This window comes from Alkalihalophilus pseudofirmus (assembly GCF_029094545.1).
Lineage (GTDB): Bacteria > Bacillota > Bacilli > Bacillales > Bacillaceae_D > Alkalihalophilus > Alkalihalophilus pseudofirmus.
The window spans coordinates 806,786-864,456 of sequence record NZ_CP117835.1; the positions used below are offsets into that span (position 1 = coordinate 806,786).

Here is a 57,671-nt window from a genome sequence, read left to right on the forward strand (position 1 = left end):
CTCACTGGGCATATAAAGAAGGAAAATCTTCAGGTTCGTCTAAAGACTCATTTGAGGACAAACTTACTTGGTTCCGTGACATTATTGAATCGCAAAACGAAACAAATGATGCACAAGAATTTATGGAATCCCTAAAAATGGACTTATTTAGTGACATGGTCTTCGTATTTACTCCAAAGGGAGATGTGCTTGACCTTCCGCGTGGGTCCGTGCCGCTTGATTTTGCGTATCGTATTCATAGTGAGATCGGCAACCGTTGTATTGGGGCCAAAGTAAATGGCAAAATGGTGCCGCTTGATCATGAATTGAAAACAGGAGATATCGTCGAAGTGATGACTTCTAAGCATTCCTATGGCCCTAGCCAGGATTGGATAAAGATCACTCAATCTTCTCACGCGAAAAATAAAATTAAGCAATGGTTTAAAAAAGAACGCCGCGAAGAGAATATCGAAAAGGGACGCGAAATCGTTGAAAAGGAAATTCGTGCCCTCGATTTTGAACCAAAAGAGGTATTGACGGAAGAAAATATTCAACTGGTTGCCAATAAATTCAGTTTTGCAGGCGAAGAAGACATGTTTGCTGCAGCTGGGTATGGCGGGATTAGTGCTAAACAAATTGTTAATCGAATGACCGAGAAATTACGTAAGCAGCTAGACCAAGAGCAAGAAGAGCAGTCTCTGCAAGAAGCTATATCAGAGATTCCTTCTTTTACACCTAAGAAGAAAGCAAGCTCAGGCGTACGTGTAAAAGGTGTGGACAACCTGCTTATTCGTCTATCTCGCTGTTGTACACCCGTACCTGGTGATGACATCATCGGCTATATTACTAAAGGCCGCGGTGTCTCTATCCACCGAGCTGATTGTGCGAATGTGAACACAGAAGAAGCGAAAACTCGTCTTTTGCCTGTTGAGTGGGAAGGCGATCATCAGCAGTCAAAATCGTATAACGTAGACATTGAAATTACTGGTTTTGACCGCAATGGTTTATTAAATGAGGTATTACAAGCTGTTACGGAATCAAGAACGATGATTAACGCGGTGTCAGGAAAGAGTGATCACCGCAATAAAGTGGCGACGATTAATATGACGATCTTAATTCAAAATATTGATCATCTCCATAAAGTAGTGGAAAAGATTAAACATTTACAAGATATCTATTCTGTACGCCGAATTATGCATTAATCTATATCATTTGAGGTGTTAGTCGTGCGAGTCGTATTACAACGATCGAAGGAAGCTTCAGTTACAGTAGCAGATGAAGTAGTGGGTAAAATTAATTCTGGCTTAGTGTTGCTAGTTGGAATCACACATGAGGATACGAATGAAGATGTAGAATATGTAGCGGACAAAGTCGTTAACCTCCGTATTTTTGAGGATGAAAATGGGAAGATGAATCATTCTCTTAAAGACAAAGAAGGAGAGATTTTATCGATCTCTCAATTTACTCTTTACGGCGACTGTAAAAAAGGCCGTCGTCCAAACTTTATGGATGCGGCAAAGCCTGATATAGCAAAAGAGCGCTATGATTATTTCAACCAAGTTCTTCGTGATAAAGGGATCCATGTAGAAACAGGAACATTCGGAGCAATGATGGATGTTTCTCTAACAAATGATGGACCTGTCACTTTAATTGTGGAAAGTAAATAATTTATTTAAAATAAATTATTTGCGTTTGGCTGTAAGTTTTTTATTAATTGTGGTCATGCTAGAGGTATATTAATGGATGTATCAGAAAGGAAGATCCACTATATGCGCTCTAGTATGCGGCAGCAATCTATGCATCAAAGCACAGATCAAATGTTTCATGTAGACTTTCACAGCTTTGTGGAAAAAGAAAATACGAATACAAACTTGGAGCTCGCTTCAGAGTTTGGCTTATCCCTTAGAGATGTGAGGGCTCTAAAGCATAAGCTCGGACGAAATTAGCCTATTGACAGCTTGGAGTTTCATTCGTATAGTAGTAAACAAACCAATTACAAATTTGCATTATTCCGGTGAAGAGGCAGAGTAATTAAGGTAGCAGGTTGTAAAGAGAGGAGAGGCCGCGGCTGAGAGCCCTCCCAATTTGTCTTGATGAATGAACACCTCTGAGGATTTTCTCTGAACGTGTAGATCAGTAGGAGATGACGTTAACAGGCGTTAACTGTTTAAAAGTGGAAGCAAGTTCAGTTTGCTTCAATTAGGGTGGCACCACGGGTATATAACTCTCGTCCCTGATGTAGATACATCAGAGGCGGGAGTTTTTTGTGTTTTAAAAAAGACTTTTTATACGTGCAGGAGGAACAAAAATGAGTATGCAAATACCACGCGGTACGCAAGATTTATTACCAGGTGAAATTGAAATTTGGCAATATATCGAGCAAAAATCAAAAGAAATATGCAGCCGCTATAATTACAAAGAAATTCGCACTCCGATCTTTGAACATACTGAAGTGTTCGCGCGTGGAGTAGGGGAAACAACAGATATTGTTCAAAAGGAAATGTACACATTCACTGACCGCGGCGAGCGCAGTTTGACTCTTCGTCCTGAAGGAACAGCTGGAGTTGTGCGCTCTTTTGTAGGGAACAAACTATACGGAGAAGCGAGTCAGCCGACAAAACTATTTTATACTGGTCCAATGTTCCGTTATGAAAGACCGCAAGCAGGCCGCATGCGCCAGTTCGTACAATTTGGAGTAGAAGCGTTAGGCAGTGCAGATCCGGCCATCGATGCAGAAGTTCTAGCATTAGTAATGAGCATCTATTATGAGCTTGGCTTAACAGATATCAAACTTGTGTTAAACAGTTTAGGAGATAAAGAAAGCCGTGAAGCTCACAGAGACGCACTGATCAATCACTTTAAGCCTAGCATCGGTGAATTTTGTTCAGATTGCCAAAACCGCTTAGAGAAGAATCCATTGCGTATTCTTGATTGTAAAAAAGACCGTGAGCATCCATTAATGCAAACAGCTCCTTCTATTCATGACTACTATACAGAAGAGTCTGCTGCTTATTTCAAAGAAGTGAAGCAGCATCTTGATCAAATGAATCTGCCTTACGTAGTAGATCCAACATTAGTGCGCGGTTTGGATTACTATAATCATACTGCTTTTGAAGTAATGGCTGAAGGAGAAGGATTCGGAGCCATTACAACATTATGCGGCGGCGGAAGATACAATGGCCTTGTACAAGAGTTTGGCGGCCCAGAAACACCAGGAATCGGCTTTGCCTTCAGTATTGAACGATTGATCATGGCGTTAAAGGCACAAGGGAAGGTCCCTGATTTTGGTAATCAGCTTGATTGTTTCCTTGTTACTCTTGGTGATGCGGCCAAAGCGAAGTCAGTTGAGCTTTTGTATCAGTTACGACAAGCGGGGATTCGCTGTGACAAAGATTACTTAGATAAAAAAATGAAGGCACAGTTTAAAGCTGCAGATCGCCTAAACGTACGCTATACAGCGATTCTTGGTGATAATGAGCTTAATGAAAATCGAATTAATGTGAAAAATATGGAAACAGGCGAACAGGTCGAGGTTGCACTCGATACTTTTATCACATACATGAAAGAGCAAGTTGAGGGAGGCAAATAAGATGATTGGTAGAACGCATCATTGTGGAGAGTTAAGAAGTGAACATGTAGGGGAGACCGTACAATTAAAAGGGTGGGTGCAAAAGCGCCGTGATTTAGGAAATGTTATTTTCCTTGATTTGCGAGACCGCTCAGGCATTGTTCAAGTTGTTTTTAGCCCAGAGGTTAATAAAGAAGCACTTGAGACAGCAGAACGTGTTCGTAATGAATACGTACTTGAAGTAGAAGGTACAGTCGTTGCGCGTGACGCGCGTACAGTAAATGACAAGATTGAGACAGGGACGATCGAAATTCATGTAACAAAAGTAGAAGTACTCAATGCTTCAAAATCACTTCCATTCCAAATCGAAGCTGATACAGATGCATCAGAGGATGTGCGTCTGCGTTACCGTTACTTAGATTTACGCCGTCCTGATATGCAGGAAACATTTAAACTACGCCACAAAACAACAAAGTTAATTCGTAATTTCTTAGACGAAGAAGCATTTCTTGAAATTGAAACACCAATGCTTACAAAGAGTACACCTGAAGGAGCTCGTGACTATCTTGTTCCAAGCCGCGTGCACCATGGTGAATTTTATGCTCTTCCGCAGTCGCCGCAAATCTTCAAGCAGCTTTTAATGGTGTCTGGTTTTGAACGTTACTACCAAGTGGTTCGCTGTTTCCGTGATGAAGACCTACGTGCAGACCGTCAGCCAGAATTCACCCAAATTGATATTGAGACTTCTTTTATGGATAAAGAAGACCTTCTTTCAATGACAGAGAAAATGATGGCAAAAGTTTTAAAGGAAACAAAAGGTGTAGAAGTTTCCCTTCCAATGCCTCGTCTGACGTATGATGAAGCAATGAACCGTTATGGCTCTGATAAGCCGGATACACGGTTTGAAATGGAGTTAATTGAGCTCTCAGATGTAGTCCGTGACTCAAGCTTTAAAGTATTTACAAGTGCGATTAACGGCGGCGGTATTGTGAAAGGCTTAAATCTTAAAGGCGGGGCAAGTAAAATGTCTCGTAAGGAAATTGACGCGTTAACTGAATTTGTTAAGCCGTATGGTGCAAAAGGTCTTGCTTGGCTGAAGGTTGAAGCAGATGGCTTAAAAGGCCCGATTGCTAAATTCTTTGAAGGGGAACATGCAGAGAACCTTCTAAGTGCGATGAATGGGGAAGAAGGCGATTTATTATTCTTTGCAGCAGACAAAGCGCAAGTTGTCTTTGACAGCCTTGGTGCACTTCGTCTGAAGTTCGGTAAAGAGTTCGACTTAATTGATAAAGATGCATTTAATTTCTTATGGGTTGTTGACTTCCCGCTCGTTGAATATGATGAGGATGCAAAGCGTTATGTCGCTCTTCACCACCCGTTCACAAGTCCTAAGAAAGCAGATCGTGACCTGCTTGCTACAGATCCTGCATCTGTTCGTGCCGAGGCTTATGACCTTGTATTAAATGGTTATGAACTTGGCGGCGGTTCACAGCGTATTTATGAGCGTGAAATTCAAGAGCATATGTTTAGAGCGCTAGGGTTCTCAGAAGAAGAAGCAAAAGAACAATTCGGCTTCTTACTTGAAGCATTTGAATATGGTACACCACCGCACGGGGGAATCGCTCTTGGACTTGACCGTCTAATCATGCTTCTAGCAGGGCGTACAAACTTACGTGATACGATTGCATTCCCTAAAACAGCAAGTGCAAGCTGCTTATTAACTAATGCACCAAGCGAAGTAAGTCTTGATCAGTTAATTGACCTTAATTTATCCATCATCGGTAATAAGACGGATAAGGTCGAAGTATAAAGCATTCTAAGAGACTGCCTAGATCATTGGGCAGTCTCTTTTTTTAAGTCTATTTACAACCTGAGGAACGAGAGCAGCATTTAAAATAATACAGAGAGAAAATATAAGTGAAAAAATGATTGACTGTTTCATTTGAGATGCGTATAATCAGACTCAATAGAAAATTCGAAACAGTATGAGATGGAGATCTCATCCTTATCAAGAGTGGTGGAGGGACTGACCCGATGAAACCCGGCAACCGGTTTGTATGCCTATACAAACAAAGGTGCTACGTTCAGCAGAATGAATTCATTCTGAAAGATAAGGGAAGGCAGTGAAAACCTTTCCTTTTGGAAAGGTTTTTTTGCATTCATGATTATACAAGTTTAGATGAGACGAGGAGAGAGGCACATGCTTAAAATAGGAATACTTGGTTTTGGAACAGTTGGTAAGGGAGTGTATGACCGCTTTCATAGAACGAGAGAAACGATTGAACGTCAATTAGGGGAGTCATTTGCAATTGAAGCGATTTTAGTTAAAGATCGTCAAAAAGATCGGGCTTCTTTAGAGGAAGGTCTTGTGACTACTGATTGGGATGAATTTAAAAATCATCACTCCTATGATATTGTCTTTGAAGCGATCGGAGGTATTGAACCAGCGTATTCATATACGAAACATTTTCTTACTCAAGGGATTCCGGTTATTTCAGCGAACAAGAAATTGATCGCATCAAGAGGGGAAGACCTTGAAGCTTGTGCACAAGCTGGCGGCACCTTTTATGGATATGAGGCGGCTGTTGCGGGTGCTATTCCTATTATAAATGCGCTGCGTGCCACCCTTAGCACAACTTCGATTGATCGAGTTCGAGGCATTTTAAATGGAACAACAAACTATATGTTAACGGAAATGATTCAAAAAGAGAGAAGCTTTGCTGATGTGCTGCTTGAGGCTCAGCAGCTAGGCTATGCAGAAAGTGATCCAACTGATGATATTGAAAGCTATGATGCGTGGTATAAATTGATCATTTTAAGCAGACTCTGTTTTGGTAAATGGAGTGACACGGAACAGATTACTCGTTACGGGGTAAGTGAGATTGAAAATTGGCATGTAGAGGTAGCAAATGAACTTGGCTGTCAGGTGAAACTAATTGGTGATGCAAAGCTAGAAGATGGAGAAGTGAGAGGTATTGTGTCCCCTGCCTTTGTTGCTGGTGATGAACTTCTAGCATCCATCAACGGGGTCGTAAATGCTGTTGTCCTTTACGGGGAAGATATTGATCAACTATCGTTTGCCGGCCCAGGAGCTGGAGGGGCTGCTACAGCGAATAGTATGGTAGAAGATTTTATTCTTCATAGTCGTTATGATGGTGATCGTGTTGTGGCAGAAGAGCAACATGAAGCAAAAGAAGAGAGCAGCTATTCAATGGTATTTGTCAATCAAGCAAGTTACGGGGAATGTCTGCACTGGGCTGAAGCATATAGTGTTGAAATCGTTGAATCCATCCCGCATTCAGAAGGTGAGGCATGGATTGTTAAAAATGCTGCTGTAGATGAGTTGAGCCAGCCGGTTTATCAGCTGTATGGAAATATTCAAAGAATCACAAGTGCGAACGAAGTGAAAGTAAGCTAACAAATTAGTATAACGTAAGAGGGAGAGCTTATGGTTGAATTAATTGACGGTACGCATTAATCAACGCAATGGGTTCCTCTTTAATATAATACGTTCGAACTCCGCGGTTTGTATGGAGATACAAAAAGCCCATGGCATCTTTTTCTGGCTTTTTACGGTAAGAAATATCAAAAATAGATTGGATCGGGTAATGATCATCTTTCACGGTTAGTTTATCTTCAAACAGGAACATATCATATGATGTTTCAACAATGCGCTTTTCTGTCCAGCCGATTTCCTGACTGATTTCAATACAGCGCTGAGTGGCAAGTGCTTTTTTCATGGATAGATGGAGCCTCCTAAATAGGTTTATTCATACCGTACCATACCTCATAAAAAAGAACAAAAAAATAAATAACAGAAAATTTAGATAAAATACTTGCATGTCGTTTTCTGTCATGGTATATTATAGTCAACAAGATAAGAGTCCTACATTGTTCGTAAAAACTGATTGTTTTGAGCCAACACTTTTGAAAAGGGAGCAATAAGTTGTTTGTTGGATTACATGCCTTCTACGTCAAGGACGTAAGAGAATGAACACTAGGCACCCACCTGTGAGAGCAGGTTCAAAACGTAAGTCAAATACGGCATAGCTGGGATTCTTATCCTACATAACTCGGAAAAAAGCTGAATTGTTCATAAGAGCAATTCAGCTTTTTTCGCTGTGAAAACGCCTTAGACTTTTTTTGCAGGCTGTGATATATTCAAATCCGATAATAGATAGCTTTTTAGTATGGTACTAAAAGGGTATACTATATAATACGTACACCTTACTCTTGGAAGGAGAAACAATCCATGTTACATCAGTTTTCACGAAATGAATTAGCCATTGGTCATGATGGTCTTGATCAATTAAAAAATAGTACAGTAGCTGTTCTAGGAATTGGAGGAGTGGGGTCATTTTCAGCTGAGGCGCTTGCCCGCTCTGGAGTCGGACGTTTAGTTCTTGTAGATAAAGATGATGTGGATATTACGAACGTGAACCGCCAAATTCATGCCCTTCTCTCCACTGTCGGCCGTGAGAAAGTAGATCTCATGAAAGAGAGAATTGCAGATATTAACCCTGATTGTGAAGTCATTGCTCTTAAAATGTTCTATACAGAAGAGACATATAAACAGTTTTTTAGTTATGGTCTTGATTATGTTATTGATGCAAGTGATACCATTTCTTATAAGATCCATTTAATGAAACAATGTTTAGAGCGTAAAATACCAATCATCTCTAGTATGGGTGCTGCTAATAAGATGGACCCGACCCGCCTGCGGATCGCTGATATTTCAAAGACAAGCTATGACCCAATTGCAAAGGTCATTCGTACGAAACTTCGTAAAGACGGAATTCATAAAGGAATTGAAGTCGTATTTTCTGATGAACAGCCGATCAAAATTCGTGAAGATATCAGAAAAGAAATTGTTCCACAAAAAGCTGAGGAAGGCCCAATTCGAAAAGCAAAAATGCCTCCATCCTCAAATGCTTTTGTTCCATCTGTAGCTGGATTGATTATGGCAGGTCATGTAATTACGAAATTACTTGATGGAATAGAAATTAATCGTTAATAAAAATGGCTTCCACTTTTGTGGAGGCCATTTTTGTATCAATTATTTAGCTAATTTCTCTAAATTTCCGTTTTTGTCCATTTTAAATGAAGCGTTGGATAAAGTCTCTTCATCCTCTAAAATCGCCATTCTTCTTGCACGGTTCATAATTTGAATAAGAGATTGGTAATCTTCTTCAATGATTGAACTGTCTTGTTTAAGCTTTTGGATTTCGATTTCTAATTCACGATTACGGTTGATCAGCTCAAGATTGGTTTTAATAAGAGCCTGGTTTTCCTCCTCCACCTCTTTGGAGTTTGTTTGGTCGGATAATGTCTGTAAGTATTGAATAACCGCATCGAGTGACAGCGAAGAACTAGATGCAGGCTCTGGATTATATGAAGATACTGCATTCATTGAAGGTTGTGCGGCTGGTGGTGCCCATAAAGGCTTGCGCTGAGTGTAATAGGAGAAAGACATTGCACGTTTTCTCTGCTTTCTTTCTTTTTTTGCCTCAGCAATTTGCTTAATAAATCGCTGCCTTACAACAGCATTCCACCTAAAACCACATGCTGCAGAGGTGCGATTTAATTCATCTCCTACCTCTTCGAAGGCTTGCAGCTGCGTGCTGCCTTCACGAATATGTTTTAATACGGTTTCAGCAAGTAATACATCATCTTCGTGGGACCAAGCATCCTGTCTAACTTTCATTCTTTTCAACTCCTAATCCATAGATAGTTTTTGTTACTAGCTACTATGGTCAGAAAGAAGATAGTTTATACAAGGCTCATAGAAAATTTAATCGATTTCCCTCTATTTATTGAAATTGTAAGCCTAATCATTATGAAAAAGTATGAAAGAACCTTTTTTTATATGGTGTAAACGTGTAAGATATAGAAGAAAAATTTATTCTTACATTTCGACATTATTCGAGGAGTATTCCATGTTAAAAACTTTACGAGCAAAATTATTGTTCTTTTTCCTATTTGCGACGTTGCTTCCCCTTTTATTTGTAGGGTATATCACTTTTCAATCGCAAAAAATAGAAACCAATCAACAGCTTCAACAAACAATGTATACAATGGCAGATAATTTAGCTATTTCTATAGAAGAGATTGTCAATGAACGAATGGCAGATGTAACGATTCTAGCAAACAATACAATCTTGCGAGATTCGACTGCTACAAGAGAAGAGATTAGAGAAGAGCTGCGGATCTTTGTTAATGCTTATTCAATTTATTACGGAGCCTTATTTGTAAATCCAGAAGGTGTAGTCAGTGTTGATTTAGATAATACGATTGTGGGCACAGATGTAACTGACAGATTATGGTATCAAAAGGCGATAAGTCAAAACGGTATTTATTTTTCTGATATTTTTTATTCTGATGTTCTTCACCAACCAGCCATCGTTTTAGCGAGTGTTGTGAAGGATGAAGACGGTGAAGCGTTGGGAGTCGTTTCAGCCATCTTTGATGTGAATTTTTTATGGGAGCGTTTGGCTCATTACAGCAAGCAGCAAAAAAGTCACGGCCTTGAAGGATATGCTTTTTTGGTGAATGAACGAGGTGACATTATTGCTCATCCAAATGAAAATCTAATTCTCTCATACAATTATTTGGAGCAAAATAATTTAACAAGTGAAGCATTTGATGGACTGGTTCAAAACCGAAACTTATTTCATAGCAAAAGCAATGATATGATTCAAACGTTTTCTAGAATCGCAAAAGCACCTGGTTTTGATAATGAGTGGTATCTTAGTATTTCTGTTCCAAATGAACGAATGAATTCGCCTATTGAAGAACTCATTTTAAAGTATCTCGTATTGTTTGGGTGTGTGGTGCTTATTACATCAATAGGTGTCATAAAGTTATCCTCTTATATCGTGAAACCATTGCAAAAACTTGTCTTTGCGACGAGTGATTTTGCGTTTGGCAAAAAAGTGTATCCATTAGCACCTGATGCTTATCATGAAGTGGATACGCTCACACGTACATTTAATATGATGACAAGACGATTAGTTGAGCGTGAGAAAAGCCATCGTAAATCTACTCTGATTTTAGAAACAACCGATAATGGGGTCCTAGCATTTCAACAAAGCAGTCAACGGGTGACCACATTTAACCGTCAGTGTGAGCAATTGTTCGGTCTAGCTAAAGAACAAGCCTTGGGTGCAACACTCGATCAAGTTATTGAGCAGAACGGAGCGTTTAAAACGTTTATTGATTGTTCAAAGCTTTCCGATGTGCTCAGGAATCAAGACTTTAATAAAAAGTATGAATTTGAATGTTATTTAGGCGGGCAGAAGCGAATCTTTTTTGCCGGTGTATCAACTCTGCCTAAGTTAAATAATGAAGAAGAACTTGAAGACGTGTTGCTGATCTTTATTGATATTACAGACAAACGCAAGATAGAGCAGGAGTTAATTCGCTCTGAAAAGCTTCAGCTAGTCGGCCAGCTGGCTGCAGGATTTGCACATGAAATTCGTAATCCGCTAACGACGATTAGAGGCTTTATGCAAATTTTCCATCAATCGGATGCGACGAAAGATGAACATAAAGTTCATTATGATGTCATAATCAAAGAGATTGATCGAGTGAATTCCATTATTGGGGAACTGCTGCAAATGGCTAACCCTAAATCTGGCACATCAAAAACAGAAACAAATATTGGTGAGGTGTTAACCGATATTCATACTTTGTACGAACCAGAAGCAAACGAGCAAGGAATTAAAATGAGACTGCAAGTAGAACCGCTCCCAACCGTTTATTTAGATCGCAGTAAATTGCACCAAGTCGTGATGAATTTAGTGAAAAATGGATTAGAAGCAATCGATGGAAGCGGGTCACTAGCTCTTTCTGCTTATGAGAATACAGAACGAGAGATAATCGAAATAAAAGTCGAGGACACGGGCATCGGGATGAATCCTCAAACGATTGAAAAGCTTGGTACACCGTTTTTTACTACAAAGGAAACAGGCACCGGACTCGGGCTGATGACCTCATTTAGAATTGTCGAAGAGATCGGCGGCAAGCTTCTTGTGACAAGCAAGGAAGGTGTAGGAACCACGTTTATGATTCAACTTCCTTTGTATGAATTGAAAATGTACCGCTAAAAAAACTGGCTGCCCTTGGCAGCCAGTTTTTAGCGTTGGTCTAATTTATCATAAATATCGGCAAGAGCTTGTTCAAATTTCCCTGTGCGTTTAGGTTCATAATAGCGGGCCTTTTTTAGTTTGTCCGGCAGGTATTGCTGCTTAACCCATCCGTGATCAAAGTCATGAGGATACTGATATTCTACCCCGCGCCCAAGTGCTTTTGCTCCTTTATAATGAGCATCCTTCAAATGTTTAGGTACATCCCCAGAAGCGCCTCCTCTAATATCTGCAATAGCTGCATCTATTGCTTTATATGCAGAATTAGATTTTGGAGAAAGGCAAAGCTCGACCACAGCGTTTGAGAGAGGGATGCGTGCTTCTGGCATTCCTAGCCGTTCGGCTGACTCTATCGCAGCTAATGTTCTCGCTCCAGCTTGTGGGTTTGCTAGCCCAATATCTTCATAGGAAATTACAAGAAGCCTTCTTGCTATACTTGTTAAATCACCTGCTTCAAGCAGACGGGCTAAGTAATGAAGCCCAGCATTTACATCACTTCCACGGATTGATTTCTGGAAGGCAGATAATACGTCATAATGAGCATCGCCATCTTTATCATGATGAAAGCTTTTCTTTTGAATGCATGATTCGGCGGTTTCAAGTGAGATATGTTTAATTCCGTCCTCCGTTGCAAACGTTGATTTAACAGCAAGCTCTAGGGCATTTAAAGCTGAGCGGACATCGCCACCGCACATATGAGCAAGATGGCTGATGGCTTCGTCTTCTATTTTAATCTTCTCTTTGCCAAATCCCGACTCCGGATTTTGAATCGCACGAATTAGAGCAGTCTTTATATCATCAGGAGTAAGGGATTCAAGTTCAAATATTTGACAACGGCTGCGGATTGCTGGGTTAATAGAGTGATAAGGATTAGCCGTAGTAGCTCCAATTAAAATAATAAGTCCTTTTTCTAAATGAGGCAGCAAGAAATCTTGTTTTGCTTTATCTAACCGATGTACTTCATCGAGAATAACGATGAGCTGCCCATGCATTTTTGCTTCGGCAACAGCAATTTCCATATCTTTCTTATTGTGGACCACAGCGTTTAACAATTTGAAAGGAGTGTCGGTACTTCCGGCGATGGCTGTTGCTATAGAAGTTTTACCTACACCAGGAGGACCATATAAGATCATCGATGAAAGTTGACCGACATCGACCATCCGGCGCAGAAGCTTGCCGTCGCCTACTAGGTGGCTCTGGCCAATAATGTCTTCAATTTTCTTTGGACGCATACGATATGCGAGTGGTTCTTTTTTCATCCGATCATCTCCAATAAACTAGCATTCACCTATAGTGTAGCCCAATAGAGGGGAAAAGCCAATGATCCAGCATACTTAGAATACACCAAGAGAGTGAATGGGCACGACAGTGATTTAGACGCCAAAATAAATGTAATTCATGCTATAATGACAAAGAATTAGCAGGAGAGAAGGGGTAACCTTTGAGCGGAGTTGAGAATAGAAGAAAACCGAGCAAGTTATTTGTTCGCTGGGCAGTGTTTATGGTTGGCCTCGTCATCATGTCGTTTGGAATATCGATGATGATTAAGGCAGACTTAGGGAGTGCGCCGTGGGATGTATTGCATATCGGTCTCACCCTGCAGCTAGGACTTACAGTAGGCTCATGGTCTATTATCATGGGTTTTCTTATTATTGGTGCAACAAGTTTTTTAACAAAAGAATGGCCGCAGCTTGGTGCATTTATTAATATGGTATTAGTCGGGGTATTCATTGATATCTTTTTGTGGATCTTGCCAGCCCCTGAAGGTTTTGTCTTGAAATTGGCTATGCTATTACTAGGAATTATAATCATTGGATACGGAATTGGCTTATATATTGCGCCAAAGCTTGGAGCAGGACCACGGGACAGCTTAATGCTTGCTCTGACACTGCGCACAGGATGGAAAGTTCAATGGGTGCGTAGTTCGATGGAGGTCATTGTATTGACTGCAGGGTGGCTTCTAGGAGGTCCGGTCTTTATAGGAACGTTATTATTTTGCTTTGGGATTGGTTCGGTCGTAGGCTTTACGATGCCCCAATGTCAGCGAATGGTCGATATTTTGATAGAAAGAGGGTCGAAAAATGAAAATTTCAACCAAGGGACGTTACGGACTCACCATCATGATGGCGTTAGCTAAAAAGTCAGGTGAAGGTCCAGTTTCATTAAAATCAATCGCAAAAGAATATAAACTATCTGAACATTATTTAGAGCAGCTGATTGCACCTCTTAGAAATGCGATGCTTGTAAAGAGTGTACGCGGTGCTTATGGCGGTTATATGCTTGCAAAGGATGCAAATGAGATTACAGCGGGAGATATTATCCGTGTACTTGAAGGACCGATCAGTCCAGTGGAAGTAATGGATGATGAAGAGCCTGCAAAGCGTGACTTATGGATTAAAATTCGTGATGCGGTAAAAGATGTACTTGATAATACAACATTAGATGATTTAGCGAAATTTGAAGATAAAGGCAAACAAGAATATTATATGTTCTACATTTAATAAATAAAGAAGGTGATCAATGATGGATTCCATCTATCTTGACCATGCTGCAACATCGCCAATGGACCCGAGGGTAGTTGATGCGATGTTGCCGTATTTTTATGAGCAGTTTGGCAACCCGTCTAGCATCCATCATATTGGACGCGCAGCTCGTCAGGCAGTTGATGAGGCAAGAGCAAAACTTGCAGAATGCCTTCATACGTCCCCTAATCAATTAATTATTACTAGCGGGGGTACTGAAGCAGATAATTTAGCGGTCATAGGTTACGCATTAGAAAATGAGTCAAAAGGCAAGCATATAATTACCACGCAAATTGAGCATCATGCAGTAGGACATGCTTGCGCCGAACTAGAACAGAGAGGCTTTGAGGTTACCTATTTACCGGTGGATGAAATCGGAAGAGTCAGTGTTGAAGACGTTCGTAAAGCGCTGCGCGATGATACGATCCTTATAACGATTATGTATGGGAATAACGAAGTAGGAACGATTCAGCCTATTAAAGAGATTGGCGAGATAGTGAGGGAGCATCAAGCAGCCTTTCATACAGATGCCGTTCAAGCTTTGGGTACAGTGGATATAAACCTAGCAGAGCTGCCTGTGGATATGCTTTCATTGTCCGCTCACAAAATTAACGGCCCTAAAGGAATCGGCCTTTTATATATGAAAAAAGGTATCTCAGCAAGACCACTGTTATTTGGGGGAGAGCAGGAGCGTAAGCGAAGAGCGGGTACGGAAAATGTAGCAGCAATTGTTGGGTTTAAGAAAGCAATGGAAATTGCTGTTGAAACTGCCAATGAAAAACGTGAGCGTTATCTTGGCTATTCCCGGATCTTTTTTGATACATTTACTAAGATGGACATCAATTTTGGATTAAATGGGGATCCGGTCGAGCGCCTTCCTCATGTATTAAATATAAGTTTTCCGGGTGTTCAAGTCGAAGCGCTGCTTGTCGCACTTGATATGGCTAATATCGCAGCATCAAGCGGTTCAGCATGTACGGCAGGTTCACTTGAGCCTTCACATGTTCTAGAAGCGATGTACGGTAATGAGGGGAAAGAGCGCATCTTTTCGGCTGTTAGATTCAGTTTTGGTATCACCAATACTGAAGAAGAAATTGAACATGCGGCAAAAGAGATTGCAAAAATTGTTAAAAGACTCCAAGAACAGCAGCAGTTTATCAGCTAGGAGCATTAGGTGGTGGAAATGATGAAAAAAAGACCTGAAGATACAAAGGTCGTAGTAGGGATGTCAGGTGGCGTAGATTCATCTGTAACCGCCCTCGTTTTAAAAGAACAAGGCTATGATGTCATCGGGATATTCATGAAAAACTGGGATGATACTGATGAAAGCGGCTTTTGTACAGCTACTGAGGACTATGAAGATGTGATTCGTGTATGTAATCAAATCGGCATTCCTTATTATGCAGTTAATTTTGAAAAACAATATTGGGATAAGGTATTTACGTATTTCCTCGAGGAATATAAAGCGGGGCGTACGCCTAACCCAGATGTCATGTGTAATAAAGAAATCAAGTTCAAAGCGTTTTTAAACCATGCGATGGCACTTGGTGCTGATTATGTGGCAACCGGTCATTATGCACGTGTGGAAGAAGTAGACGGAGAGTTCAAATTGCTGCGTGGTGTTGACAGCAATAAAGATCAAACCTATTTCTTAAATGCCCTCTCACAGCAGCAGTTATCAAAAACGATGTTCCCAATTGGTCACATTCCTAAAAAGGAAGTGCGAGAGAGAGCGTTAGCTGCGGATCTTGCTACGGCTAAGAAAAAAGACAGCACTGGAATTTGCTTTATCGGAGAACGTAATTTCAAAGAATTTCTAAGTGAATTTTTGCCTGCACAGCCTGGTGAAATGCAAACCGTTGATGGTGAAGTAAAGGGTCAGCATGACGGATTAATGTACTATACATTAGGGCAGCGTCAAGGTCTTGGCATTGGCGGAGCTGGCGAGCCGTGGTTTGTTATTGATAAAGACTTAGAGCGCAACGTATTGATTGTTGGACAAGGGTTCCATAACCAAGGTTTATATTCAGAGGGACTAGAAGCCGTTCATTTGAATTGGATCTCACCAACAAAACCAACTAGTGAATTCCGTTGTACAGCTAAATTCCGCTACCGCCAAGATGATCAAGGCGTGACGGTTATACCGCAGGAAGACGGAGGCGCGCTCGTGAAATTTGATGAGCCAGAGCGTGCGATTACACCGGGACAAGCCGTCGTTTTCTATGAAGGTGATGTATGTTTAGGTGGAGGTACGATCGATCGAGTGATTAAAAAGTGGGAAAATGCCTAAATGGTATTTTCCCTTTTTCTCTGTGTTCCGGCGTGAGATAATAAATAAAGGATAGAAGCAGTGAGAGGATGAAAATAATGAGCAATAATGAATTAAGTAGTAATGAGACGAATTGGAATGAAAAAGGAATTTCGTATATGAATGAACAAAATTACGAGGAAGCGGCAAAAGCGTTTAATGCTGCAATCGAAGAAAACCCAAAGGATGCAACAGCTTTTATTAACTTTGGAAATCTGCTTGGAGCCGTAAATGACTATGAACGTGCGCTTATTTTCTTTGATAAAGCGATTGAACTAGATGAACATGCTGCCACTGCTTATTACGGTGCGGGAACGATTTATTTTAAGCAAGATCAGTTTGAAGAAGCTGCAAAAATGTTTAAACAAGCGTTAGTAGAAAAGCTTGAAGAGGCAGATGTCTTTTTTATGCTTGGAATGAGTTATTATCAGCTTGGGGCTCTGCCGCATGCACTTGCAAACTTTAAGCGTGCCGTTGAACTCAATAAGTCAGATGTAGATGCGCGCTTCCAGTACGGTCTAACGTTAGCTCAGCTCGAACAGGTAGAGGATGCGGTAGTTGAGCTTGAAGAAGTGGTTAAGCTGGCACCTGAACATGCGGATGCTCATTTTAATCTTGGTGTTGCTTATGCGTATCAGGAAAATTTGACGAAAGCTCTTCAAGCATTTGAAGAAGCTCTTCGTATCCAGCCGGATCATGCACTAGCTGCTAATGGACGAAAGACCGTATCAGAAGCCTTGCAATAAGGGTGATTATGAATGGATGAACAACAATCCTTAGAACAAGATAACGGAATAGAGCGTGGCTATATAAAAGGCGAGGTTCTCCATCTCGTCTTTAGAAATGATGAAAATGCCTACACTGTAGCTCTGATTCGGGTCAGTGAAACAAATGAAGAGCTAAAGGATAAGAAAATAACGGTAGTGGGAATCCTTCCGCAGCTGGATGTAGCTGAAACCTTTTTGTTTTTTGGGACCATCACTGACCATCCACGTTTTGGACAGCAGTATCAAGTAGAGCAATTTAGACGAGATCTGCCTCAAACAAAGAACGGCATCATTCAATATCTTTCAAGTGATCGCTTCCCAGGGATCGGCAAGAGGACAGCAGAAACGATTGTTGAGGTATTAGGGGAAAGGGCCATTACTCGGATTGTTGAAGACCGAGCTGTGCTAAAAGCTGTACCAAAGCTCTCTAAAGAAAAAGCAGACCAATTATATCAGCAGCTCATAGACCAACAAGGAGTTGAACAGGTCCTAATGACGCTGTCAAAGCACGGATTTGGTCTTGAACTATCAATGAAGGTATATCAAAAGTATGGGTTTCAAGCACTTGATATTATTCAAACAAATCCTTATCAGCTGATTGCAGATGTAGAAGGGATTGGATTTAGGAAAGCTGATTTACTTGGAGCTGCGATTGGTTTAACAGGGAATCACCCAGACAGGATCCGAGCGGGGCTTTTGTTTGTTGTACAAGAATTATGCTTACAAGATGGACATGTCTATATCGAAAAAGAAGAATTGATCCCTCATGTAAAACAACTGTTATCGTCACCAGATGCGTCAATAAGTACAGAAGAAGTCGAGCATGAGCTTTTAACGATGGAAGAGGAGGATGCGCTTGTACTTGAGGAAACGCGCGTCTATATAAAATCACTGTATTTTGCTGAAAAAGGAATTGTCTCAAGTGTAAGGAGACTCATGGCTACGGAGGTTAAGGATGAATTCCCGGAATCGGAGTTCTTAAAAACACTAGGCGAGCTTGAGGAAGAGTTGAAAATTGAATACGCACCGCAGCAGAAAGAAGCGATTCAAACAGCGTTAGCTAATCCTTTTATGCTCCTTACAGGGGGGCCGGGAACGGGAAAGACAACGGTTATTAAAGGAATTGTCGAAACGTATGCAAGGCTTAACGGTTTATCACTTGACCCTAAAGCGTACACTAAATCCAATCCATTTCCGATCTTACTTGTCGCACCAACTGGAAGAGCGGCAAAGCGGATGAGTGAGGCAACAGAACTGCCTGCTGTTACCATTCATAGGCTGCTTGGCTGGAAAGGCGGAAATGGTGGATTTGAAAAAGGAGAACATGAGCAGCTGGAAGGAGAATTGATTATTGTCGATGAGGTTTCAATGGTTGACATCTGGCTTGCTAATCAATTGTTAAAGGCGATCCCTAAAGGCATGCAGGTCGTTTTTGTAGGAGATCAAGATCAATTGCCTTCAGTTGGACCTGGCCAAGTACTTAAAGATTTCTTAGATGCAGAGGTTGTTCCAACGGTTCCTTTAACAGCGATCTATAGACAAAAGGAAGGCTCCTCGATCATCGAACTCGCCCACGAGATGAAACAAGGGAAAATGCCTAGCGACCTGCCTGAAGCGAAGCCTGATCGACGGTTCTTTCCGTGTACAACCGATCACGTCCAGCATGTTGTGACACAGATTTGTGAAAATGCCATAAAAAAAGGGTATCTTGCCAGAGACATACAAGTACTGGCTCCGATGTATAAAGGGCAGGCGGGGATTACGGAACTCAATCGTATTCTCCAAGAGCTTTTCAACCCTAAGACAGAGCAAAAACGAGAGCTTTTATACGGGGAACTTTCTTACCGGACAGGAGATGTTGTACTTCAGCTCGTAAACAATCCTGATGAAAATGTGTACAACGGAGACCGCGGAGAAATTGTGGCGATTTTCTATGCAAAAGAAAATACAGAAAAACAAGATCAGGTTGTGATTAGTTTTGATGGAACAGAGGTTGTCTACAATAAGAAAGATTTAAATCAAATTACACATGCTTATTGCTGTTCGATCCATAAATCGCAAGGAAGCGAATTTCCAATCGTTGTCATGCCTGTAGTACGTAATTATTCTCGGATGCTGAGGAGAAATTTAATTTATACAGGGATTACTCGGGCAAAAAAATTCCTGCTTCTATGCGGGGAATTAAAATCCTTTCATACCGCAGTTACACGAGAAGATGAGTTAATCAGGTATTCGATGTTAAAAGACAAGCTTGTCGCCCTAAAACAATCTCAACAGGAATATGAGAATGGAAATGGTCAACTAACATAACGAAGGGACATAACATGCATACTAAGGTTGTTCGGAAAGGTGGGGAGTACTTTGCGAACTTTTTCAACCGTAGAAGGTCTTCCAGTCATCGAACAAGCTTCAGGAATAGAATGCGGGCATGTTCTTGATGTGTTAGTTGACCGAGGCGAGCGTATCTCAGGGTTTGTTATTGACAAGAAAGGGTGGCTTAATCATCATCTTTTTCTGCCGATAGGCGCAGTTGCAAGCTTTGGATATGACGGGGTAATGGTGGAAAGCTTTAAAAATGTGTCGAGATATGACCGAAAAAACCATCATGCCCATCCATTAAAGCTAGGCAAAAGACGTCTTCAGGGAATTTCCTTGTTGACGACTGAAGGCGAAAAAGTCGGGCTTGTCGAAGATGTATATTTTGATGAAGAAGTGGGGACAATCGTAGGGTATGAAGTGACCGATGGGTTAGTAGCTGACTTAGTAGACGGCAGGAAGGTAGTTAAGACCAAGGGCCCTCTTGTAGTTGGCAAGGATCGCGCCATCGTGTCGATTTAAGGAGGCCCTGCGTATGCAATGTCCAAACTGTAAATCAAAAGATATAGGAAAAATCGGTACAAATCAGTACTATTGCTGGAATTGCTTTGTGGAAATGAGCTTGCAAAAAGGAATGCTAAGTTTACATCAGGTCGAAGAAGATGGTTCGCTTAGTTCCTTAGATGATTTGTTTGATGATGAGGATCTGCATGTTGGAATGTAATCCAATATAAAGGTGGTGTCATCCGATGAGAAAAGCTTTTACGTCTTTACTTGCTGTTGGAGTGGGAGCTGCTGCTTATTCGATGAGTAGTCGCCAGAAAAAGCGTAAATTTGACCAGTTTATCCAGCCTATTACGCGGTTAGATATGGATAAATATCTGAATAAACGAACGTGGAATAAAACGATGAAACGCTTAACCAAACGTTTTTCGTAAATGCAGCGACAAGCTTGTCTACACATGTAGGCAGGCTTTTTTTTGTGAAAAAATAAGGAGAGTGATAATGTAAATTAATTTGTACACACTAACGATAACAAGAACAGGAAATGAAAAGGAGGTGTTGGGAATGTGGAAAACACTTGAGAATAAGTGGATCACAAGACTTATTCTTATTTTATTACTCATGCTGATTGTATTTATGGCAATGCAATTATTCCCTTTAGTAACTCCAGTACTAAGCATTATAAAAGCATTGCTGCTTCCTCTTTCCCTATCCTTCTTATTTACATATTTACTGCATCCGCTAGTAGAGGGGCTTCATGAGCATGGGCTGCCGCGTTCGCTAAGTGTATTACTCGTATTTCTCGCTTTATTAGTTACCCTAGGCCTTGTTCTTATGTTTGGTGTTCCGTTATTAATTGAACAAGTTCAGCACGCAATGACAGTCTTACCACAGCAAATTACCGAAATAGAGAAAATGATTATTCAAATTCAAACGCAAGCCAGAGCTCTTCCATCCCCTATCCGAGTTCATATTAATGAATGGTCGACTCAGGCGGGCGTGCTTGGAGCAAAAGCACTCGATCAGATAGAAGTTCTTGCACTATGGTTGATTCAATCTATTTTTAGTTTAATGGTCGTCCCCTTTCTTGTTTTTTACTTCTTAAAAGACTTTGACCTAATAGAAAAAGTTTCCTGGTATCTAACTCCTAGAAAATGGAGGCCGGGTTTAAAGCGCTATGCAAAAGATGTGGACCATTCATTTGGGAGCTATATAAGAGGACAATTATTAGTTGCACTTGCCGTAACAATTATTTCGAGTTTGGGTTTTTGGTTGATCGGTGTTCCCTACCCAATTCTTTTAGGAGTATTTATGGGGGCGACAGAGATGATACCATACTTTGGAGCATACATTGGTGCCGTCCCTGCTATTATCATTGCATTGTTTGAGTCATGGCAGCTAGCTTTGATAACAGCTGGATTTATATTAATCTTACAACAGATTGAAGGAAATATATTATCTCCCGTGATTGTTGGTAAGACATTACATTTGCACCCTATATTAATTATCCTCGCTTTGGTAATAGGGATTGAAGCAGGGGGCGTGATCGGGCTGCTATTGGCCGTACCTGCCCTTGCTATTTTAAAGGTGACTCTTCTACATTTAAGACTATATTTCATCAGTCATTGACAAGTGTATAAACGCTTTTCTATAATAGGAATCAAATGGTTTAACTCGATGGTTAGAAGAGTAGATCAACGAACGAATCGTATACAAAACACGTCGACGGAATAAGTACGAATCAGACCGCACAAAGAGAGGCAGCTCCTTAGGCTGAAAGAGCTGCTGTGTGAAGGGATTTGGAAAGCTGCTCCTGAGTGCAGGGAAAAACCTGCCGTCAGCCTCGTTACGGCTTTGAGTGATGAATTACAATAGGTAATTCATAATTAGGGTGGCACCGCGTGATTACAACTCTCGTCCCTTCTTTTTGGGATGAGGGTTTTTTTGTATGCAAATGTTCGATCAAAATAAAAAGGAGATGACAAAATGAATTCATTAACATCAGCACAAGTACGTCAAATGTATCTTGATTTCTTTAAAGAAAAAGGTCACGACATTGAACCAAGTGCATCACTTGTTCCACATGAGGACCCATCTCTTTTATGGATCAACAGCGGGGTGGCAACTCTTAAGAAGTATTTTGATGGGCGAGTCATTCCAGAAAATCCACGTATTACCAATGCGCAAAAGTCAATCCGTACAAATGATATTGAAAATGTCGGTAAAACGGCACGACACCATACCTTCTTTGAAATGCTAGGAAACTTCTCTATAGGTGACTACTTTAAAGAAGAAGCGATTGAGTGGGCGTGGGAGTTCTTAACGAGTGAAAAATGGATCGGTTTTGACCCAGAAAAATTATCAGTTACGGTTCATCCAGAGGACAATGAAGCGTATGATTATTGGGCAAAGAATATCGGGGTGCCAGAAGAGCGCATTATTCGCTTAGAGGGGAATTTCTGGGATATCGGAGAAGGTCCAAGTGGTCCTAATACTGAGATTTTCTATGATCGCGGCCCTTCATATGGTGACGATGCAAATGATCCAGAACTATACCCTGGAGGAGAGAACGAACGTTACTTAGAAGTATGGAACTTGGTTTTCTCTCAATTCAACCATAATCCAGACGGTACATACACACCTCTTCCTAAGAAAAATATTGATACAGGAATGGGTCTTGAGCGTATGGTATCTGTTATTCAAGATACGAAAACAAACTTTGAAACAGATTTATTTATGCCAATCATTCAAGCAACAGAGCAGTTAACATCTGTGAAATATGGTGCTGATACTGAAACGGATGTAGCGTTTAAAGTCATTGCAGACCATGTTCGTACCGTAACGTTTGCAGTAGGTGATGGTGCGCTTCCATCGAATGAAGGCCGCGGGTATGTCCTTCGCCGCTTGCTTCGTCGTGCAGTACGTTATGCAAAGCTGATCGGTATCGATCGTCCGTTTATGTATGAGCTCGTGCCGGTTGTTGGGGAGATTATGGTAGACTTCTATCCTGAAGTTAAAGAGAAAACGGAATTTATCCAAAAAGTGATGAAAACAGAAGAAGAGCGTTTCCATGAAACATTAAATGAAGGCCTGGGCATTCTTGATAAAATTCTGGCTGAAGCGAAGGCTAAGAAGGAAGAAGTGATTTCTGGTTCTGATGTGTTCCGCCTTTACGATACGTACGGCTTCCCGGTAGATCTTACGGAAGAATATGTAGAAGAAAAAGGTTTAACGATTGATCGTGATGGCTTTGAGGTAGAAATGGAACAGCAGAGAAGCCGTGCACGAGCAGCACGTCAAGAATCTGGCTCTATGCAGGTACAAGATGAACTTCTAGGTGAGATTAACGCAGAAAGTACCTTTGTAGGATATAACCAATTATCAGCAGAAGGTACTGTAAGTGTGTTAATTGCAGGTAAAGAACGCATGTCAAGTGTACCAGCTGGAGAAACTGCACAAGTGATCTTAAGTACGACGCCTTTCTATGCAGAAAGCGGCGGACAAGTAGCTGATACGGGGACAATCATTGGCGAGGGAGTTATCGCGCGTGTAACAGAAGTAACAAAAGCTCCAAACGGCCAACACCTTCACACCGTAGTTGTTGAAGAAGGAGAGCTTAAGGAAGGCGTTACAGTGACAAGTTCGGTAGAGGAAACCTCTCGTATCGGCATTGTTAAAAACCATACAGCGACTCACTTGCTTCACCAAGCGTTAAAAGATATTCTAGGAGTTCATGTTAACCAAGCAGGTTCCCTTGTATCAGAAGATCGTCTTCGTTTTGATTTCTCTCATTTCGGTCAAGTAACGAAAGAAGAGTTAACAAAAATTGAAGAAATCGTGAATGAAAAAGTTTGGAATGCCATTTCTGTAGATATCAGTGAAAAGAAACTTGCTGAAGCGAAAGAAATGGGCGCAATGGCGCTTTTCGGTGAGAAATACGGAGACACTGTACGCGTCGTACAAGTTGGCGATTACTCATTAGAGCTTTGCGGTGGTTGTCATGTTCGCAATACAGCAGAGATCGGATTATTTAAAGTTGTATCTGAATCTGGGATTGGTGCAGGCGTCAGACGGATTGAAGCGGTCACTGGGCAAGGTGCATATGAATTCATGAATGATCAGCTGCGTTTATTGACGACAGCATCTGAACTAGTTAAAGCGAAAAATGTAAAAGATGTTCCTGCAAGAATTGAAGCGATGCAGCAGCAAATTCGAGATCTGCAGCGTGAAAACGAATCATTATCATCAAAATTGGGCAACATGGAAGCTGGGAACCTTATTGATGAAGCAGTAGAAGTAAATGGTGTTAAAGTTCTATCTAAAGAAGTCAATGCAAGTGATATGGATGGACTTCGTGCGATCGTGGATAAGTTGAAGCAAGACCTTGATTCAGGCGTAATTGTTCTAGGTGCCGTTTCTGGTGAAAAAGTAAATCTTGTTGCTGGTGTAACAAAAGATTTAATTAGTCAGGGCCACCATGCAGGGAAACTTGTAAAAGAAGTAGCATCACGCTGCGGCGGCGGAGGCGGAGGCCGTCCTGATATGGCGCAAGCAGGCGGCAAAAAGCCAGAACAGTTAGCTGAAGCACTGGCTTATGTTCCTGAATTCGTTAAAACAATTTCCTAATTTGGCCAACTTCGTGTACAATAGAATAAGACAACCTTTTATGTACGAGAATTCGATATAAGAATTCAATAAAGGTAAAGAAAGAAAGAGGTGTTTGTGATGAGCTCTATGGACAAGACAATGCAATTTAACTTTCCTGATGATTCCGTTGATGTTGACGTCCAAGAGGTATTACTTTCGGTATATGAGGCACTTGAGGAAAAAGGGTACAACCCGATCAATCAAATTGTAGGTTATTTACTTTCTGGTGATCCAGCGTACATCCCTCGCCACAAGGACGCTCGTGCACTTATCAGAAAGCTTGAGCGTGATGAGTTGATTGAGCAATTGGTAAAGTCTTATTTGTCACAGCACCGTAAGGAGAATGAATGAGAGCTTTAGGACTTGATGTAGGCACCAAGACAGTAGGAATTGCCCTCAGCGATGAATTAGGGTGGACGGCACAAGGCATTGAAACCCTTCGCAGAAATGAAGAAGATCCAGAGAGTGACTTCTTGAAAATTGCCGAGCTAGCAAAACAAAATGATGTTGGAACCATTGTCATTGGACTGCCCAAAAACATGAATGGCACCATCGGCCCAAGCGGTGAGCGTTGCATGGAATTTGCAGACTCTCTTAAAGAGCATTTAGACTGTGAATTTGTGATGTGGGATGAGCGCCTTACAACGGTAGCTGCTGAACGAATGCTTGTAAGTGCTGATGTGAGTCGCAAGAAACGTAAAAAAGTAATTGATAAAATGGCTGCAGTTATGATCCTTCAAGGATATCTTGATCGAAAAGGAATGTAGCTTAAATAGAAGAGGTGTAGACATTATGTCACAAGAAGAAAAAGAACGTATTGTTATTCCTGATGAGAACGGTGATGAGCATCTATTTGATGAACTATTTAAATTCACTGTAGATGAAACAGGAAAAAGTTATATTTTAGTTACTCCAGTTGGGGATAATGACGATGATTCAGAGGAAGAAGTAGAAGTATTTGCTTTCCGTTACGAAGATCGTGAAGGCGAAGATAACGATATTGCTTTATTCGCAGTGGAAACAGATCAAGAATGGGAAATGGTTGAGGAAATGCTTAACACGTTCTCAGCAGAAGAGGAAGAGTAAGAATTAGTTTGCTCTAAATCAGAATAAGGAAAAGCCCTTTTGCCAAAGCTTAGCAAAAGGGCTTTTTCATGTGTTCAGACATTCTTTGTTTTGTCACAATATAGAGGTTTTTCGGCTATCAAATAATTTGTTTACTGACATATTGCAGAATTATAGTATAATGATACGGTGGAAGGGGGAGAACGATGTCTGATTCCAACGAAAAACCACGAAATGATTTATATGAAGAACGGGTATCAGAGGCGAAAGTAGTTCGCAAAATCGTCTTTTATAGTGTCATTGGACTTGCTGCAATGGCGTTAATAGCCATAATTAGTGGTTATTTTTATTTTAGTAATGCATTAGGTCCGGTAGATTCAGGAGAAGGGGAAACGGTTGAAGTAACGATCCCGATTGGGTCATCGTCTACGCAAATCGGACAAATCCTTGAAGAAGAAGGACTTATTAATAACGGAACGATTTTCAGATATTACGTACGTTACAAAAATGAATCTGGATTTCAAGCAGGTACGTATGCCTTGTCTACTTCAATGACTATGGATGAAATGATTCAAGAGTTAAAAGAAGGACGTGTCATTGAAGAGCCTGAGTTAATCTTCACCATTCCTGAAGGCAGATGGTTAGAAGATGTAGCTGTTATGATTGCGAATGAAACGGGTCATGAGGCAGAAGAAGTCATGTCTGTACTGAATGACGAAGAGTACTTAGAAGAATTAATTAATCGTTTTAGTATGCTGACAGATGATATCTTACAAGACGATATCCGCTATCCTCTTGAGGGTTATCTATTCCCTGCTCGTTATGACTTTATGGAAGCTGAACCTAGCATTCAAACGGTGATTGAAGCGATGCTTAGCCGTACGCAGGAAATTATTGATCAGAACATGGCTGCGATTGAAGAAAGCGATTATTCAGTACACGAGATTTTAGCGCTTGCTTCCATTATTGAAAGAGAAGCACAAACGTCTGAGGACCGTTATAAAATTGCAGGAGTCCTTCACAATCGACTTGATGAAGATATGAGACTTGAGGTTGACCCAACAGTTGCTTATGCGATTGGAGAGCACAGATATATGACTACCTTTGCTGACCTTGAAGTACAGTCTCCATATAATACGTATCGTAACACAGGGATCCCAATCGGGCCGATTGCAAACCCTGGGGAAGATGCGATTAAAGCGGCAATCAACCCAGAAGATACAAATTATTTATTCTTCTATGCGCGTTATAACGGAGAGGTTATTTACAATGAAACATATGAAGCACATAACCGGACTCATCAGCAGTACCGAGAGGAATGGGTAGAGGCTGCACAAGACGAGGGTGAGACAGAAACTGAGACAGAGTAGGACAAGCAGAGGGGGATGTGGCAGTGGCACTCCCTCTCTTTCTACGTCCAAATAAGAGGTAGAAAGAAGTGGAAGACGTGATTAATAACCAAGTTGAAAATTATCTAAAATCACTTGTCCCAAATAGAACCCAATTAGTTATGGAGATGGAAACGTACGCCAAAGAACATCAAGTGCCGATTATGGATTTAGTCGGGATGGAGAGCCTGCTTTGGCAGCTTAAACTGATTCAGCCAGAACGTATCCTTGAAGTCGGGGCAGCAATTGGCTATTCAGCGATCCGAATGGCACAAGAGCTGCCTAATGCAACTATTATTACGATTGAGAGAGATGAAGTACGCTATAAACAAGCGGTGGCAAATATTGAAAAAAATGAGTTGTCTGACCGAATTGAGGTACGATTTGGAGATGCACTTGATTTAGCTCAAATACTTGAATCAGAGCCCCTTTTTGATGTATTATTTATTGATGCCGCAAAAGGGCAATATCAACGTTTTCTTGATCTATATGGGAAAATGATCAAGCCAAATGGTGTTGTTTTTTCTGATAATGTTTTATTTAGAGGCCTAGTTGCCGAAGATGAAATAGAAGAAAAGCGATTACGCTCAATTGCTAGGAAATTAAGAACATATAACGAGTGGTTAATGCAGCATCCTGACTATGATACGAGAATTTTACCGGTCGGAGATGGGCTTGCGATAAGTATTAAGAAATAGAAGTACAGGAGGGTGAGAGTGACATGAGTAAAAAGCCAGAATTACTATGCACGCCGGCAGATCTAGAAGCAGCAGAACGCTTATTTAAAGCAGGTGCTGATGCGGTCATCATCGGTGAAGAACGTTACGGGCTTCGTCTAGCAGGGGAATTTACAAGAGACGATATCAAAGCTTGTGTGAAGCTTGCGCATGATGCAGGCAAAAAAGTGTATGTGGTGATGAATGCACTTTTTCATAATGACAAAGTAGGGGAACTAGCAGATTACATTGCATTCTTAAAAGAGGCGAATGTGGATGCGATTGTGTTTGGGGACCCTGCTGTTTTAATGACAGCAAGAGAAGTGGCTCCTGATATGAAGCTGCACTGGAATACAGAAACAACGGCAACGAACTGGTTTACAGCAAATTACTGGGGACGTAAGGGAGCAAAACGTGCTGTGTTGGCACGTGAGCTTAATATGGATGCCATCGTTGAAATTAAAGAAGAAGCGGATGTTGAGGTTGAGGTTCAAGTACATGGCATGACATGTATGTTCCAATCAAAACGTACGCTAATCGGCAACTATATGAAGTTCCAAGGAAAGAATCTAGCTGTAGAACGTACGGGTCAATCTCGTAATATGGTGTTATTTGATGAAGAACGTGATGCAAAATATCCTATTTTTGAAGATGAAAATGGGACGCATATTATGAGCCCTAATGATATTTCTATTATTGATGAGCTAGAAGAGATGATTGATGCTGGAGTGGACAGCTTTAAGATTGAAGGAATCTTAAAATCAACGGAGTATATGGAAGAAGTAGTAGCGGCGTATCGTGCGGCGATCGATTTATGTGTTCTAGACCGTGATGCCTATGAAGAGAAGAAAGATGAGTTTGTTGAACAAATCGAAGCAATCCAGCCAGCTAACCGTAAGTTAGATACAGGATTCTTCTTTAAAGAAACGGTTTATTAAGGAGGGAATATGATGCAGACGATTGCTGAAACAACAAAAGAAGGCAAGCGTATTATCGTGAAAAAGCCTGAGCTTCTTGCTCCGGCAGGAAGTTTAGATAAGCTGAAAGTCGCTGTACATTACGGTGCAGATGCTGTGTATATCGGAGGCCGGGAATTTGGCCTGCGCTCTAATGCAGACAACTTCTCAATCGATCAAATGCGTGAAGGTGTACAGTTTGCAAGTAAATACGGGGCAAAAGTATATGTTACAACGAATATCTATGCTCATAATGAAAACATGGACGGGCTTGAAGAATACTTGCGTGACTTGCAGGATGTTGGTATAACAGGGATTATCGTTGCTGATCCATTGATTATTGAAACCTGTAAGCGAGTGGCACCTAAAGTAGAGGTGCACCTTAGCACACAGCAATCTCTTTCTAACTGGCTCGCTGTGAAGTATTGGAAAGAAGAAGGCTTACACCGTGTCGTTTTAGCTCGTGAGGTCAGTTTAGAAGAAATGCTTGAGATGAAGAAAAATGTGGATATTGAAATTGAAACATTTGTACACGGAGCAATGTGTATTTCATACTCAGGACGTTGTGTATTAAGTAACCATATGACTGCACGTGATTCAAACCGTGGAGGCTGCTGTCAATCATGCCGTTGGGAATATGATCTTTACGAAACGAATGAGGACGGGGAAAAAGCATTATTTAACCCAGATGATGCAGCTTATACGATGAGCCCGAAAGATTTAAACCTTGTTCAAGCCATTCCTAAGCTGATTGAAGCAGGAATTGACAGTTTAAAAGTAGAAGGACGTATGAAATCTATCCATTACGTAGCAACTGTAACAAGTGTGTACCGTAAAGTAATTGATGCCTATTGTGCGGATCCTGAGAATTTTGTTATTGATAAATCTTGGTTAGATGAACTTGAGAAATGTGCTAACCGTGATTTTGCACCTCAATTCTTTGAAGGCAAGCCGACGTTTGAAGAGCAAATGTATGGAACGCATCCAAAGCGTACGAAATATGATTTTGCTGGTCTTGTGCTTGATTATGATGCGGAGACAAGCATGGTAACATTACAGCAGCGCAATCACTTCAAACCTGGTGATGAGATCGAGTTCTTCGGTCCAGAAATTGAAAACTTTGTCCAAACAGTAGGAACGATTTGGAACGAAGAAGGCGATGAGATTGATGCAGCAAGACATCCGCTTGAGATCGTTCGTTTCAAGGTAGACCGTCCGGTTTATCCTCAGAATATGATGCGTAAAGAGGTACGATAAATGGTGAAGAAACCGATAGTGATTGGTGTGGCAGGCGGAACAGGTTCTGGTAAAACCACTGTCGCAAAAGAAATTTTTCAACAGTTTAATGAGCAGTCTATTGTGTTAATCGAACAAGATGCGTATTATAAGGATCAAAGCCATCTTGCATTTGAGGAACGTCTTCAAACAAACTATGATCACCCTTTTGCTTTTGATAATGATTTATTACTTGAGCACCTGCAGCAGCTTGCTCGCGGTGAGGGGATAGAGAAGCCAGTTTATGATTACAAAGCACATACACGCTCTGATGATGTTATTGTGATCGACCCAAAAGACGTAATTATTGTTGAGGGTATTTTGATTTTAGAAGACGAACGCCTTCGTGATATGATGGATATTAAATTATTCGTCGATACTGATGCTGATATTCGTATTATCCGCCGTCTTGTTCGTGATATTAAAGAACGCGGCCGCTCGATTGAATCAGTAATTGACCAATATACAACGGTTGTAAGACCTATGCATCTCCAATTTATTGAGCCAACAAAGCGTTATGCGGACGTAGTCATTCCAGAGGGTGGCCAAAACCGTGTCGCAATTGATCTAATGGTGACAAAAATTCGCACAATTATTGAAGAAAAAGCCATTTTGTAATAGCATAAAGAAAGCGAGGTTCCATAGACCTTGCTTCTTTTTCTACATATGTATAGAATTTCTTATTTTAGATGGGAATACTATATACAACTGATATTGGATATATGACGAGGAGTGAAAGTCAATGGCAGAAGAAAAAAAGCATTATATGACTGAAGATGGAAAGCGTAAATTAGAAGAAGAATTAGAATTTCTTAAAACAGAGCGACGTAAAGAAGTCGTTGAGCGTATAAAAATTGCCCGCAGCTTTGGTGATCTATCTGAGAACTCTGAGTACGACTCAGCAAAAGAAGAGCAAGCTTTCGTTGAAGGACGTATTGCTCAGCTTGAAAAAATGATTCGTAACGCGGTTATGATTGAAGAAGAAGCAGGTTCATCTCATGCTGTATCATTAGGTAAGCGTGTTAAATTTATTGAACTTCCTGATGGAGATGAAGAAGAGTATACAATCGTAGGTAGTGCAGAAAGTGATCCTGCAGAAGGTAAGATCTCAAACGATTCACCAATGGCACAAAGCTTACTAGGACGCTCTGTAGGAGATAAAGTAACAGTTAACACTCCTGCTGGTGAAATGAAAATTGAAATCTTAGAAATTAACTAAGCAATGAAGAAAACCGCCTCTACGGGCGGTTTTTTGTTTTTTAATATGTTTTATTGATCCAATACTTGTTTTGCTAGCTGAATGACCGTCATATCATCCATTGGCGGATTATGCAGACCAAACCGGACATCCCGGTAGTAACGTTGCAGAGGATTATCGTGAAAGAGACCGCTTGCTCCGGCCACCCGCATTGCTTGGTCTACAACATCGTTGGCCGAATTAACTACCATCATTTTAACGGCAGCAAGCTCCGGCTTCATGAATGATCTTTCTTCTTGTGATGAATTATCCCATTTTTTAGCTACCGAGTAAAGAAAATGTCTGCTTTGCATCAGCTTCGCTTCATTTTCTCCAATGCGCTGCTGCACATTTTGCAGCTCACTTATTGTGCCTGAAATACTATTTGGCGAATACGTTTTTGCGAAGTTGATCGATTCTCTCTGAGCAGCTTCAGCAATGCCTAAGTAGCATGCAGGTATATGCAAAAGCCAGCCCATCGCCGGTTTTTCTTTTTTTGAAAGCCGCTCGACTAAGAAACGGTTAGGTACTCGCACGTTTTTTAAGAGGAGGTCGTGACTGCCTGTAGCACGCATTCCAACGGTGTTCCAGGTTTCTTCAATAATTATGCCCGTACTCTCACGTGGGACTAAGAAATTTGCTGTACCCTCTTCATATTCTAAAGAGGCTGTGACAATGAAATAATCAAGTACAGGAGCCATTGTCGTGAATGTTTTCTTTCCTGAAATCACCCACTCTGTGCCGTCTTTCACAGCAGTCGTTTGCGGTTTGCCCCCTCGGGTAGGACTTCCTGTATCAGGCTCAGTTGCCGCAGCATTAATTAATTTGCCGTGATGGAATACCTCCTCACAAATCTCTTTATAAATGTTTTCGTTCCACTTATTTTGTTCTCCTAAATTCTTAATGATTCCCATATGCCAGCCAATGGATAAAGCCGTAGCCCCGTCACCCTGTGCCAACAGTTGCTGTAAGCGCACAAGTTCGTATAATGTTATCTCAGCTCCCCCATATTTCTTTGGCACGGTCAAACTTGTGTAACCTATCTGTTTTAGTTCTTCTATATTTTCTTTTGGGAAGCTTGCATCTAGATCATGAGCTGCAGCTCGTTTACAAAATCGTTCTACAAAAGGTTTTAATTCTTTTATACGCTCATCTGTTTGGTGTAAGTTACTACCCACAACTTGACCTCCTTGTTCAAATAAACTTATAAACAGAATACGCAAAGCTTTCATAAAACGCAAAAAAACAACCTTGCCTGTTCGGAAAAATGTGTTCTTTTCAAATAGGTCGCATGGTCGTAAAAAAATATGTAGAATATCGGAAGTGCCACATTACTTTGCTAACATTTGATAGGATAGGAAAAGTGGAAGGTGTGTACCATCACGAAAAAGATGAAAATACTTCCTTAGACATAGTCGCCTTTTAGGGAGAGATTTTGTATAATACTATTCATAGATGATCCATTTAGTAGTTGATAGTTTAAGAGAGAGGAAGTGGAAACTGTGCAAGGAACACGTTTTGAACATCGAAAAAAGAAGCGTATGAATACAATTTTAAATGTAGCTATAGGACTCGTAGTCGTCTTAATTATTGTGTTTGCAGCGCAAATATTCCTCGGCTCTTCTAATACAGAAGAAGCAGCACTTGAAATAGATGATGAATCTGAAGAAAATGTAGAAGTTGAAACAGAACCTGAAGCAACGGTTGACCCGGAAGAAGTAGCTGATTCACCTGAGGAAGCACCTGATGAGGAAGCATTAGAAGAAGATGAAGACGAAGAAGGCACAGAAGAGGATGAACTAGAGCCGGTTGAAGACGGCGATTGGGAACCGGTTGGTACAAACCAATCAGGAGAGTTCTCACATGACTTTACGAAGGGCGGTCAAAACTGGAATGAAATGGAACGAGCTCTTCGTTATGCTGCAGGTCTTGGCGATGACATGATCGTATGGCGTATCGAAAATGGCGGACCTACTTCTGTTGTCGGGACAGTAAGTGGACCAACTGAGCAAACGACCCCATATCAAATCCAGCTTGATTGGGTAGATGGGCAAGGCTGGATGCCTGTTTCAAAAGAACAATTATCACAAAACCCTTATCGCAGAGGGTAACGTGGAAGTGGCTGTCCAATTTTTGGGCAGCCACTTGCTTTATATACGTTTAATTAATCGGTTTGACACACTCCGCTTCATCATTTCTTGGGTTATTAACGATAGTTGAAACTTGGTCAGCCATCATGGGATCAGATTGATAAGGGGAGAGTAATTGTTTTACTTTTGCTAAATTTGACTCAGTACTAAGCCAAGTCGAGTAGTCTTGCTGCTTCAATATGACGGGCATTCTGTCATGTAAGCCAGACATGAGCTTATTAGGTTTTGTAGTTAGAATCGTACAGCTGTATATAGCATTATTCTTCTCATCTACGTATTTTTCCCAAAGGCCGGCCAGCCCAAATAGCTGCCGATTTTTTAGAGAAATGAAATAAGGAACTTTATTGTTACCATCTCGCTTCCATTCATAAAATCCAGAACAAGGTATCAGACAACGTTTCTGTTTGAAAGGCTGCTTGAAGGAGGGCTTTTCATCAACGGTTTCCCCTCTAGCGTTAATCAGTTTGTACCCAATCTTTTCATCTTTTGCCCATCTCGGAATAAGGCCCCAGTGTAAATACCCTATTCTCCTATCACCATTTTCTCCCTGAATAATGGAAAGTATCTGACTTTGAGGGGCTATATTATAGCGAGCAGAATAATCACTAGGAACGTCATTCATAAATTTAAATTCTTCTTGCAGCTGCTTTCTACCGCTAAATAAAGAGAAACGTCCACACCTAATATCCCTCCAATATCCATCCGTTTCTAACAAGTATAACCAAGTATCCCTGCATGGATCTTAATTAGAATCCTGCACTATGTAAAAATGAGTAGTCAAAGACCCCTCGATTGAATATGATAGTGATAACTCCTTATTTGTAATTATTATAAATAATAATCTTTATCAATTAAAACCATGACTAAATTATGGAAAACATTCTTCAATCACTGATTACGGGAGGGGTTTAATTGGACGCAGTTAAGGCGGGAGGCTGCTCAAGTTGTGCTCATATGGAAAAGTGTTACGGAACAGAAAGCTGTCAACTTAAAAAGAACAAAATGAAATTCGTAGAAGAACATTTAGAGTTAACATTAGCACTTATAAGCGGCAGTATCATCATTATGGCTTGGTTACTGCAAAGATATGAATATCCAGCGCTCTCGGTCGCCCTATTTTTAAGTGCCTATGTCATAGGGGGCTATTTTAAAGCTAGGGAAGGCATAGAAGATGCACTATCTAATAAAACTTTGAATGTAGAGCTTTTAATGATCTTCGCTGCAATCGGTTCAGCCTTCATTGGTTATTGGGTGGAAGGCGCAATTTTGATCTTTATTTTTTCTTTAAGCGGGGCTCTTGAAACCTACACGATGAATAAAAGTCACCGAGAAATTTCATCCCTTATGGACTTACGACCTGAAACAGCGACTGTTTTGGTCAATGGGAAAGAACGTAAAGTAGGGGTAGACCATTTAGTGATTGGTAATTTCGTACTCATAAAACCAGGGGAACGTATACCAGCCGATGGGAAGATTGTTAAGGGTACATCGATGATTGATGAAGCAGCGTTAAGCGGTGAAGCGCTTCCTCTTCTTAAAACAGTAAATGATGAAGTATTTACAGGTACAGTAAATAAAAATGGCTTAATTACCATTGAAGTAACGAAAAAAAGCGAGGAGACATTGTTCCAAAAAATTATAGAACTTGTACAACAAGCGAAAGAGGAAAAAACACCTTCCCAGCAATTTATTGAGAAATTTGAAGGTCCTTATGTGAAAATTGTTCTGCTCATTGTAGGATTAATGTTATTTTTACCTCATTATATTCTTGGATGGAGTTGGAGTGAAACATGGTACAGAGCCATGGTGATGCTTGTTGTAGCTTCACCCTGTGCTCTAGTGGCTTCAATTATGCCGGCTACATTATCAGCGATATCGAATGGAGCGCGTAAAGGAATTCTATTCAAGGGCGGTGTCCATCTTGAAAGCTTAGCAGCACTTAAGGCCATTGCTTTTGATAAAACAGGTACATTAACAAAGGGAAAGCCTTCTGTAACGGATCTTTTTATCCGCCCAGGTTTAGATAAGGAAGTATTTTTACAAAGTGTGTATATAATTGAAAAGCAATCGACCCATCCATTAGCGGAGGCTGTTGTTCATTATGTGAAGGATCATAATGTGAAAGATAGGGGCATTCATTCAGCACTCTCTGTTGATTCTATGCATGAAATCCCAGGGTGTGGGGTAGAAGCTAAGATAAACGATATTCCGTGGAAAGTGGGGAAGCGTAGTTTTATTGGGGATTCTTTGGCCGGCTCTTTTTACGGAAATGAAGCAAATAGACTTCAAGAGGAAGGGAAAACTCTTGTGTATGTGGCAGATGATAAGGGGGTAGCTGGACTGTTCGCTGTCCAAGATACGTTGCGTGAAACGACAAAAGAGGCCGTGAAATCATTCAAAGACCAAGGGCTTTATACGATTATGCTCACTGGAGATCAGGCGGCAACAGCTGCCGCTGTGAAAGAAATGACTCAGATTGATACAGTGGTGGCAGGCTGTTTACCTGAAGGGAAAGTAATGGAAATCAAAAAGCTTAAAGAAAAGTATCACACTATTGCGATGGTCGGGGATGGAATTAATGATGCACCTGCTTTGGCTGCGGCAAATATCGGAGTCGCAATGGGAGGAGGTACTGATGCTGCGATTGAAACGTCTGATATCGTTTTAATGAAAAACGATTTATCAAAAATTGCTGAAGCTGTTCGTTTATCGAAACGAATGAATCGAATTATTAAACAAAATATTGTTTTTTCGATTGCTGTTATCGCATTGCTCATTATCTCTAATTTTATGGGGCATGTTTCGCTTCCTCTAGGGGTGATTGGACATGAAGGCAGTACCATTCTTGTGATCTTGAATGGTTTGAGATTATTACGAGGATAATCTTTCTAAGCATGAGTCTTATCTTGTGTATCAGAATGTACAACAATATCCCACATTAAACCAGTTTATCTTTTGGATTTTGAGGGAACATATCACTAAGCACACAGATAAGAGAGGATGATAAAAATGCTTAGAACAATTTTAATGATTATTGGTGCAATTGTAGTTATTTCTTTAATTATGTCATTACTGTAAGAATGATTTATTAAGTCTCCTTCTTAATACAGAAGGGGACTTTTTTCATGTTGTGGACATCTCATCAAAATGTCGAGAAAAAACCTTTTAATTTTCAGAATAATGTGTATATAATGATTACATACTGAATGGTTAGTATGAAAAATAAGTTGAAAGCGTTTACTTATGGTGTGGAGGGGGAGAGGTATGTTAGAAGCTAAACAGAAGCAGATGCAATCAGTAAGGCAAGTGGATAAGCTAGGACATAAAGAAATGCTCAACTATGGATTAGGTTTCTTTGGCATTATCCTTGTTTGGACGTTAGTTGGTTCTTTTCTTACTTTCTATTATACAGATGTGGCAGGGATATCTGCTGGAGTAGTAGGCACACTCATGTTAGTTGCCAGACTGTTTGATGGCATCACAGATATTGGGATGGGCACCCTTGTAGACCGGACAAAGTCCCGTCACGGTAAAGCACGTCCATGGATTATCTGGATGACGGTCCCTCTTGCAGTAACAACCGTCATGCTCTTTACGGTTCCTAACTTAGGAATGACAGGAAAGATCATCTATGCTTATATCACGTATATATTATTGATTTTAGTCTATACGGCCATTTCTATCCCATATAAAACCCTACTTGGCCTTATGACGCAAGACCAGCAAGGACGCTCAACGACCAATGTCTATACGGGTATTTTCACGATGACTAGTACTTTGCTTGTGATGATGGCAGCCCAGCCTGTTGCCAGTGCGATTGGAGGGCAGCTCGGGTGGACGGTTGTAGCTATAGCAGCCGGGTTGATTATTGTGACCACAAGCTTAATTGCTTTTAAAGCTACAAAAGAAAGAGTGGGTAAAGATGCGAGCGTACAAGTGAAAGATGATGTCCCGCTTAACATGGGGTTAAAGGCGTTACTGACAAATAAATATTGGCTTGTAATCACAGGTTATTGTGTGGTGACGTATACAGTAAATGCTCTTCTGACAGGTGCGGGTATTTTTTATGCAACGTATGTGTTAGGAAGCGGCAGCTATTTTTCACTTATTAGTTTAGCGTTATTCATTCCAAGTATTATCTGCTTCTTTTTTATCGCCAATTTAATTAAGCGATTTGGAAAACGAAATATTGCTCTTGTTGTTACTGTTATTGCGATCTTCGGTCCAATTATTAAGATGATAGATCCTACAAATGCTTCGTTGTTCTTAGCAGGGACAGTCATTCAAGGATTCAGTTTAATTCCAGTTCTTACTCTTTTATATGCAATGATTAATGATACCAATGAATTCGGCGAATGGAAGCATGGGTTTAGAACGGAAGGACTCATAAACAGTGCTGCGAGCTTTGGGATGAAGGTTGGAACAGGAATCGGGAGTGCTTTAATAGGATGGATGTTGGCATATGGAGGCTACGTTGGTGCAGCAGCAGAGCAGACAGCCATGGCTACAACCATGATTATCGCACTTAATATTTATTTACCTTTAGGTTTGTGTTTCTTACAGATTTTATTATTATGGATGTATAAATTAGACCGTCAGTATCCTATTATATTAGCGGAGTTAAAGCAGAGAAGAGTGTGAATGAAATGAGGGGGCTTGCTGAATGCAAGCCCCCTCATTTGGTCGAAAACAAAAAAAGAGAAGGAATTCTCCATCCCTCTCTCCCCAAAATTAAGCTCCAAATATAGCTCTTACAGCTAAAAATAAGATTGATGGTGCTAATAAGCAGCCGAGTCCTGTGTAGAACGTAGCGGTCATAGCTCCATATGGCACAAGCTTAGGATCTGTAGCAGCCAGTCCGCCGGCTACACCGCTTGTTGAGCCCATTAGTCCGCCATAAACAATGGCTGAACGTGGGTTATTAAGCCCAATATATTTAGCAATAAACGGTGTGGCAATCATTATTAAAATGGCTTTTATTAAGCCAGCAGCAATACTTAATGCAATAACCTCTGAACTTGCACCGACAGCAGCGCCGGTTACAGGGCCGACAATATAAGTTGTGGTTCCTGCACCAATTGTTGCAAGGCTTGCAGCATCGGTGTATCCAAATGCTAGTGCAATCAATACACCAATCAGGAAGGAGGAGGCGATCCCAACGAACAAAGATAAAATTCCACTCAGTCCCGCTTTTTTCACCTCTTCTAAATGCACTCCAAATGCAGTAGCAATGATTGCGAGGTCACGAAGCATTGCACCGCCCATTATTCCAATCCCAGCAAAAATAGATAGATCAGCAAGCCCCTTATCTCCGCCTGTAGTAATCCCCCCAAAGTAAGCAAGCACTAGACCAAGAATAATCGCTATCGCTGAACCATGAACACGCCCTCTAGTTAACTTCTTTGAAATAACATAGGAAACGTACATCAAAATACCAATAACTGCAAAAGCTGTTACCAGTCCATTTTTTTCGAGTACAGAAATAATCGCATCCATCTATTAGTCCCCCCTAATATTAAACATCACGAGTATGGTTATTAAATGTGTTATCAGAACTTTTACCAACCTTACTGATAACTGGAACGAGCAGAAAGCTGACAACAACTGCTAGTGTACCGGCCAAAATAGCAATCGGTCCTCCTGACAAAGCAGATACAACATTTTGCTGTGCAGCCATGGCTACAACGACTGGTATATAGATCGCGCTCCAAAATTTAATTCCTTCCTCTGCGGGGATATCGAGCTTCTTTTTCCTGCGTAAATAATCAATAACTAATACGAGAAGAACCATTCCAATACCTACACCACCGACATTTGCACTTACCCCAATTAAATTTCCAATAAAATCACCCAATAGTACACCTACTAACATACAAACAGACAATAGTGCTACGCCATAAATGACCATTTGTTCAGCTCCTTCTTTTTTATTAAAACATTAGGTGAAGTCATTCGTGATGTGTACGATTCATGATGGAAGAGATTTTGATAGAAAAACGCGTAGAGTAATGAGTGGTCTATGATGATAACGCTTACAAAAAATAATTCAAGTCAACAGTCGACTATTCTATTTCTCATCTTAGTGAACAACCTATAAAAAAGCAAGAAGATTTTTAAATTTTCAAAAAATAATTGATATAACCTCCTTTTCTGTGTATACTTGAGTCAACAGTCGACTATTCTAAGCTACATTATTTTGTTTTAAAAGGAGATATACCTTATGGAGCCAAATAAATTTTCAGATAATTCATTGTCCACTCAAATTGCAAAAAAAATTACACAACAGATCATTTCAGGTGAATTACAGCCAGGAGAGAAGTTAAGTGAGTATATGTATGCAGATGAGTTTGGAACAAGCAGGGCTCCAGTTCGTGAAGCACTCTACCTATTAACAATCGAAGGGTTAGTTGAGAGAATTCCAAGAAAAGGAGCATTGGTAAAAGGGTACAGCCCCTCTGAAATTTTCGATCTATTAGAAATAAGAACCATGCTTGAAGAGTTAGCTATGAAAAGAATTAAAGAGCGAGGAGTTCAATCTATTAGCTTAGAACGCATGAATCTACTCTTAGATAAAATGTATAAAGAAGAGGATAGTAAAGCATACACTCACCTTAATCATGATTTTCATATGTGCCTAATAGAAATGAGTGGAAGTGAGATCATTAGTAAAATGTATGAACGTTTAGAAATGCCGTTATTATCGATTCAGAATATGTCGTTTTCAGCTTCAGGCAATATTGAGAAATCGATCAAGGAGCATAAACTACTTTTACAATTGCTTCAAGAAAATCAAGTGGAAGTTGCTCTCGAACTTCTGAACAAACATAATCGTGATGTAATCGAAAGTATACAAAAGCAAATAAAAGATAAGCAAAAATAAGACGGCAGCAATAGATTACCTAACTATATGTTAGGATCTATTTCAATTAAATTAGTCGACAATCGACTAGTATACAAGAATCTCAACTAGAGAGGAGTGATGTTTTGAGTGTTGCTTACTTATTTCCAGGCCAAGGTTCTCAACTTCCGGGCATGCTCCATTCCTTACCGGCCCACCCTTCTGTGAAAGAAATGATCGAAGAAGCTAATCAAATACTACAACAAGACATCTTATCTCTAGATAGTGAAGAAGCTCTTAAATCCAGTACAAATGTTCAGATATGCTTGCTTACTGCTGGTGTGGCTTGTGCAAGTGCATTGAAAGCAGAAGGTATAAGTCCAGACTATGTAGCTGGTCATTCTGTAGGGGCATTTAGTGCGGCTGTTACTTCAAGGGTCCTGACATTCTCTGATGCGATCAAAATAGTAAGGTTGCGAGGACAGCTAATGGAGAATAAGACACCCGCTGGGTATGGAATGGGAGTAGTAGTTGGTTTATCTGAAAAAAAACTAACTTCTATAGTAGAACAAATTCATACTGAATCTACCCCTTTATACGTTACAAATAGGAATTCTCCAGATCAAATAACCATCTCTGGTTCAATTGATTCGATTAAAAAAGCCTTGATAGAAGCAAGGCAGGCAAAAGCAAGAAAAGCAGAATTGCTAAATGTCAGCGTCCCTTCACATTGTCCAATCTATTCACACATAAGTGACCACCTAGAATCCCACTTACAAAAAATCAACATCTATGATCCGGAAATTCCTTATATATCTAATTTGAAAGCAAGAAGATTATTTAAGAAGGAAGATATCATTTCAGATTTGGCTAAAAGCATTTCATCACCTGTACTATGGCACAATGTTACAACCACACTTTATGAGTTAAGTGTCCGCTTATTTATAGAAATGCCGCCGGGTCAGGTGCTATCAGATTTAGCAAAACAATCATTTCCTGAAGCAAGATCTATCGCAGCCTCAGTGAGCGGGTTAAAGACAGTTCAAGTTTTAGCAAAACGTGAACTGAGTTTATAAATAAAATTATTTTAATTAAATATTAGAGGAGGACTTTAACTATGGCGAGGTCACAAGTAAAGACAAAGCGTTCTTGGACGACTAAACGAGAGGCAAAGGCAAGAAGGCTTGAAAATATCAAAAAGATTACAACAAGTAAAGTGATACCAACAGAATCAATCGTAGAAGCTATGGAATTAGTCATACAGCCTCATGACCGAGTGGTGATGGAGGGGAATAACCAAAAGCAAGCCTCCTTTCTTTCAAAGTCACTCTCTCTTGTAAATCCTGATAAGCTGCATGATCTACATATGATCATGTCAAGTATCTCGAGGCCGGAGCATCTCGATATATTTGAAAAAGGAATTGCACATACGGTTGATTTCGCTTATGCCGGACCGCAAAGCTTACGTATTGCACAAATGATTGAGGATGGGCAGTTAAAGATGGGCGAAATCCATACGTATGTTGAGCTTTACGGAAGATTATTCATTGATTTAATTCCAAATGTTGCTTTAGTAGCGGCAGATAAAGCTGATGCAGATGGAAATTTATACACAGGGGCAAACACAGAGGAAACCCCTACTCTTGTTGAAGCTGCTGCCTTCAAAGATGGAATTGTCATTGCTCAGGTTAATGAATTAACAGATGAATTACCACGGGTAGATATTCCAGGGTCTTGGATTGATTTTGTTGTCGTGGCGGATAGTGCTTATCAACTTGAACCTCTCTTCACTAGAGACCCAAGACACATAACAGATATACAAGTATTAATGGCGATGTTGACGATCAGAGGTGTATATGAACGGCATCAGGTAGAATCATTGAATCATGGAATTGGCTACAATACTGCAGCTATTGAATTATTACTGCCTACTTACGGAGAATCTTTAGGACTTAAGAATAAGATCTGTAAGTACTGGGCATTAAACCCGCATCCAACCCTTATTCCGGCTATTGAAAGCGGCTGGGTTGAGAATGTCCATTCATTTGGCGGAGAAGTGGGGATGGAGCCTTATATCGCAGCAAGACCTGATGTCTTCTTTACAGGCAGTGACGGAAGTATGCGCTCTAACCGAACCTTGTGCCAGCTAGCAGGACAATATTCCGTTGATTTATTCATTGGGTCTACTTTACAAATGGACCCAGACGGTAACTCATCCACTGTAACATCAGGTCGATTAGCTGGATTTGGCGGGGCACCTAATATGGGACATGATCCAGGTGGAAGAAGGCATTCAAGCCCTGCATGGTTAAATATGATTGAATCAGATAATCCTCTAGCTCGAGGAAGGAAATTGGTTGTCCAAATGGTGGAAACTCATCAAGCAGCCAATAAACCTGTTTTCGTTGAATCATTAGACGCGATTGATGTTGCGAAAGATGCTAGCCTCGCTACGACACCAGTGATGATTTACGGAGAAGACGTTACGCATGTTGTAACAGAAGAAGGAATTGCTTATTTATACAAAACAGACAGCATAGAAGAACGACGTCAGGCGATAGCGAGCGTAGCTGGAGTTACTCCGATTGGATTAGATCGTGACATGAAAACGTCTAGAAAGTTGAGGGAGCGAGGCATTATTGCTTTGCCTGAGGACTTAGAGATCAGAAGGTCTGATGCTAAACGTTCACTACTCGCAGCCAAAAACATTGAGGATTTAGTTGATTGGTCAGAAGGACTTTATACACCGCCTGCAAAATTTAGAAGCTGGTAAGGAGAGGGTGGGATGGATGAGAAATAATGACCTTGAAAAGTGTAAGCGTTTTCTATCGGATTGTGCCGTCCAAGCTTTAATTGATGAGGTAAATCTTACCCCTAAGCCAGGACTTGTGGATAGGAATAACAATGGGGTTCACAACGATCTAAGTCTGCCGATCATGTTGAAGTCCGCAGAATCCCTCCGGCAAACATTTGAAGAAATTGCAGCTGTATCCTATAACGAGGAACCTTCTCAAATGCTTAGAGAAGAGATTGCTCGAATTGGCAGAGATGGTGAAAAAACGATGTACCAAGCGACAGGAGGAACAAATTCGCATAAAGGAGCGATCTGGTCACTAGGTCTGCTCGTATCAAGTGCTGCTTCAAAGAAAGGACTTGGAGAAGCAGATGAATTTCTTGAAACGGCTGGTAAGATAGCTCGATACCGAGATCGTTATGTACCTAATAACCTGACAAACGGTTTAATTGTTAAAAAGAAATATAATATCCATGGTGCAAAAGAAGTGGCTGAATCAGGCTTTCTTCCTATTAAATGTTTTAGTTTACCTACTTTATTAGGCAGTCGTTTAAGTGGGATGAAAGAAGAAGAGGCAAGATTAAATGCATTAGTATCGTTAATTGCTCATTTAGATGATACGTGTATTCTACACAGAGGAGGCAGTACAGCTTTAAATAAATCAAAAAACATAGCCAATCAAGTTCTTAATGCTGGTGGAGTCTCAACAACTGAAGGCTCTAAACGTTTACGTGAGCTTGATGAAACGATGCATGCTTACAATGCATCACCTGGTGGGTGTGCTGATCTATTAGCTGCTACTCTGTTTATAGATACAATATCGACTCAATCAAAACTGTTCAAGAAAGAAGTAAAAGGTGTAGTAAATTCTTAAACTATCTGGAGGTGGATTGGATGGAATGTCTAACATTTAATTATCCTGCGAAAACCCCTTTACCGGAGTGCTCTCATGTAGGAGTTGTAGGTTCTGGTGATTTAGAAATTATTATGGTTCCTAATGATCAGAAAGTGATTAATGTGGAAGTAAACACGAGCATTGATGGATTTGCAGATATATGGAAAGTGGTGCTGGAGCGCTTTTTTAAAGCAAATCATTATGCGATGAATGTGAAGATTAATGATTTTGGTGCAACGCCGGGAATGGTAACGATGCGGTTAGCACAAGCATTGGAGGTGTCTAATACTCATGAATATGCTCAAAGATAGTCTAGTAGAAAAGTATGCAAGGGATCGAGTGAGGGCTTTATTAGATGAAGGTACCTTTAAGGAACTAATTAATCCATTTGATGGAGTAGAATCTCCACATTTACGTGACCAAGGAATTGTACCCCAAAGTGACGATGGGGTGGTTGTTGCAAAGGGAAAAATAGACGGAGTCCAAGCTGTAATGATTGCCATTGAAGGGAACTTTCAAGGAGGGGGAATCGGTGAGGTTTCTGGTGCAAAGATAGCAGGTGCCCTAGAACTTGCTCTTGAAGAAAATAAAAAAGGTCATACGACACGTGCGGCTTTAATTTTTGATACTGGTGGAGTAAGGCTGCAAGAAGCCAATTACGGCTTACTTTCAATTTCTGAAATAGGTTCCGCGATTGTAGCGCTAAGGCAATACGTACCTGTAGTAGGGGTTGTTCCAGGTAAGGTGGGGTCATTCGGAGGTATGTCAATAAATTCAGGACTTTTAAGTTCTATTATTGCAACCAAAGAAGGGCGTATCGGTTTAAACGGACCAGAAGTGGTTGAACTTGAAGCAGGGATTGAAGAAGTAGATTCAAAAGACCGCCAAGGGATTTGGGGTATGATTGGTGGAGAGCAACGTTTAGCAATGGGGTTAATCGATCACTTAGTCGATGATGATGTGGATCAAATAAAGGAATGTATACATGGTGTCTATAAAAATGGAGTGGGTCAACCACGCAGTACTCAAGTCGAACGGTACCTTTCATTTCTACAATCAGTAAGTGTAGAGGAGAAAGTTTCTCCCATACAGGCAAAAAAGTTATGGGAAAACTCCTCTAATATAGAGGACCTTTCAGAATCTAGTGTGGGTTCAAATCAATTGCTGACTAGAGGGGCAAGATGGTTTAAACAATTAACAGAAGGAGCGGAGGAGAAAAATGAACTTTCCTCGGTACTCTGTGCTGACAAAGGTGGAATTCGTTATTTATGTGTGACAGCCAATCCAGAAGCCTCATTTTATAGAGCAAAAGATGGAGAAGTCGGGCTTGTGGAAGGATGGAAGCTAGCTAAGTATATCCGCGAAGTAATAGAAGCGGATAATGGTCGAGAAAAAAGACCGATTGTAGCAATAGTCGATGTTCCGAGTCAGGCTTATGGATATCATGAGGAGCTTTTTGGCATCCATCAAGCTTTGGCAGCGAGTGTAGATGCCTATGCTACAGCAAGGCAGGCAGGGCATCCTGTCATCAGCTTAGTAGTAGGTAAAGCCATTTCTGGTGCTTTCTTAGCTCATGGACTCCAATCAAACCGGATCTTAGCATTAGATGATGATGCTGTAAATGTTCATGTTATGTCCAAACAATCTGCTGCCAAAATTACAAGGAGAACGATTCAAGAATTAGAAGAAGCAACAGGCAAAGTTCCTGCAATGGCATATGACGTACGTTCATTTTCAACATTAGGAACATTGGATGATTTAATTGAGGGTGTTAACGGAGAAGCTCCGACATTTGAGGATGTACAATTCATTCATTCTAAAATTTCAAATGCTATTAATGAAGTGCGATATAGTACACCTAATCTTAGCCACCGACTTAAATCAGACTTTGGGACAAAGAATCGAGCGTTTTCAGTCAAAGTTAGAGAGTTGTTGAGAGAGCAATGGTAAGAGTTCATGACCTCGTTGAACTTAAAGACGTGGAAGGTTTTCTATCAAAAGAAACGTTCCCTGACTGGGTCTATTCAGTTCTCAGAGAGGCTCCCTTTGTCGTTGTGCGAAGAGCACCACAAATGGATGGCATCATTCCAGTGGGCATCAGAGGGAATCATAGAAGCCAGCGCTGTGCCAGTGCTATAAACGTGACCGAAATTAAACAATGTTTTTCTCCAGAATCAATTAAGGTCAAGGAAGTAAAAACAAGTATTGATTTAATTAACATTGGATTGATCCAAATTCAAAATATCATGGATGATTTCCCTGACCTAACTTGGGGACCTGCTGGGAGTGTAGGTTTTGAATTAGTAACATCGTACCCTGCAACCCATAAAAATAGTGATATAGATATGGTCATCAGGACCAATAGGATTTTAGAGCAGAGTGTGGCGCAGAAAATAGTAGAGCTCCTTAACGTACTTTCCATAAATGTGGATGCTCTTTTAGAAACGAACCAGGGGGCGTTTGCATTAGCTGAATATGCCACTAATTGTGAGAAGCTTATCTTAAGAAGTTCAGTTGGACCTAAGCTTGTATACCATCCTGCTTTTCAGCTTCAATCATAATACAGTCTAACGGCCAATCCGTATGATTGGTCGTTTTCATTATGAATAATCTTCTTTTTTTATTAGGACACTAAAGAAGCCTGTAAAAAAAGGAGATGAAAAAATGAAGAGAATTATGATCGTGTTAATGATTAGTTTGATGGTAGGAAGCTATGCTGGTGTTGTATGTGCAAACGAACTAGACGGGGTTCATCAAACATGGTGGGGAAAGAAAGATGACGAGAGGCAAGTCGATGATGAGATTCCTGAGCCTCAAGGTGGTCCTGAATATACAGAACGCGTAAGGCAGCCTGTCTCAAATATCATTTTACAACAGCGCTACCCAGATACAGTTATTTTAAGAGGTCCTGATACATCCAATCGTATTGCATTAACATTCGATGATGGTCCTGATCCAAGGTACACTCCAGAGTTACTTGATGTATTAAGCGAGTACGGGGTGCCGGCAACGTTTTTTGTTATGGGAGCAAGAGCTGAAAGGTATCCAGAAATTCTAGAGCGAATCAATAATGAAGGTCATATTATAGGGAATCACACCTACTGGCATCCCAATCTGGTAGAAGAGGGAGATATCGCGACTCTTGAGCGAGAAGTCAATCAAACCGAAGAAGTGATTAACGATATTGTCGGATACCGTACTCGTTTATTCCGTGCACCGTATGGATTCTTATATAATCAGCTCGTTGAGAAATTAGCAGAAATGGATTACTCCGTGATAGGCTGGTCACTTGATACACTTGATTGGCGTGAGATGCCGGCTGAAGAAATTGCTTATACAGTGATAAGTAATGTGAATCCAGGCGCAATCATTCTTATGCATGACGGCGGCGAGTATGATAGTGATCGGACGAATACAATTGAGGCAGTACGCCAGCTTATCCCTATTCTCCAAGAGCAAGGATTTGAGTTTGTAACTGTACCCGAATTAACAGGCATTCCATATCAAAGATAAATATGCCATCCTTCTATTAGTTGTTATTGTCTGCGGCAAATAAAACAAGTATAAAAGAGGAGGAGCAGCACTCGCAAAAAGACGACATTTCATTTAATTAATGAAAGTCGTCTTTTTGATTAGGTTTTATGGAAATTTTTACTAATATTGCTGTTAAGCAGCTTTTTCTTTAATCGTTCTCTTTTTTCACACCTTCATTACATTCTTCATACTTCCATTTGTAATAATCGCATTCTAGCTTATAAATCTGCCTTCTCATCGCATTCCAGTCTTCATTCCCAAGTGAGGCTTTACGCAATTCTTCCGTTATCTCCTCGAGCTTGTCCATACTTATGTCGGATCCGTCCTCAAGTTCATGTCTCATTTCTTGTATTTGATCCTCAAGGTTTTGCAAGCTGTGATCCCATGTGAAATAGAAGTCAACAGGCCTCATTTCCTCTGATAAAATATGCTTTACTTCACATACTTCCTGTCTTGGTCCCACAATAGAAATATCGGTCGCATGCACGGTAATCTCAACCTCATTATCCTCTAGTTCAGCTGTAATGTATTTCATTTTTTTAGCGATTTTAAAGTTGAAAATATGCTCGAGAACATAGGATAGCATGACGAAATTGAACCAAACCAGCTTTTTAGGGCCATGTATATAGGTTTTGATCTGATGTGTTTTTAACGTTTCTTCCACTTCTTTTAGTACATCATCATACTTCCCTTTTCGGATCATGATGGCAAACTGCTGCTGCGAGTGCATTTGAAGGATATTCGGCAGCTTTATAAGTGGAATTAATACAAGCAGGATCATCGACATGACACCTAAAATGAGCGTGTATGGATAACCCATGAAGGTCTGCTTTATTTTTGAACAATCTGGATCCCTATTTTTCATTTGAGTAGAGATATACCCATTTATTAAAGGGATAAGAAGGATAAGCACAATGGAGGCAATTCGTACGATTGTGTCATCATCTGGCATAAAAGGGATAAATGTTTCGGCTAAGTCTGGGAAAACAGTTGTCACTAAAATATAAATCCAATAAAGAGATAAAAGTCCCATGAAACTAACTTTTGAATCGTCTTGTGATGGAATGCGCCCAAAGAAGGTGAGAGTAGCCATGCTGAATACTTTACTTAATAGTTTAGCTATTCCAGTTAGGATAATTCTAAAATATGGCAAATGTTCCACCTGCTTCTGAAAGTTCTTAAGTCAAGTTTACTATTCCCTTAATCACAAGGGTTAAACGTTGTACCACAGCTTTAAGCTCACAAAGAGATACAGGTATGCTAGGAAGGTATGCTATGATTGAATGACAATAATTCGTATAAAGGATGATCGGCTTTGACCACTGTACTTAGTGATTTTCTCATTCGACAATTAGCGTCGAGTCAGCCAGTTTATAAACGTGGATTAGAATATTACCGAGCTGGGCTAGTAGAGTATATCTCTTATAGTGAACTATACAATTCCTATCAGGCGAAGGTTTCAGGCAGCTACATGTATGAAGTGGAAATTGACATAGAAGATGATGGCAGCCTTGATTTTGCTTGTGATTGTGAAGCGTCCTATACATATCCGGGCGCCTGTAAACATGTTGTGGCAACCTTGCTTGAACTTCAGGAGAGAGGTACTGTTTTTGAGCGGAAGCGGCAAATCCTTTCAAAGAAGAGTTCGCTGTTAACAGAATTTAAGTCCGTTCAAAAGTGGAAACAGCCTTCTCTTAAGAAAAAACAAAAGCTTCAAGTCGAGTTTGAACTGAAAGTAATGGCTGCTGGTGGATACTTTAAACATATGGTTAACTACATTCAGCTAGGTATGAAAGTAGGAGAAAACAGACTGTATGTTGTAAAAGACTTGTATGCTTTTTTAAAAGCGGTAAATGAAAAGCGACCGTACGCATTCACTAATAAATTCAATTATGAACCTGATCAGTATGTTTTTGATGAGGAGGACGAAGCTGTATTTGAACTTCTGTTTAGGCTCCTTGCCGTTGAAGAGCATCACACAAGAAATACATACGGCCATAAGTCCACAAAACGTCATTTGTTAATGCCAGCTGTGTATATGCATTCCTTTTTGGATTTATTAGCCGGTCGCTATACTACTTTACATGTTGACAGTACAAAAGAATACAAGGAGAGTCTGCAGGTGAAGACGCTTGAAAAAGGGGATTCTTTTTTCACGTTTTTACTCGAGGAAACCGATGACATGGTGGAACTTCAGGCAAATCTCCACCCCGATGTTTTATTTGTCGATCAGCCATACCAAAGCATTCTGAAAAAAGACACGTTCTATAAGCTGACGGAGGAGCAGGCTAAGTCGCTCGAGATACTGGCTAATGAATATGAAGAGGATGAACCAATTGATGTTATTCCTAATGACCAGCTAGAGTCCTTCTGCTCAGAAGTACTACCGGTTATTTCTCAGTACGGTACGGTTCAAATGGAGGACACGCTAAAAGATAAAATTGATCAAAAACCACTTCAAGCCTCTATTAAAGTTGATTACGAAGATGATGAATTAGTGCTTGAGGTCTCTTTTAGATATGGACAAGAAGTGCGAAATCCTTTTGCTAAAAAAGACGTTGCTGATTCAAATACAATTATGGTGCGGGATGTGGAAAAGGAGCAAACGATCCTTCAGGTCCTCGAGCAATATCCATTTGAAGTAGAAGGGGAAAAGCTAGTTCTCCATCGAATTCAGACGATTATCGAGTTTTTATTTGAACACTTGCCAAGTCTGAAATCGTATGCTGATATATTCTTAACGAGTGATGCAAAAAAGCTCTTATTTCAGCCGGCTTCTTCCCCGTCTGTTTCGATCGATGTTGAGGGGGAATCCAATTGGCTTGATGTAAGCTTCTCTATCGATGGAATTTCTGATGAAGAAATTGTCGATGTCCTTCGTGCGCTTTACAACAAAAAGAAATATCATCGACTCTCAAACGGCTCATTCATACATTTAGAAGAAGAGCAGTATGGTTCTCTTCAGAAGGCAGTGGATTCATTAGGCGCCTCTGCTAAAGAATTAAATAAAAGCATGAATGTGCCTCTGCATAAAGCTTTCTCATTAGATGAGAGTCAAGCAGGTTTGAAGTTATCAAAAAAGCTGCACCGGCTTATTCAAGATGTTCAGTCACCTGAGTTCAGTGAATGGATGACACCTGAGAGACTTGATGCCGATCTTAGAAGTTATCAGGAAACTGGTTACAGGTGGATCCGAACGCTTGCCAAATCTGGACTTGGCGGCATATTAGCTGATGACATGGGACTTGGTAAAACGCTCCAAACCATTACACATTTGCAAGCTGACAAAGAAGCTGCATCACAAGCAAAATCTCTGATTATTGCACCCGCTTCTGTCATTTATAATTGGGAAAAAGAGATTAAGCGATTTGCTCCAGAACTCCATGTTGTCGTTATAGCTGGTGCCAAAGCAGAAAGAGAACATGCCCGCACGATAAAAGAAGCTGATGTATGGATTACTTCATATCCGCTGATTCAACGAGATTATGAAAAGTATGAAGGGATCACTTTTGACACAATGGTGTTAGATGAAGCGCAGGCCATAAAAAATGAACAAGCGAAAACGACAAAAGCGGTAAGGGCCATTAAAGCCTCAAGTCGATTTGCTTTAAGCGGCACACCAATTGAGAACCGTATAGATGAATTGTATACGTTGATGCAGACAATCTTGCCAGGCTTGCTTGGGACAAAGAAACAGTTTCGGGAACGTTCTCATGGAGAGATCGCTAAACGAATACGTCCATTTATCTTAAGACGTCTCAAACGCGAGGTATTAAAAGAGCTTCCAGAGAAGATGGAGTCTGTTCAATACACTGATCTTTTACCGGAACAAAAAAAGTATTATTTAGCCCAGGTCAAGCAGCTTAGATCTGATGTCGATGATGCAATCTCTAGTGATCAATTCCAGAAGAAACGGATAGAAATCTTAGCCGGCTTAACAAAGCTCAGACAAATTTGCTGTCACCCTAGACTCGTATCAGAAGAAGACGAGGTAGAGTCAGGCAAGTTATTGAGACTGATGGAGTATGTGGAAGAGGGAATGGAAGCGGGCCAGCGGATGGTTATTTTCTCTCAATTCACGTCCATGTTAGCCATAATAAGAGCTGAATTTGAAGAGCGAGGCTGGGAGTTCTTTTATTTAGACGGACAAACGCCAGCAGTGGAGCGTTTGAGGCTTGCTGATCAGTTTAACCAAGGAGAAAAAAGTCTGTTTCTCGTCTCATTAAAAGCAGGAGGAACGGGGCTTAATCTTACAGGAGGCGACACCGTGATCCTCTATGATACGTGGTGGAACCCGGCAATTGAAGAGCAGGCTGCTGATCGAGTGTACCGATTTGGACAGACCAAAAATGTTCAGGTAATCAAGCTGATTGCAAACGGAACGATTGAAGAAAAAATCCTTGCCCTGCATGAAAAGAAGAAAGCGCTGGTGGATGCAGTCATTCAACCAGGAGAAGCACAAATGTCCTCTTTATCTGCAGAAGAGATCAAAGAACTTCTTACCTTTTAACGAAAGCCTCCTTGCACTACTGGCAAGGGGGTTTTCACGTTGGGTGAAATAGGAAAAGGATTGACCAGGTAAATAGATAGAGGAATTTCGGCATGATTTGTAGAATGTACCAAATACCATTACTGCACAGGGAGGGGATTAGGTGTCAAGAAAGTGGCTTGTTTTATCGATCATGACAGCTGTAATAGCAAGTTGCGGTGTCAGCTATTTTTATATGTTTCATCAACCAAACATCGAAACAACTGCACATGCAGAAGCACGAATGATACCATCGGATCATCCGGACCCTGAGATGATGCAAGAAGAAGCTGATTTTCTAGTCACGTTACAATATGGTGAATATGAAGAAGAGATTGCCTATCAAGACGGTCAGGAAAAAAAGGTCAAAGCAATCATCTCCGCACAGCACAGCTATTTAAATACTCTAGCTGGATGGGGAAGAGCAGAAGACTTAAATGTAGCAGCGACAATGTATACAAAGGAATGGAAAAAATTACGAGTTGATATAAAATGGCTTCATGACGAAGGGCTTGCTGATTCGCGCATTAAAAATGATATGAAAAATGCTCGAGCCTTTATGTATGTAGCCGAAACGGGTGACTCTATGTCGCTGCGTTATTTACATCGAATTTTTCACGATCTGGACGCCACGTTAAACGGCGCAGAGGTGGAGAAGGTCTGGGAAGTAACTCATGCTTTCGGCACATCCTCAAAACAACAAACCCTTCATAAGTACTTGCAAGGAAACTAAGAAACCAGGATCAGATGAGGACTGATCCTGGTTTCTTAGTTTAATGGGCAGAGCGTGTTGCTGCTTCGGACGAATGGACGCAATAGTCATCGGAACCGGCGCAATCAGTAACCGCGCCCACCCCTCTCTGATGTGTTCTGCCTCTACGGTGCCAACATTTTACTTTCTATTCAATAACTCATCATTCGTCCAGTCTGTGACAAACATATGGCCTGGCGCGTGTGTAATCATAAGTGGAAGCTTAGCTTCAGTTGCAGCTGCTTGAGGTGTCACGCCGCAAGCCCAAAAAACAGGAACTTCATCTTCTGCGATCTCAACAAATTCTCCGTAATCCGGCTTCTCGATTGCCGTAATGCCAATCTCAGCTGGATCGCCGATATGAACAGGGCCGCCGTGCATTTGCGGGTATTTTTCAGTGATGGCTACAGCCTTGTCAACCAGAGCCTTCTTAATAGGGCGCATCGAAACAACGAGCGGGCCAGCGAACGGACCAGCCGCTTCTGTTTGAATGGATGTGCGGTACATCGCAACATTTTTATTTAAGTTAATATGTTTTAGAGGAATATCTGATTTCACCATTTCGCTTTCAAACGTAAAGCTGCATCCGATTAAAAAGGAAACAAAATCTTTTTGCCAGTAAGATTCAATCGACGTTACTTCTGTTTCGAAAACCCCATCTTTATAGACATGGTATTTGGGGATATCTGTGCGGATATCAGAGCCTTCTGCAAGGGCAGACTTTACTTGGCCTGGTTCTAATACATCAATAACGGGACACGACTTTTGATTACGGTACGTATAGAGAAAGAAATCAAATGCATATTCTTTAGGTACGATGACTAAGTTGGCTTGTACATAATCTTGGCAGTAACCGGCAGTACTTGTATTAAACTTATTTGTTCTTATTTCTTCTCTAAAGGATACGGGACTGATCATGTTGAAAAACTCCTTGTCTGCATATATTTATATCAGTATTACATAAAAGCTTTCTTTATCAAAATAAAGCAATATTCTCTATAAGTCAAATAATTCTGTCATTTTTGTTTGGTAAGATTATAGGTATTTATCCTTTCTTAATTTTAGCGCTTATCTCAAGACTTATAGCCTATTATTCTTACATTTGCTTTACACACACATAAATCAACTATATATTGTAATATGTTGTAAATGAAAATATTGGATAGAGAAGTAAGAGGGGAGAGAAAATGATGAGTGAAAATAGTGTCCGGCTAGAAGTAGAGAACCATAATGCAAGCATTGAAGAGGCTTTTGTTGGAAAAAACTATACTACATATTACAAGAAAAAATGGAATGAAATGGACGAGAAGAAAAGACAGACATCGTGGAATTTTGCTGCTTTTTTCTTAAGTTTATTTTGGTTAGGCTATCGTAAAATGTATCGTTACATTTTTATTATCATGGGACTATTTCTTGCAGTCGATCTGCTGATTTTCTTAGCAGCTTCAGGAGATGAGGCTATGGTGATGCGATTAAATAACTCAGTCGGAATGGGGTTAGCGGTTGCTACAGGATTATTTGGAAATTATATGTATCGCCTCCATATGAATAAGCAGATTGAGTTAACCGCAGCGAGTACCACAGAACTAGAAAAGCAAGAAGCAATGCTCAGAAAAAAAGGCGGAAGAAGCTGGCTTGGAGTATTAAACACGGTTCTAATTTTTATAGGCTACCTGATTATTACGACTGTTTTATTCGGTTAATCATCGTTATCTAATGATTTTTTTAGAGTGCTCTCTTTATAAAGGGAGCACTTTTTACTTTATATAAGGTACACTTATAAGTAAAAGATTGGATGGAAGGGAGTGGTGGAATGACAAGTAAATGGAAGGCGTTAGGATGGATTGCAGCAGCTGAGCTGTTTGCACTTAGCCTTTGGTTTAGCGGATCTGTGGTTGCTTTTGATTTAATCGAGGTGTGGGGAGTGAACGAGGGCTTGTCACCTTGGTTATCTGCTGCTGTACCTGCAGGTTTTGTGATTGGAGCGCTGATCAGTTCGTCTATAGGGTTGGCTGATCGCTTTAATACGAGGTATGTGTTTGCCCTTGCTGCGTTATTCGGTGCTCTTTTTAATGGGTTAATTCTATTTACAGACCAAGCAATCATTGGAATCTTATTAAGGGTGTTAACCGGCGTCATGCTTGCTGGAGTTTATCCTACGGCGGTTAAGCTGTTATCGCAGTGGTTTCCTGCAAAAAGAGGCTTGGCTATAGGAGTACTTATTGCTGGCTTAACAATGGGATCTGCAATGCCGCAATTTTTCATTACGTTCATTGGAGGCCTCCATTGGCAGTATGTGATCATAGCCTGTTCAACTCTGGCAGTCATTGCAGCAGCAATCATCTATTTCATACTTGATGATGCCCCAGTTACTCAAAAGAAAACCTATTTCTCATTTAACCTCTTAAAAAGGGTTATCAGAAACAAGCCCGTGATGTTAGCGAATTACGGCTACTTCGGCCATATGTGGGAGCTGTATGCGATGTGGACTTGGCTGCCGTTATTTTTCTCAGCAAGCTTTTTAACGTATGATGCTTCTACATCATTAGCTTTTATTGCCTTTGCTTCGTTTCTATGTATTGGAGTTGCGGGAGGTGCAGGGAGTATAATAGGCGGTCTTGTAGCTGACAAAGTAGGCAGGGCACGCTTAACGATTTACTCAATGGTCATTAGTTCCCTTTGCTGTTTGACAGTAGGGTTTACATTCGGGCAGTCTATTTGGCTGACTCTTACATTAGCGATGATATGGGGGGCGTCAGTGATTTCAGATTCAGCTCAATTTTCTGCAGCTGTCTCAGAATTTGCAGAGGTGGAATATATTGGAACTGCACTAACCTTTCAAATGTGTGTCGGCTTTCTTATTACCATCTTTTCTATCAACCTAATTCCGTACGCTGAGGCTTTAATAGGCTGGGAATGGGTGTTTTCGATACTTGCAGTTGGGCCGGTTCTTGGAATTATTTCAATGATGCGCTTCAAACGTTATGAAGTTACTTAAGGTTTACTATCACCTTAGTGTGCCTATACTATGAAAAATTGATTGCTCTAGAGTAGGTGAATAGATGAAGGTTTTGATAGCAGCAGGCATCGTTGTTGTTCCTTTTTTCATGATAATCATTGAGCGCTTTTGGTATAAAGGAAGATTTCTTTTTAATGCTCTCGCTTATGCGGCGTTCGTTATTTTTGGATTTATTGCTTCGAGTGCGATTCATACGATCTTAAGAGATCAAGAAGTATTTATGACTAGTATTCACGGTATTTTCCTAAATAAGTGGTTTTTAATTAGCGGAGCCTATATCGGCTGGTATACGCTGTACAGAGTTTTACTCGTTACATTAGCTGAATACCCTGAAAATAAAGAGGATAGGACATAAAGAGTGGTTAAACAGTGAAACTTATAAATGTGTATTAACTTTGTAGGTGAGTTTTGCACTTCATTAGTAAAAAGCCTCTCTTTATATGGTTGTTGATTCCCGCTGCAGGCACACGCTTTCTTTCTTACGTGCCTCTACACTAAAAGGTCCTTATCAGGTACTCTTCTAATTGAAGTGTACGCGATAAGGACCATACTTATTTGAATGTAGAGAAGAATACACTAATTTAACACCAAAATCTCGTCAACTATATCTGTTTATCCTAATCTATCGCAACTTAAGCCTTTGCTACGACAATCTTATCTTCCCACACATCTACAGCTATTGCTTTAACTTCCTCTTCATCTAATAATAGATCCGTGATTTGATCTTCTAATTGCTCTTGAATCACACGGCGAAGCGGACGTGCACCAAATGCTGGATGGTAGCCAAGTTCTGCTATTTTTTCTTTAGCAGGTGCAGTCACTGACATTGTAATGTTTTGCTCAGATAATGTGTGTTCAAGGTCAAGGAGCAATAGGTCAACAATTTGTACAAGATTTGCTTTGCTTAGTTGGTTAAATTCGATGATCGCATCAAAGCGGTTCAAGAATTCTGGCTTGAAGTAAGCTGATAAAGCATCAAGCACGGAAGTCTCGGCAACAGCCTCGCTTGCGCCAAATCCAACTGCCTTCTTTTTCACTCCGACACCAGCGTTGCTTGTCATAATGATGACTGTATCCTTAAAGCTCACTGTTCTTCCTTGGCTGTCAGTTAAGCGCCCGTCCTCTAAAATTTGCAGGAACATATGCTGAACATCAGGGTGAGCTTTCTCAATTTCATCAAGCAGAATAATAGAGTACGGATTGCGGCGCACTTTCTCTGTTAACTGACCCGCCTCATCATGGCCTACATATCCAGGCGGCGATCCAATTAATTTAGAGACAGAGTGTTTTTCCATATACTCACTCATATCAAGACGAACCATTGCCTCTTTTGTACCAAATAATTGTTCTGCTAATGACTTAGTTAATTCTGTTTTACCCACACCAGTTGGTCCTACAAATAAGAAGGACCCGATCGGACGGTGTTTTGCTTTTAGGCCGGCACGTGAACGGCGAACGGCTTTGGCTACTTTTTCAACCGCTTTTTCTTGTCCAATGACCTTGCCGCGAAGTTGATCCGCTAGGTTTTTCATTTTTTCTTGATCGTTTGCTTGCAGTTTACCGACTGGAATCCCTGTTTTCTTCTCAATAATGGCTTCAATTTGAGCTGTGTCTACACTCGCTTTTTTATCTTCTGATTTATTTAGTTTAGCTTCTAATTTATTTAGTTTATCTTCTAGTTTTGCTTCTTCATCACGTAATTTTGCAGCTGCTTCATAGTTTTCTTCTTTTAATGCCTTGTCTTTTTCCTTATGAATTTCTGCAAGGCGT

Annotated in this window: 54 protein-coding genes, 1 other RNA gene, 1 riboswitch and 2 other annotated features (2 of these 58 running past the window's edge); of the genes, 45 read left to right on the forward strand and 10 right to left on the reverse strand. The window is 40.6% G+C overall.

Going from position 1 to position 57,671, the window contains the following annotated elements:
- From PQ478_RS04140 to PQ478_RS04165, 6 genes are all read left to right on the forward strand, one after another.
- Window positions 1-1,181 carry the 3' portion of a RelA/SpoT family protein gene (locus PQ478_RS04140; protein ID WP_075683110.1) on the forward strand. Its footprint begins 1,006 nt before the window's first position, so the window shows 1,181 of its 2,187 coding nt (coding positions 1,007-2,187); its start codon lies off the left edge, out of view; its stop codon occupies window positions 1,179-1,181.
- Window positions 1,182-1,205: 24 nt separating this feature from the next.
- Entirely contained in the window at window positions 1,206-1,646 is a 441-nt protein-coding gene (gene dtd, locus PQ478_RS04145) for a D-aminoacyl-tRNA deacylase (RefSeq protein WP_012957772.1), read from the forward strand.
- Window positions 1,647-1,718: 72 nt separating this feature from the next.
- Window positions 1,719-1,925 carry a hypothetical protein gene (locus PQ478_RS04150; protein WP_022626518.1) on the forward strand — a complete coding sequence of 69 codons (207 nt, stop codon included), beginning with the start codon at window positions 1,719-1,721 and terminating at the stop codon, window positions 1,923-1,925.
- 59 nt (window positions 1,926-1,984) lie between these two features.
- Window positions 1,985-2,217, forward strand: a binding site (T-box leader).
- A gap of 70 nt (window positions 2,218-2,287) precedes the next feature.
- The gene (gene hisS, locus PQ478_RS04155) at window positions 2,288-3,568 is read left to right on the forward strand and encodes a histidine--tRNA ligase (RefSeq protein WP_012957774.1); all 1,281 of its coding nucleotides are present in this window, start codon (window positions 2,288-2,290) and stop codon (window positions 3,566-3,568) included.
- A 1-nt stretch (window position 3,569) separates the two neighbouring features.
- Window positions 3,570-5,357 carry an aspartate--tRNA ligase gene (gene aspS, locus PQ478_RS04160; RefSeq protein ID WP_012957775.1) on the forward strand — a complete coding sequence of 596 codons (1,788 nt, stop codon included), beginning with the start codon at window positions 3,570-3,572 and terminating at the stop codon, window positions 5,355-5,357.
- A 192-nt stretch (window positions 5,358-5,549) separates the two neighbouring features.
- A riboswitch (SAM riboswitch) is annotated at window positions 5,550-5,664 on the forward strand.
- 83 nt (window positions 5,665-5,747) lie between these two features.
- Window positions 5,748-6,965, forward strand: a complete 1,218-nt coding sequence (locus PQ478_RS04165) for a homoserine dehydrogenase (RefSeq protein WP_289235913.1) — start codon at window positions 5,748-5,750, stop codon at window positions 6,963-6,965.
- Between the two features lie 28 nt (window positions 6,966-6,993).
- Here the strand turns inward: PQ478_RS04165 and PQ478_RS04170 are convergent, their stop codons facing one another.
- Window positions 6,994-7,287: a hypothetical protein gene (locus tag PQ478_RS04170; protein WP_012957777.1), complete on the reverse strand. Its 294-nt coding sequence runs from the start codon at window positions 7,285-7,287 to the stop codon at window positions 6,994-6,996.
- Window positions 7,288-7,427: 140 nt separating this feature from the next.
- Here PQ478_RS04170 and ssrS point away from each other — a divergent pair.
- Window positions 7,428-7,608: non-coding RNA, 6S RNA (ssrS, locus tag PQ478_RS04175), on the forward strand.
- Window positions 7,609-7,799: 191 nt separating this feature from the next.
- Entirely contained in the window at window positions 7,800-8,561 is a 762-nt protein-coding gene (locus PQ478_RS04180; RefSeq protein ID WP_289235914.1) for a tRNA threonylcarbamoyladenosine dehydratase, read from the forward strand.
- Between the two features lie 42 nt (window positions 8,562-8,603).
- Here the strand turns inward: PQ478_RS04180 and PQ478_RS04185 are convergent, their stop codons facing one another.
- Window positions 8,604-9,251: an RsfA family transcriptional regulator gene (locus PQ478_RS04185; protein WP_075683105.1), complete on the reverse strand. Its 648-nt coding sequence runs from the start codon at window positions 9,249-9,251 to the stop codon at window positions 8,604-8,606.
- A 232-nt stretch (window positions 9,252-9,483) separates the two neighbouring features.
- Here PQ478_RS04185 and PQ478_RS04190 point away from each other — a divergent pair, with 232 nt between their 5' ends.
- A complete protein-coding gene (locus PQ478_RS04190) occupies window positions 9,484-11,652 on the forward strand; it encodes a sensor histidine kinase (RefSeq protein ID WP_075683104.1) in 2,169 nt (722 codons plus the stop codon).
- 29 nt (window positions 11,653-11,681) lie between these two features.
- On the opposite strand, the gene PQ478_RS04195 is transcribed toward PQ478_RS04190, so the two are convergent.
- Entirely contained in the window at window positions 11,682-12,950 is a 1,269-nt protein-coding gene (locus tag PQ478_RS04195) for a replication-associated recombination protein A (RefSeq protein ID WP_289235915.1), read from the reverse strand.
- 182 nt (window positions 12,951-13,132) lie between these two features.
- On the opposite strand from PQ478_RS04195, the gene PQ478_RS04200 reads away from it, so the two are divergent.
- The 20 genes from PQ478_RS04200 to greA all read left to right on the forward strand — a co-directional run bounded on the left by PQ478_RS04200 (window position 13,133) and on the right by greA (window position 31,374).
- Window positions 13,133-13,828 (forward strand): YczE/YyaS/YitT family protein, encoded by a 696-nt coding sequence (locus PQ478_RS04200; protein WP_083633491.1) that lies wholly within the window; start codon window positions 13,133-13,135, stop codon window positions 13,826-13,828.
- Window positions 13,773-14,192, forward strand: a complete 420-nt coding sequence (gene cymR / locus PQ478_RS04205; protein WP_012957783.1) for a cysteine metabolism transcriptional regulator CymR — start codon at window positions 13,773-13,775, stop codon at window positions 14,190-14,192. Before PQ478_RS04200 ends, cymR begins: the two co-directional genes overlap by 56 nt.
- A 22-nt stretch (window positions 14,193-14,214) precedes the next feature.
- Window positions 14,215-15,378, forward strand: coding sequence for a cysteine desulfurase family protein (locus tag PQ478_RS04210; protein ID WP_289236933.1), 1,164 nt, complete (start codon window positions 14,215-14,217; stop codon window positions 15,376-15,378).
- Window positions 15,379-15,399: 21 nt separating this feature from the next.
- Window positions 15,400-16,503 carry a tRNA 2-thiouridine(34) synthase MnmA gene (gene mnmA, locus PQ478_RS04215; RefSeq protein ID WP_075683101.1) on the forward strand — a complete coding sequence of 368 codons (1,104 nt, stop codon included), beginning with the start codon at window positions 15,400-15,402 and terminating at the stop codon, window positions 16,501-16,503.
- Window positions 16,504-16,580: 77 nt separating this feature from the next.
- A complete protein-coding gene (locus PQ478_RS04220; RefSeq protein ID WP_289235916.1) occupies window positions 16,581-17,267 on the forward strand; it encodes a tetratricopeptide repeat protein in 687 nt (228 codons plus the stop codon).
- 12 nt (window positions 17,268-17,279) lie between these two features.
- Window positions 17,280-19,598 (forward strand): SF1B family DNA helicase RecD2, encoded by a 2,319-nt coding sequence (recD2, locus tag PQ478_RS04225; RefSeq protein WP_289235917.1) that lies wholly within the window; start codon window positions 17,280-17,282, stop codon window positions 19,596-19,598.
- 51 nt (window positions 19,599-19,649) lie between these two features.
- A complete protein-coding gene (locus PQ478_RS04230; RefSeq protein WP_012957788.1) occupies window positions 19,650-20,126 on the forward strand; it encodes a PRC-barrel domain-containing protein in 477 nt (158 codons plus the stop codon).
- A 13-nt stretch (window positions 20,127-20,139) separates the two neighbouring features.
- Window positions 20,140-20,328 carry a YrzR-like zinc ribbon domain gene (locus tag PQ478_RS04235; RefSeq protein WP_012957789.1) on the forward strand — a complete coding sequence of 63 codons (189 nt, stop codon included), beginning with the start codon at window positions 20,140-20,142 and terminating at the stop codon, window positions 20,326-20,328.
- Window positions 20,329-20,353: 25 nt separating this feature from the next.
- Window positions 20,354-20,542 (forward strand): DUF3918 family protein, encoded by a 189-nt coding sequence (locus tag PQ478_RS04240; RefSeq protein ID WP_012957790.1) that lies wholly within the window; start codon window positions 20,354-20,356, stop codon window positions 20,540-20,542.
- Window positions 20,543-20,672: 130 nt separating this feature from the next.
- Window positions 20,673-21,737 carry an AI-2E family transporter gene (locus tag PQ478_RS04245; RefSeq protein WP_012957791.1) on the forward strand — a complete coding sequence of 355 codons (1,065 nt, stop codon included), beginning with the start codon at window positions 20,673-20,675 and terminating at the stop codon, window positions 21,735-21,737.
- Window positions 21,738-21,821: 84 nt separating this feature from the next.
- Window positions 21,822-22,033 (forward strand) — a binding site (T-box leader).
- Window positions 22,034-22,094: 61 nt separating this feature from the next.
- Window positions 22,095-24,734 carry an alanine--tRNA ligase gene (gene alaS, locus PQ478_RS04250; protein WP_289235918.1) on the forward strand — a complete coding sequence of 880 codons (2,640 nt, stop codon included), beginning with the start codon at window positions 22,095-22,097 and terminating at the stop codon, window positions 24,732-24,734.
- A 99-nt stretch (window positions 24,735-24,833) separates the two neighbouring features.
- The gene (locus PQ478_RS04255) at window positions 24,834-25,106 is read left to right on the forward strand and encodes an IreB family regulatory phosphoprotein (RefSeq protein ID WP_012957793.1); all 273 of its coding nucleotides are present in this window, start codon (window positions 24,834-24,836) and stop codon (window positions 25,104-25,106) included.
- Window positions 25,103-25,522 (forward strand): Holliday junction resolvase RuvX, encoded by a 420-nt coding sequence (gene ruvX, locus PQ478_RS04260; protein ID WP_289235919.1) that lies wholly within the window; start codon window positions 25,103-25,105, stop codon window positions 25,520-25,522. Before PQ478_RS04255 ends, ruvX begins: the two co-directional genes overlap by 4 nt.
- Before the next feature lie 25 nt (window positions 25,523-25,547).
- Complete coding sequence (locus PQ478_RS04265; protein ID WP_075683095.1) at window positions 25,548-25,841, forward strand: DUF1292 domain-containing protein; 294 nt, start codon at window positions 25,548-25,550, stop codon at window positions 25,839-25,841.
- Between the two features lie 185 nt (window positions 25,842-26,026).
- Window positions 26,027-27,190, forward strand: a complete 1,164-nt coding sequence (mltG, locus tag PQ478_RS04270) for an endolytic transglycosylase MltG (RefSeq protein ID WP_289235920.1) — start codon at window positions 26,027-26,029, stop codon at window positions 27,188-27,190.
- A 77-nt stretch (window positions 27,191-27,267) separates the two neighbouring features.
- Window positions 27,268-27,906 (forward strand): O-methyltransferase, encoded by a 639-nt coding sequence (locus tag PQ478_RS04275; protein WP_289236934.1) that lies wholly within the window; start codon window positions 27,268-27,270, stop codon window positions 27,904-27,906.
- Window positions 27,907-27,929: 23 nt separating this feature from the next.
- Window positions 27,930-28,862 carry a peptidase U32 family protein gene (locus tag PQ478_RS04280; protein ID WP_289235921.1) on the forward strand — a complete coding sequence of 311 codons (933 nt, stop codon included), beginning with the start codon at window positions 27,930-27,932 and terminating at the stop codon, window positions 28,860-28,862.
- A gap of 12 nt (window positions 28,863-28,874) precedes the next feature.
- Window positions 28,875-30,137 carry a peptidase U32 family protein gene (locus tag PQ478_RS04285; RefSeq protein ID WP_012957799.1) on the forward strand — a complete coding sequence of 421 codons (1,263 nt, stop codon included), beginning with the start codon at window positions 28,875-28,877 and terminating at the stop codon, window positions 30,135-30,137.
- Window positions 30,138-30,773, forward strand: coding sequence for a uridine kinase (gene udk, locus PQ478_RS04290; RefSeq protein WP_289235922.1), 636 nt, complete (start codon window positions 30,138-30,140; stop codon window positions 30,771-30,773). It abuts the gene before it with no gap.
- Between the two features lie 124 nt (window positions 30,774-30,897).
- A complete protein-coding gene (greA, locus tag PQ478_RS04295) occupies window positions 30,898-31,374 on the forward strand; it encodes a transcription elongation factor GreA (RefSeq protein ID WP_022626542.1) in 477 nt (158 codons plus the stop codon).
- 50 nt (window positions 31,375-31,424) lie between these two features.
- Here the strand turns inward: greA and PQ478_RS04300 are convergent, their stop codons facing one another.
- Window positions 31,425-32,570, reverse strand: coding sequence for an acyl-CoA dehydrogenase family protein (locus PQ478_RS04300; RefSeq protein ID WP_289235923.1), 1,146 nt, complete (start codon window positions 32,568-32,570; stop codon window positions 31,425-31,427).
- 315 nt (window positions 32,571-32,885) lie between these two features.
- Between PQ478_RS04300 and PQ478_RS04305 the strand changes: the two genes are divergently transcribed.
- Complete coding sequence (locus tag PQ478_RS04305) at window positions 32,886-33,503, forward strand: YrrS family protein (RefSeq protein ID WP_289235924.1); 618 nt, start codon at window positions 32,886-32,888, stop codon at window positions 33,501-33,503.
- A 49-nt stretch (window positions 33,504-33,552) separates the two neighbouring features.
- Here the strand turns inward: PQ478_RS04305 and PQ478_RS04310 are convergent, their stop codons facing one another.
- Window positions 33,553-34,257, reverse strand: coding sequence for an SOS response-associated peptidase (locus tag PQ478_RS04310; RefSeq protein WP_289235925.1), 705 nt, complete (start codon window positions 34,255-34,257; stop codon window positions 33,553-33,555).
- 239 nt (window positions 34,258-34,496) lie between these two features.
- On the opposite strand from PQ478_RS04310, the gene PQ478_RS04315 reads away from it, so the two are divergent.
- Entirely contained in the window at window positions 34,497-36,425 is a 1,929-nt protein-coding gene (locus PQ478_RS04315; protein ID WP_289236935.1) for a heavy metal translocating P-type ATPase, read from the forward strand.
- Window positions 36,426-36,806: 381 nt separating this feature from the next.
- A complete protein-coding gene (locus tag PQ478_RS04320) occupies window positions 36,807-38,183 on the forward strand; it encodes an MFS transporter (protein WP_289235926.1) in 1,377 nt (458 codons plus the stop codon).
- Window positions 38,184-38,273: 90 nt separating this feature from the next.
- Here PQ478_RS04320 and madM read toward each other — a convergent pair whose 3' ends face one another.
- Window positions 38,274-39,038, reverse strand: a complete 765-nt coding sequence (gene madM / locus PQ478_RS04325) for a malonate transporter subunit MadM (protein ID WP_289235927.1) — start codon at window positions 39,036-39,038, stop codon at window positions 38,274-38,276.
- Between the two features lie 19 nt (window positions 39,039-39,057).
- Window positions 39,058-39,450 carry a malonate transporter subunit MadL gene (gene madL, locus PQ478_RS04330; protein WP_012957808.1) on the reverse strand — a complete coding sequence of 131 codons (393 nt, stop codon included), beginning with the start codon at window positions 39,448-39,450 and terminating at the stop codon, window positions 39,058-39,060.
- A 312-nt stretch (window positions 39,451-39,762) separates the two neighbouring features.
- Between madL and PQ478_RS04335 the strand changes: the two genes are divergently transcribed.
- From PQ478_RS04335 to PQ478_RS04370, 8 genes are all read left to right on the forward strand, one after another.
- A complete protein-coding gene (locus PQ478_RS04335) occupies window positions 39,763-40,422 on the forward strand; it encodes a GntR family transcriptional regulator (RefSeq protein ID WP_289235928.1) in 660 nt (219 codons plus the stop codon).
- A gap of 104 nt (window positions 40,423-40,526) precedes the next feature.
- Window positions 40,527-41,456 (forward strand): malonate decarboxylase subunit epsilon, encoded by a 930-nt coding sequence (gene mdcH, locus PQ478_RS04340; RefSeq protein ID WP_289235929.1) that lies wholly within the window; start codon window positions 40,527-40,529, stop codon window positions 41,454-41,456.
- Between the two features lie 41 nt (window positions 41,457-41,497).
- Window positions 41,498-43,153: a malonate decarboxylase subunit alpha gene (gene mdcA / locus PQ478_RS04345; RefSeq protein ID WP_012957811.1), complete on the forward strand. Its 1,656-nt coding sequence runs from the start codon at window positions 41,498-41,500 to the stop codon at window positions 43,151-43,153.
- 16 nt (window positions 43,154-43,169) lie between these two features.
- A complete protein-coding gene (locus tag PQ478_RS04350) occupies window positions 43,170-44,048 on the forward strand; it encodes a triphosphoribosyl-dephospho-CoA synthase (protein WP_289235930.1) in 879 nt (292 codons plus the stop codon).
- Window positions 44,049-44,068: 20 nt separating this feature from the next.
- On the forward strand, window positions 44,069-44,380 hold the full coding sequence (locus tag PQ478_RS04355; protein WP_289235931.1) for a malonate decarboxylase subunit delta: 312 nt from the start codon (window positions 44,069-44,071) through the stop codon (window positions 44,378-44,380).
- Complete coding sequence (gene mdcD / locus PQ478_RS04360; protein ID WP_289235932.1) at window positions 44,361-46,019, forward strand: biotin-independent malonate decarboxylase subunit beta; 1,659 nt, start codon at window positions 44,361-44,363, stop codon at window positions 46,017-46,019. The genes PQ478_RS04355 and mdcD overlap by 20 nt, the downstream gene beginning before the upstream one ends.
- The gene (locus PQ478_RS04365) at window positions 46,013-46,630 is read left to right on the forward strand and encodes a malonate decarboxylase holo-ACP synthase (RefSeq protein ID WP_075683080.1); all 618 of its coding nucleotides are present in this window, start codon (window positions 46,013-46,015) and stop codon (window positions 46,628-46,630) included. The genes mdcD and PQ478_RS04365 overlap by 7 nt, the downstream gene beginning before the upstream one ends.
- A gap of 103 nt (window positions 46,631-46,733) precedes the next feature.
- Entirely contained in the window at window positions 46,734-47,582 is an 849-nt protein-coding gene (locus PQ478_RS04370) for a polysaccharide deacetylase family protein (protein ID WP_289235933.1), read from the forward strand.
- Window positions 47,583-47,751: 169 nt separating this feature from the next.
- Here the strand turns inward: PQ478_RS04370 and PQ478_RS04375 are convergent, their stop codons facing one another.
- On the reverse strand, window positions 47,752-48,756 hold the full coding sequence (locus PQ478_RS04375; RefSeq protein ID WP_289235934.1) for a hypothetical protein: 1,005 nt from the start codon (window positions 48,754-48,756) through the stop codon (window positions 47,752-47,754).
- A 162-nt stretch (window positions 48,757-48,918) separates the two neighbouring features.
- Between PQ478_RS04375 and PQ478_RS04380 the strand changes: the two genes are divergently transcribed.
- Entirely contained in the window at window positions 48,919-52,113 is a 3,195-nt protein-coding gene (locus tag PQ478_RS04380; RefSeq protein WP_289235935.1) for a DEAD/DEAH box helicase, read from the forward strand.
- Between the two features lie 142 nt (window positions 52,114-52,255).
- Window positions 52,256-52,864 carry an adenine nucleotide alpha hydrolase family protein gene (locus PQ478_RS04385; RefSeq protein WP_289235936.1) on the forward strand — a complete coding sequence of 203 codons (609 nt, stop codon included), beginning with the start codon at window positions 52,256-52,258 and terminating at the stop codon, window positions 52,862-52,864.
- 159 nt (window positions 52,865-53,023) lie between these two features.
- Here PQ478_RS04385 and PQ478_RS04390 read toward each other — a convergent pair whose 3' ends face one another.
- The gene (locus PQ478_RS04390; protein ID WP_289235937.1) at window positions 53,024-53,800 is read right to left on the reverse strand and encodes a putative hydro-lyase; all 777 of its coding nucleotides are present in this window, start codon (window positions 53,798-53,800) and stop codon (window positions 53,024-53,026) included.
- A 269-nt stretch (window positions 53,801-54,069) separates the two neighbouring features.
- Between PQ478_RS04390 and PQ478_RS04395 the strand changes: the two genes are divergently transcribed.
- From PQ478_RS04395 to PQ478_RS04405, 3 genes are all read left to right on the forward strand, one after another.
- Window positions 54,070-54,585, forward strand: a complete 516-nt coding sequence (locus PQ478_RS04395; RefSeq protein WP_041822237.1) for a DUF2628 domain-containing protein — start codon at window positions 54,070-54,072, stop codon at window positions 54,583-54,585.
- A 110-nt stretch (window positions 54,586-54,695) separates the two neighbouring features.
- On the forward strand, window positions 54,696-55,880 hold the full coding sequence (locus PQ478_RS04400) for an MFS transporter (protein ID WP_289235938.1): 1,185 nt from the start codon (window positions 54,696-54,698) through the stop codon (window positions 55,878-55,880).
- Between the two features lie 64 nt (window positions 55,881-55,944).
- Window positions 55,945-56,256: a transposase gene (locus PQ478_RS04405; protein WP_289235939.1), complete on the forward strand. Its 312-nt coding sequence runs from the start codon at window positions 55,945-55,947 to the stop codon at window positions 56,254-56,256.
- A gap of 277 nt (window positions 56,257-56,533) precedes the next feature.
- On the opposite strand, the gene PQ478_RS04410 is transcribed toward PQ478_RS04405, so the two are convergent.
- Window positions 56,534-57,671, reverse strand: partial view of an ATP-dependent Clp protease ATP-binding subunit gene (locus PQ478_RS04410; RefSeq protein ID WP_289235940.1) — the 3' portion only. It continues 1,040 nt past the right edge of the window; 1,138 of the gene's 2,178 nt are visible here — the last part of the coding sequence; its start codon lies off the right edge, out of view; its stop codon occupies window positions 56,534-56,536.

What these genes read in the sequence shown, in the direction of transcription:
- PQ478_RS04390 (WP_289235937.1), bottom strand. Translation starts at nt 53,800, where the DNA reads ATGATCAGTCCCGTATCCTTTAGAGAAGAAATAAGAACAAATAAGTTT.
- hisS (WP_012957774.1), top strand. Translation starts at nt 2,288, where the DNA reads ATGAGTATGCAAATACCACGCGGTACGCAAGATTTATTACCAGGTGAA.
- PQ478_RS04185 (WP_075683105.1), bottom strand. Translation starts at nt 9,251, where the DNA reads ATGAAAGTTAGACAGGATGCTTGGTCCCACGAAGATGATGTATTACTT.
- PQ478_RS04335 (WP_289235928.1), top strand. Translation starts at nt 39,763, where the DNA reads ATGGAGCCAAATAAATTTTCAGATAATTCATTGTCCACTCAAATTGCA.
- PQ478_RS04190 (WP_075683104.1), top strand. Translation starts at nt 9,484, where the DNA reads ATGTTAAAAACTTTACGAGCAAAATTATTGTTCTTTTTCCTATTTGCG.
- PQ478_RS04395 (WP_041822237.1), top strand. Translation starts at nt 54,070, where the DNA reads ATGATGAGTGAAAATAGTGTCCGGCTAGAAGTAGAGAACCATAATGCA.
- PQ478_RS04320 (WP_289235926.1), top strand. Translation starts at nt 36,807, where the DNA reads ATGTTAGAAGCTAAACAGAAGCAGATGCAATCAGTAAGGCAAGTGGAT.
- PQ478_RS04365 (WP_075683080.1), top strand. Translation starts at nt 46,013, where the DNA reads ATGGTAAGAGTTCATGACCTCGTTGAACTTAAAGACGTGGAAGGTTTT.
- PQ478_RS04255 (WP_012957793.1), top strand. Translation starts at nt 24,834, where the DNA reads ATGAGCTCTATGGACAAGACAATGCAATTTAACTTTCCTGATGATTCC.
- udk (WP_289235922.1), top strand. Translation starts at nt 30,138, where the DNA reads ATGGTGAAGAAACCGATAGTGATTGGTGTGGCAGGCGGAACAGGTTCT.
- PQ478_RS04235 (WP_012957789.1), top strand. Translation starts at nt 20,140, where the DNA reads ATGCAATGTCCAAACTGTAAATCAAAAGATATAGGAAAAATCGGTACA.
- PQ478_RS04180 (WP_289235914.1), top strand. Translation starts at nt 7,800, where the DNA reads ATGTTACATCAGTTTTCACGAAATGAATTAGCCATTGGTCATGATGGT.
- madL (WP_012957808.1), bottom strand. Translation starts at nt 39,450, where the DNA reads ATGGTCATTTATGGCGTAGCACTATTGTCTGTTTGTATGTTAGTAGGT.
- PQ478_RS04405 (WP_289235939.1), top strand. Translation starts at nt 55,945, where the DNA reads ATGAAGGTTTTGATAGCAGCAGGCATCGTTGTTGTTCCTTTTTTCATG.
- aspS (WP_012957775.1), top strand. Translation starts at nt 3,570, where the DNA reads ATGATTGGTAGAACGCATCATTGTGGAGAGTTAAGAAGTGAACATGTA.
- PQ478_RS04170 (WP_012957777.1), bottom strand. Translation starts at nt 7,287, where the DNA reads ATGAAAAAAGCACTTGCCACTCAGCGCTGTATTGAAATCAGTCAGGAA.
- PQ478_RS04315 (WP_289236935.1), top strand. Translation starts at nt 34,497, where the DNA reads ATGGAAAAGTGTTACGGAACAGAAAGCTGTCAACTTAAAAAGAACAAA.
- PQ478_RS04240 (WP_012957790.1), top strand. Translation starts at nt 20,354, where the DNA reads ATGAGAAAAGCTTTTACGTCTTTACTTGCTGTTGGAGTGGGAGCTGCT.
- PQ478_RS04265 (WP_075683095.1), top strand. Translation starts at nt 25,548, where the DNA reads ATGTCACAAGAAGAAAAAGAACGTATTGTTATTCCTGATGAGAACGGT.
- PQ478_RS04195 (WP_289235915.1), bottom strand. Translation starts at nt 12,950, where the DNA reads ATGAAAAAAGAACCACTCGCATATCGTATGCGTCCAAAGAAAATTGAA.
- PQ478_RS04245 (WP_012957791.1), top strand. Translation starts at nt 20,673, where the DNA reads ATGTGGAAAACACTTGAGAATAAGTGGATCACAAGACTTATTCTTATT.
- alaS (WP_289235918.1), top strand. Translation starts at nt 22,095, where the DNA reads ATGAATTCATTAACATCAGCACAAGTACGTCAAATGTATCTTGATTTC.
- PQ478_RS04280 (WP_289235921.1), top strand. Translation starts at nt 27,930, where the DNA reads ATGAGTAAAAAGCCAGAATTACTATGCACGCCGGCAGATCTAGAAGCA.
- mltG (WP_289235920.1), top strand. Translation starts at nt 26,027, where the DNA reads ATGTCTGATTCCAACGAAAAACCACGAAATGATTTATATGAAGAACGG.
- PQ478_RS04285 (WP_012957799.1), top strand. Translation starts at nt 28,875, where the DNA reads ATGCAGACGATTGCTGAAACAACAAAAGAAGGCAAGCGTATTATCGTG.
- ruvX (WP_289235919.1), top strand. Translation starts at nt 25,103, where the DNA reads ATGAGAGCTTTAGGACTTGATGTAGGCACCAAGACAGTAGGAATTGCC.
- mdcA (WP_012957811.1), top strand. Translation starts at nt 41,498, where the DNA reads ATGGCGAGGTCACAAGTAAAGACAAAGCGTTCTTGGACGACTAAACGA.
- greA (WP_022626542.1), top strand. Translation starts at nt 30,898, where the DNA reads ATGGCAGAAGAAAAAAAGCATTATATGACTGAAGATGGAAAGCGTAAA.
- PQ478_RS04210 (WP_289236933.1), top strand. Translation starts at nt 14,215, where the DNA reads ATGGATTCCATCTATCTTGACCATGCTGCAACATCGCCAATGGACCCG.
- mnmA (WP_075683101.1), top strand. Translation starts at nt 15,400, where the DNA reads ATGAAAAAAAGACCTGAAGATACAAAGGTCGTAGTAGGGATGTCAGGT.
- PQ478_RS04400 (WP_289235938.1), top strand. Translation starts at nt 54,696, where the DNA reads ATGACAAGTAAATGGAAGGCGTTAGGATGGATTGCAGCAGCTGAGCTG.
- madM (WP_289235927.1), bottom strand. Translation starts at nt 39,038, where the DNA reads ATGGATGCGATTATTTCTGTACTCGAAAAAAATGGACTGGTAACAGCT.
- PQ478_RS04370 (WP_289235933.1), top strand. Translation starts at nt 46,734, where the DNA reads ATGAAGAGAATTATGATCGTGTTAATGATTAGTTTGATGGTAGGAAGC.
- PQ478_RS04350 (WP_289235930.1), top strand. Translation starts at nt 43,170, where the DNA reads ATGAGAAATAATGACCTTGAAAAGTGTAAGCGTTTTCTATCGGATTGT.
- PQ478_RS04150 (WP_022626518.1), top strand. Translation starts at nt 1,719, where the DNA reads ATGGATGTATCAGAAAGGAAGATCCACTATATGCGCTCTAGTATGCGG.
- PQ478_RS04165 (WP_289235913.1), top strand. Translation starts at nt 5,748, where the DNA reads ATGCTTAAAATAGGAATACTTGGTTTTGGAACAGTTGGTAAGGGAGTG.
- cymR (WP_012957783.1), top strand. Translation starts at nt 13,773, where the DNA reads ATGAAAATTTCAACCAAGGGACGTTACGGACTCACCATCATGATGGCG.
- recD2 (WP_289235917.1), top strand. Translation starts at nt 17,280, where the DNA reads ATGGATGAACAACAATCCTTAGAACAAGATAACGGAATAGAGCGTGGC.
- mdcD (WP_289235932.1), top strand. Translation starts at nt 44,361, where the DNA reads ATGAATATGCTCAAAGATAGTCTAGTAGAAAAGTATGCAAGGGATCGA.
- PQ478_RS04220 (WP_289235916.1), top strand. Translation starts at nt 16,581, where the DNA reads ATGAGCAATAATGAATTAAGTAGTAATGAGACGAATTGGAATGAAAAA.
- PQ478_RS04355 (WP_289235931.1), top strand. Translation starts at nt 44,069, where the DNA reads ATGGAATGTCTAACATTTAATTATCCTGCGAAAACCCCTTTACCGGAG.